This is a genomic window from Pontibacter sp. T17 (assembly GCF_057219875.1).
Map to the genome: position 1 here is coordinate 115,344 of NZ_JBXVVW010000002.1, position 56,103 is coordinate 171,446.

Below are 56,103 nucleotides of genomic sequence, written 5' to 3' on the forward strand. Positions count from 1 at the left end.
GCATTGACATTGCGGCAAGTTGGCGCTTTCCCCGCTTCACAGCGAATGATTTCCCTGTTTCCGTGGTTACTTCGCTATATGGCTTGGTATCTGGGTTTGGCCCTTCTTCTTTTCACGGTCGTTGCCATGGAAGGCATCGCCTGGCTCCTTCACAAATACATCCTGCATGGGCTGTTGTGGTTCGTGCACAAAAGCCACCATGGCGCCCGCAAAGGCTGGTGGGAAGACAATGATTGGGTGGGGGTGTTTTATGCGGTTCTCAGTGCCGGTCTCGTCGTCTGGGGCGACCTCAACGGCCATTTTGTCTTCTGGATTGGCCTGGGCATCGCCGTCTACGGCCTGCTGTATTTCATCCTGCACGATGTCCTGGTACACCAGCGGGTAAAGCTGCGCTGGCGCCCCACGCATCCCTATCTGCGTCGCCTCATTCGCGCCCACAAAATCCACCACAAGCACCTGCAACGGGAGCACAGCGAAGCTTTCGGCTTCCTCTTTGCGCCCAGTCGCTACTCCGACAACTGACCTCCTGTCAGTATAACACGCCCGGCACACCTTCTGCTTGGCTATCTTCGGTTCTCTCTTTTTCTGCCGTGAACACCGATCCCGCTATCCAGTCACTCACTCCCGCGCGTATCGTGCAGGAGCTAGATCGCTATATAATAGGCCAGCACGACGCCAAGAAGGCCGTTGCCATTGCCCTTCGCAACCGCTGGCGTCGCCTCAACGCTGCCCCAGAACTCCGCCGCGAAATCATGCCCAACAATATTCTCATGATAGGGGCTACCGGTGTTGGCAAAACGGAAATCGCGCGCCGGCTGGCCCAGCTCGCCGAAGCACCTTTCGTGAAGGTGGAAGCCAGCAAGTTTACCGAAGTCGGCTACGTAGGCCGCGACGTCGAGAGCATGGTGCGCGACCTGGCCGAGCAGTCGGTGGCGCTGGTCAAGGAAATCCACATGGCCCGCGTGCAGCCGCAGGCGCTCAAGCTGGCCAACGAAGCCATTCTCGATATCCTCATTCCGCCCGTACACACCCCAGGCTCCACTGGCTACAGCGCCCCAGGGTTCTCTTCCACACAAACGCAGGGCAGCTTCGACCCCGCCAAGGCCTCCGACGCGGAGCTCAATGAACGTACCCGTGAGAAATTCCGCGCCAAGCTGGACAGCAACGAACTCGACGACCGCCAGATCGAAATTGAAGTAAGCGCCCCTGCCCCTGTACAGGTAATGGGTCCCGCTGGCATGGAAGGCATGGATGGCATACAGGATATGCTCTCCAACATGATGCCCAAGCGCCGCAAGAAACGCACTGTTACCGTACGCGAGGCCCGCGAAATACTGGCCCAGGAAGAAGCCGCCAAGCTGGTGGACATGGATGCCATCAACCGTGAAGCCATCGAAAAGGCCGCCAACGCTGGCATCATCTTCATCGACGAAATAGACAAGGTGGCGGGCCGTGGCAACAAGGGCGGTGGCCCCGACGTCTCACGCGAGGGCGTGCAGCGCGACCTCCTGCCCGTAGTTGAAGGCACTACCGTCAACACCAAGTACGGCCCCCTAAAGACAGATCACGTGTTGTTCATTGCGGCAGGCGCATTCCACCTGTCCAAGCCCTCCGACCTCATACCCGAACTGCAGGGGCGCTTCCCCATCCGCGTCGAACTGCAATCGCTGTCAGAAGACGATTTCTACCGGATTCTCAGCCAGCCCCGCAATGCCCTCACCAAGCAATACCAGGCCCTGCTGGAAACCGAAGGCGTAGACCTTTCATTCGACGACGATGCCTTGCGGGTGCTGGCCGCAACAGCCTTCCGGGTAAACGAGGAAGTGGAAAACATCGGCGCACGCCGCCTGCACACGCTGCTGTCCAACCTGCTGGAAGACATTCTCTTCACAGTGCCCGACCTCTCACCCGAACGCACCTTCCGCGTCACAGCCGACTTCGTGCATGCCAAGCTTGATGGCCTGGTGCAGCAGCGCGACCTCAGCCACTACATCCTGTAAGGCTGTAAGCGGGGCTCAGACAGGCTCGGCCAGCAGCAGGAAGTCGTGGCGCAGCCGGCTGGCCACCACTCGGTCTATCGGCAGGGTAACGGCTTCTTCGGTCAGTGCTGCCAGCGGTATCCATCGAAAGGCATGCTTCCCTTCCAGACTGTTGATTTCGCGGGGTTCAGCCTCGCACCGCACCAGGTAGTACACACTCAATACCTGCTCATTCTCCCGCGCGGCTGAGGGCTGATAAAAGTCGGTTGTGTAATAATGGCGGATAATTTCAGCCTCCAGCCCCGTTTCTTCAAGCCACTCACGTTTCAGACAGTCCAACAGGCCCTCGCCAAACTCCAGTCCACCGCCCGGAAACTTGATGATCTGCCGCCCGCGCAGCACTTCTTCGCATACCAGCACCTCGTCCCGGCTATTCAGCCAGATTCCGTAGGCGCGTACATTGAAGCGGGGAGGCAGGGCTGATGTCATGGCGTGGCTTGTTGTTTGGCTGCATAAAAGTAGTAACACCCATTTGACCGCTTGTCGTTCAGCGATGAATGTGGAAAAACCAAATGGTGAGCATCTGCGGGATGGCGCTTAACAAAAAGGTCACTTTTCCCTCATTATTCGCAGATGTCGTTAATACACGGTGTTTCTTTGAGGAAACACTCGTAACTTCAGGACACCCTCCACGCCTATGGCCCGACATGTTATACTCTGTGTAGATGACGAAAAGACGGTTCTCACCAGTCTTCGACAGGAGTTGTCGCACACCCTCGGCGACAATTTCACCTTCGAATTGGCTGAGAGTGCCGAAGAAGGGCTTGAAATCATCGATGAACTGAAAGGGGCCGGGCAGTCGGTAACAGTTGTTATTTCCGATCAGATTATGCCCGGTATGAAAGGCGATGTCTTTCTGGGCGAAGTGGAACGACGTATTCCAGGTGTCGGAAAAATACTCCTAACAGGGCAATCAGCCTACGAAGTAGGGGTCAATGCCCGCGATGGCGCTGGCCATTTCCATTGCCTCAACAAACCCTGGCAAAGCCAGGAGCTCCGCGACGCTGTACAGCAAGCTGCTGGCATTCAGGGCTGATGCATTTTCTGCCCCTGACTCTTCCAGTTCCCGCGGGTTTCACTTGTATATTGTAGAAAACAGCCAAACTAGGCCGCATGGTCAAGCCAGTAATCCTTTGCGTCGACGACGAAAAGACCGTCCTCAACAGCCTCCGTCAGGAGCTTGAGTACAGCCTTGACGCCCGCTACACTCTGGAACTGGCCGAAAGCGGCGAAGAGGGGCTCGAGATTCTGCAGGAACTCCTCGACACTGGCTATGAAGTGCACGTCGTCATCTCTGACCAGCTGATGCCTGGCATGAAAGGCGATCAGTTCCTGACCGAGGTGCACCGCATGGCGCCAGACATTCGCAAGATTCTCCTCACTGGCCAGGCCAACGCTGAGTCGGTGGGCAACGCCGTCAACCGTGCCGGTCTCTATCGCTATATAGCCAAGCCCTGGGAGGAAACCGACCTGCGCATCACCGTTCAGCAGGCCGCTGAGAGCTTTTTGCTGAATCAGCAACTGGCCGTGCAGGTCAAGATCATGTCTGATCTTAACCGCAATGCCAAGTTCCTCAGCGAAGCCACCGACCCTCAGGAGGTAGCGCGCCGGTTTCTTCAGGCCGCCATGGCAGACACTTTGGCGCCACGGGGCCTCTTTCATTTCCACCCGGAAGGGGCCGAACCACTCTGGCTGCAGGGGACTGCCATCGGTGGCGAAGTGCGTGTGCTGGCACTCGAAGCCGATGCCGCAGTTCAACTCTTCCCTGAAGCGATTCTGCAGAGGGCAAACAGCGATGGGCATGCGCTCGTGGCGCACAACGTGACCCAGCAGCCTGAATGGAAACAGCTTCTCAAGGGCTACTCGGCCAACGTTACAGCCGCCTATGCCGCACCTATTCGGCATCAGGACAGCCTGCTGGGTACACTGTATCTGGAGCACCCTTCCGAAGTGCGTTTCTTCACGCCAGACCGACAGCAGTTTCTTTCTCTTTTGGCCGCACAGGCGGGCACCTGCCTCGACAACGCCCTGCTGTACCTCAACCTCGAGCGCAAAGTGCAGGAGCGTACCCGCATCATCGCCGACAAAAACCAGCAGATTACCGACAGCATCGAGTACGCCCGGCGCATTCAGCTGGCCATTCTGCCCCGTACCGACACCCTCGGGCATATTTCGCCTGAACACTTCATCCTCTACCATCCCAAAGACATCGTCTCAGGCGACTTCTACTGGTTTGCCGAGCAGGATGGGGCACAGCTGGTGGCCGCCGTTGACTGTACCGGCCACGGTGTGCCCGGCGCCTTCATGTCAGTGCTGGGCAACAACCTCCTGTCGCAGATTGTGAAGGAACAGGGCACCACCGAGCCCGAAGCCATTCTCAACCGCCTGCATCAGCAGGTGCGCGCCGCCCTGAAGCAGTACGACGAGAATGCCACCATTCAGGACGGAATGGACATCGCATTGGTGCGGTTCAATACTGTGTCCAACACCCTGACATTCAGTGCAGCCAAGCGCCCAGCACTGCTGCTGTCAGCCTCTGGCGCCTCTCTTGAACTCAAGCCCGACCGCCAGGCCATCGGCGGCTCGGTATTTGGCCTGGAAGAAGGGGCCCGCTTCGGTCAGCAAGAGTATCCCTGGCTCCCAGGCGATACACTTTACCTCTTCACCGACGGCTACGCCGACCAGTTCGGCGGCCCCGATGGGCGACGGTATTCTACGCGCCGCTTCACTGACCTGCTGCATTCACTGGCACCTTCGACCATGCCCCAGCAGAAGCAGAAACTCCTTGACGAACTACGCACCTGGCAGGGCAGCCGCTCCCAAACAGACGATATCCTGGTCATGGGCGTTCGTCGCACACGTTAAAGTCAACCGTTAAACTAAACTAACCAGTTAGTCAGCATATGGCTTCTGCCTCTGAGCGTTTCCAGGAAGCGGAATGCGATGCAATAGTCGCCGCAATCCAGCAGGCCGAGCTCCAAACTTCCGGCGAGGTCCGGGTTTATCTCGAAGATACCTGCACCAAAGACCCCGCCGAGCGGGCGGCCGATCTCTTCCATAAGTTGGGTGTACACAAAACCGCACTGCGCAACGGCGTGCTGATTTACCTAGCAGTCAAGGATGCACGCTTTGCCATCCTCGGCGACCAGGGTATCAACGAGGTAGTGCCCACCGACTTCTGGGACCACATACGCGCCACCACAGCCCAGCACCTCCTGCACGAGCGCTTTCTCGAGGCGCTCGTCTCTGCCATCGAGACCGTCGGCATTCAGCTGAAGCACTTCTTCCCCCGAGCCGACGACGACATCAACGAGCTTCCCGACGAGGTCATCATCGGTCAGCCCTGATCTCGGCTATGGCTGCCCATTTTCCCTGATGCTGCGCATGGCGGTAGTCTCGTGCTGCCTGCTACCTTTGCGCACCCAACCTGTATTGCCGTGCAGTTTTCCGAAGCCCTGGACTATCTCTACGCCCGCCTCCCCATGTTTCAGCGGGTAGGTGCCGCCGCCTACAAGAAAGACCTCACCAACACGCTGGCCCTCTGTGCCGCGTTGGGGGCACCGCACCGGCGCTTTCCTTCCATTCACATAGCAGGTACCAACGGCAAGGGCTCCGTGTCGTCCATGCTGGCGGCCGTGCTGCAATCGGCTGGCTACGAACGGGTAGGGCTCTATACCTCTCCCCACCTTACCGACTTCACCGAGCGCATCCGCATCAACGGCCAGCCCGCCCTTCAAACCTGGGTGGCCGACTTCGTCACCCGTCATCAGGCTCTCATCGAACGCATAGAGCCCAGTTTCTTTGAGGTCACCGTGGCAATGGCTTTCCAGTATTTTGCTGAAAGCCAGGTGGATGTTGCCATCGTTGAGGTTGGGCTCGGCGGCCGGCTCGACTCCACCAACGTCATCACGCCCGAGCTCTCCGTTGTCACCAACATCAGCTGGGACCACGCCGAAATGCTCGGCGGCTCGCTGGCCAAAATCGCTGCCGAAAAAGCTGGCATCTTCAAGGCCCGCGTGCCCGCTATCGTAGGCCAGTGGACCGACGAAACCCGGCCTGTCTTCGAGGCCAAAGCCGCCGAAGTGGCTGCGCCGCTAGCCTTTGCCCCTGCTGTTGTGGCGGTGACTTCAGTGTCGCATGCCTTTGACCGCCAGCAGGTGCGCGCCACCTACGCCGACGGGCGGGCACTTGACCTGTCGCTTGACCTCACCGGGGACTACCAACTGGAGAATGTACAGACCGTGCTGGCAGCCATCGAGCAGCTGCGCGCCAGTGGATGGAACATCTCTGACGACGCCATCCGTACCGGCCTCGCCGATGTGCGACGCCTGGCGGGGCTGCGGGGACGCATGGAACTACTCGGCACGTCGCCGCTTGTGCTGGCCGACGTCGCCCACAACGAAGCCGGCATCCGCACCGTCATGCAGCAATACATGGCGCAGCCTGCAACCGACCGGCACATTGTCTTCGGCGTGGTGCAGGAGAAGGACCTTAGTCGCATCATTCCGCACCTGCCGCACGACAACGTCACGTACTACTTTGTCAAGCCCAACATTCCGCGCGGGCTCGATGCCATCGTGCTGCAGGACCATGCCGAAGCCGCAGGTCTCATCGGCGCCTATTATCCCAGCGTCGAAGCGGGCCTGAAAGCCGCATTGGCCTTCGCCACCCCAGACGACACTGTGCTCATTACGGGCAGTCTCTTCGTCGTCGGCGAAGCACTGGAGACCTATTCCAAACTAAAAGGATAAACCAACTGGTTGATTAAACCTTTTGGATTGTATTCATGCCGGTGAACAACAGGCGTGGAATGCCCTCGTAGTACGTCCGGAGCGATACTTTGTATTCTGTCTCGCTCACTTCCAGCAGGTTGGTGAGCAATGCACCGGATTGAATGGGGTAGAAGCACAGCGAAAAAAGCTGTAGCAATACCAGTAGCGGTTCCTGGCGGGGCAGGGTGCCTGCTGCGCTTTTCTCGGCCAGCTGTTGCGAAAAGTGCAGGCGTTGCAGGTTGAATCGTCGAGCCACTACCACGGGCATGCCACGGCTGATCTCGGCCGACAGGAACATCAACAGGCTCGGATTCTCGCTGGTCAGCTTCCACACCTCGATCACAAATGCCTCTACCTTCTGCTCCAGGCTTAGGGTAGCGTCATCCAGCTTCTCCAACGCATTCGAGAACTTGCTGTAGGCGGCATCAAACACACGCTGGTACAGCTGTTCCTTGTTGCGGTAATAATAATGGAGCAGGGCCTTGTTTATGCCCGCCTCATCGGCAATCTGCTGCATGCGCGCCCCGGAGAATCCCACTTTCAGGAACGTCCGCTCGGCTGCCGCCAGAATCTTGGCCTCGGTAGAAAGGGGAGTGTCAGACATGGGTTGGTGGTTTGCAGTGGCAAATACTGCACAAAACCGCACCCGTACCCCCACTTTACAAAAGTTTAACCGAATGTTTATGCCAAACTGTCAGCCAGCCGGCACCTATAATATCGGCAACGCAGATAAACATCCCTATATCAGCATCACCTATATGATTTTGACTGGCCTAAATAACTCAGTATGCTTAGTAGATTTAGGTCATACTTGAAACTGGCGCCGTATCGTGTATTCAATTTATATACTTGTAATTCAACACTTTATGTAATATTTGCTTTAGTATTTTCTTGCTTTATTTCCACGCAAGCAGGCCTTGCGGGGCCTGTGAAAGGGGTGTAAATGAAAACGCCCCGGATTCGGGGCGTGTAGATAAGCAGTAATACAGATAGGGGATCAGGAATCCATTCGGCTCACCGAGAACACCCCGTTGATCTTCGAGAGCAGGTCTATGATCTGTTCAGCCTCTTCGGTGTTGTGGATATATACCCGCACCGTGCCTTCGAACATACCGTCTTCCGTGTCGATGGTGAACGACCGGATGTTGCGCTTCATCTGCAACGAGATTGACCGCACGATGGCATTCAGCATTCCCATCTTGTCCTGGCCTATGATCTTGAACCCGGCCAGAAACTCCACGTCGTTGTAGTCGGTCCACTTGGCTTTGACGATCCGCTGCCCGAAGCTGGACATCTGCTCCACCGCCACCTCGCAATTCGTCCGGTGTACAATGATTTCATCTTTGTTCGGGTTGGCCAGCCCTACGATCATGTCGCCAGGGATGGGGTTGCAGCAGCGGGCAATCTTGTACTTGCCAGTGGCGCCGTTGTTGCCCATCAGCAGCGAGTCGGTCTGCACCCCCAGCGTTTGCTGCACAAACTCCTCGAAGCTCTGCCCGGGCGAACTGGCCGCGTCCGGGTTGGGGCTGGCCATCTCCAGCAGGGCCTTGCGCTTGCTCTCGATGAACTCCAGCACTTTCTTAACATCAATCCGGTGCGCACCCAGTCGGAAATACAGCTCCTGGTGGTCCGGGATTCTGAACGAGTGCAGCATTTCATGTACCAGCGTATGCTCGGCGCTGATTCCCAATTGCCGAATCTTCCAGTCGAAAATCCTTTTGCCTTTGGCAATTGTGGCTTTCCGCTGCTCCTTCAACTCCTCTTTGATACGGTTGATGGCGCGGGAAGTCTTTACAAATGCAAGCCATTCAGGCTTGGGCAGCTGCTTCTTGGAGGTCAGTACCTCTACCTGGTCGCCGTTGTGCAGTTCATAGGAGAGTGGCACCACCTGGTGGTTCACTTTCGCACCAATGCAGCTGTGCCCCAGCGAGGTGTGTATTTCGTAAGCGAAGTCAAGTGCCGTAGCACCCGCCGGCAGCACCTTCATGTCGCCTTTGGGCGTGAACACATAGATCTCATCCGATACCAGATTAGACTTGAATTCACTAACGACATCTAAAGCGCTAAGTTGCTTGTTTTCAAGCAAATCACGTATTGTGTTCAACCACTTTTCCAGCGCCCGCTCGCGTTCTTTCTCACTGGTGCCTTCCTGGCCTTTATAGCGCCAGTGTGCCGCCACCCCTTTTTCGGCCATGTAGTCCATCCTGCTGGTGCGTATCTGCACTTCCACCCAACGCCCGCCGGGCCCCATCACCGTCACGTGCAGGCTCTCATAGCCGCTGGACCGTGGCATGGATATCCAGTCGCGGGTGCGCTCGGGGTGTGGACGGTAGGTGGAACAGATGGCGCTGTAGGCCCGCCAGCAGTCTACCTTCTCCTCCTCCGGCTTGCTGTCCAGAATGATGCGGATGGCGAAGATGTCATAAATCTCCTCAAAAGGAATGCCTTGCCGGCGCATCTTCTCCGATATGGAGCGTACGCCCTTCACTCGGCCTTTGATCTCGAATGGCACCCCCAGGCGCTTCAGTTTGTCGTGGATCGGCCGTATGAACGCCTGCATGTATTTCGAGCGCTGCATTCTGGTATCGCGCAGCTTGTCGCTCACCATGCGATACTCCTCGGCCTCGGTGTACTGCATGGCCAGGTCTTCCAGCTCGGTCTTGATGGTATACAGACCCAGGCGATGAGCCAATGGGGCGTACAGATATTGGGTCTCCGAGGCAATCTTCAGCTGGGTTTCACGCTTGGTGTGCTCCAGAGTGCGCATGTTGTGCAGGCGGTCGGCAATCTTCACCAGCGCCACCCGGATGTCGTCCGACATCGTCACCAGCATCTTCCGGAAGCTCTCGGCCTGCTTCGACACATTGGCGTCCATCACACCCGATATCTTCGTCAGCCCGTCGATGATCTTCATCGTCTGTTCGCCAAATTCCCGCTGTATGTCAGTCAGTTCGGCAAAGGTGTCTTCCACCACGTCGTGCAGCAGAGCACAGATGATGCTCGTTACGTCGCTCAGGCCCATGTCTTTCACCAGAATACGCGCTACCGCAATTGGGTGAAGGATATACGGCTCGCCACTCTTCCGGCGCGCATCGCCGTGGGCCTCCATCGAGTAGTTGAAAGCCTTTCGTATCAGCTTCCGCTCTTCTTTCGACGTAAAGTCCATCGAGTCCTTCACGAGCGCCTTGTACGAATTGATGATAGCACGCTTCTCGGCCTCGTTCAGGCTGTTGGGCGGAGTCGTTACCGTGGCCATGGCTGTAGGGGTTGCAGGTAGGTGGGTGGGGAGTAGACACGCGCCCGCCGGGGCGTCGCGCGTCGCGCATCAGTAAAGATAAGGCCCATTGCGCGCCTTGCCAGAAATTACATACTTTTGTGGCCCGAAAAGCGGATGTGGCGGAATTGGTAGACGCGCCAGACTTAGGATCTGGTACCGCAAGGTGTGGGGGTTCGAGTCCCTTCATCCGCACTTACGTAACAATGACAGCGTCTTTCTGTCATTGAACACAGCTCAATCGTTTCGACCCTTGACTTTCACGATCGAACCCAAGGAGACGCTCATCGAAGAGATCCGCGTCACAGTAAACCCCGACGACTACCGCGAGGCTTACCTTTCTACGCTCAAGAACTACACCCGTCAGGCGTCGCTGCCCGGCTTCCGCCCCGGAAAAGTGCCTGCTGCCGTAGTGAAGAAGCGCTTCGGTCCTTCTATTTTGGCCGAACAGTTAAATAAACTGGTTGGTCAGGAGCTCACGGGCTACATCAACGACAACAACATCAAGTTTGTTGGCCGTCCTTATCTCGCAAACGAGGCCTTCAACGACCTCGACCCCGAGGGCAACGCCACCTACACCTTCAGCTTCGAGATTGGCCGCGAGCCCGAGTTCGAACTCAACATCGACAAGCTGCCCGAAGTCTCCAAGTACGAAATCAGCCTCACCGACGCCGACGTTGAGCGCACCATCGAGCGCTACCGTTACCAGGTTGGCGCCACGGAGCCTGCTGAGTCGGTAGACATTGCCTCTGGTAAGAACTTCACAGCTATTGGTATCCTCAACCTCACCGACAACCCGGTGATAGATGAGCGCCCCAAGTTTGCCTTCCCCCGCTTCTTCTCAGTTCAGACAGGCCTGCAGCCCGAACTGAAGCCCCTGCTTGACGGCAAGAAGGTAGGTGATGTGGTAGAACTGACCCTGCCCAAGCTGTACAAGGACGACATGGAGGCCGCTTCACTGCTCCGCCTAGAAGTAGCCGAGTACAACGACGTGAAGGACCAGGTGATGAAGTTCGAGATCCGCCAGATCTTCGAAGTGAAGCTGGCCGAGCTCGATGCCGAGTTCTTCGCAAAGGTGCTGCCCCAGCAGGAAGTGCCTGCCGACGCTACTGCTTTCCGCGCCGCCCTCAAGGCCAAGATGGAAGCAGACGCCGCTGCGATGGCCGACAGCTACCTCACCAACCAGATCAAGAACGATGTGCTGATGGCGCATCCCTTTGAGCTGCCCGACCGTATCCTCGTTCGTTGGCTCTACGACGAGTTCGAAGAGTTCCGCAAGGAAGGCGAACTCCAGCGCCGCTACCCCCAGTACCGCGCCGAACTGCGTTTCCACCTCATCCGCAAGAAGCTGTCTGAGCGCTTCCCCGAGGTAGAACCCCAGGCGGAAGACCTCCGCAAGGAAGTGGCCGACAAGTTCATGCAGTACATGGGCCTGAGCCTCGCACCCGAAACCGAGGGTGGGGAAGAAGGCAACCCCCAGCAGGCGCTCATCGACCAGCTGGTGGACAACGTGATGCAGGACGAGAACTACGTACGTCGCGAATTCGACGCCCTGGCCAGCAAGAAATTCATGGAAGTGCTCCAGAACCAGGTGCTCACCGTGAAGCCTGCCAAGGTGTCGTATCAGGAGTTTGAGCGCAAAGTGGCTACCGGCAGCCGATAAGCTGCTTTTGCCGCCCCTTAGACATAGTTAGACTGTCAGTGCCCGCCTGTCATGCTTCAAGTATGGCGGCGGGCACTATCTTTGATGAATCAGCGTATCAGATTCATCTCCTCACTTGATTCACCGTCCTGTAATGAACGCGAACGAATTCCAGAAGTATGCCGTCAATCACCGCGGCATCAACAGCCTTACGCTGCACAATTACACCTCGGCCATCAGCAGCCAGATTATGGGCATGACGCCCTACATCATGGAAGAGCGTCAGCTTAACGTAGCCCAGATCGACGTGTTCTCGCGCCTGATGATGGACCGCGTCATCTTCCTTGGCTACCCCGTCGACGATCAGGTGGCAAACATTATCGTGGCCCAGTTGCTCTTCCTCGAAAGCGCCGACGCCAACCGCGATGTCTCCATCTACATCAACTCCCCCGGTGGTGGTGTATATGCTGGTCTGGGCATCTATGATGTCATGCAGTACATCAAGCCCGACGTTGCTACGGTCTGCACAGGCATGGCTGCTTCCATGGCTGCCGTCCTCATGTGTGCCGGCGCCAAAGGCAAGCGTACCGCGCTGCCCCACAGCCGAATCATGATTCACCAGCCCCTCAGCGGAACCCAGGGTCAGGCTGCCGACATGGAAATCGCAGTGCGTGAAGTGCTGAAAGTAAAAGGCGAGCTCTACAACATCCTCGCCAGCCACAGCGGCCAGCCCTATGACAAGATTGAGCGCGACTCTGACCGCGACTACTGGATGCGCGCCCAGGAAGCCAAAGAATATGGCCTCATCGACGAAGTGCTTGTCACAAACAAGAAGGCCTAAGGCAACTTCTGTCTCCTTTTAGCGTATTATTGTAACAGGAGGAGTCTGTCCTCCTGTTACGCTTTTATTATTTCCAAAATCGGATTGTGAGTAAGCGACGTACCACCAAGGAAAACGGCGGCGATGGCGCCAGCTGTTCATTCTGCGGTCGCGGCAGCTCTGAGGCGCTGTTGCTCATCGCAGGTATGGAAGGAACCCATATCTGCAATTTCTGCGTGGAATATGCCCATAACCTCATTTCAGAAGAGGTTCGAAAATCGGCCCAGCGCGTTGCGCCCATCTCATTTCAGAATTTCAAACCGGTAGACATCCGCAAAAAGCTTGATGAATATGTCATCGGGCAGGAGGCCGCCAAGAAAGTACTGTCGGTTGCCGTGTACAACCACTATAAGCGTCTGGCCCACATGCAGGCTGGCGGCAGCAAGCAGGGCGGGGTAGAGCTGGAAAAGAGCAACATCCTGCTCATCGGCCACACTGGTACAGGCAAAACCCTCCTGGCACGCACCATTGCCCGCATCCTGAATGTGCCTTTCTGTATCGCCGACGCCACCGTCTTCACCGAAGCCGGTTATGTGGGCGAAGACGTAGAGAACATTCTGGTACGCCTGCTTCAGGCCGCCGATTACGACGTGGAAGCTGCCCAGCGCGGCATCGTCTACATCGACGAAATCGATAAGATTGCCCGCAAGGCCGACAACCCCTCCATCACCCGCGACGTGTCGGGCGAGGGTGTGCAGCAGGCCCTGCTGAAAATACTTGAGGGTACCGAAGCCAACATCCCACCTAAGGGAGGCCGCAAGCATCCCGACCAGAACTACGTTCGCGTAGACACCTCCAATATTCTCTTCATCTGCGGCGGCGCTTTCGATGGCCTTGACAAGATCATCGGCCGACGCCACAGCCAAAAGACCGTAGGCTTTGGCGTGGCTGGCAGCCAGAAGGTGGAGATCGACGAAGCCAAGCTGCTGAGTGCCGTACAGCCCGGCGACCTCAAGAAATTCGGCCTCATCCCCGAACTCATTGGCCGCCTGCCCGTCATCACCTACCTCGAGCCGCTGGACCGCGACGCCCTGCTCAACATCCTTACCGAGCCCAAAAACGCCCTGGTACGCCAGTATCGTCAGCTCTTTGAGCTCGAAGGCATTGACCTCACGTTCTCTGACGACGTCCTCACCTTCATCGTGGACAAAGCGATGGAGCTGAAGTTGGGGGCCCGTGGCTTGCGTGCCATTATGGAAAGTATCCTCGTGGATGCCATGTACGAGTTGCCCGGCCAGGATGTGTCCAGCTTTGAAGTCACGCTCGACTACGCCCAGAACAAATTTGATGCTTCGGGTCTTCAGCACCAGAAGGCCGCCTGACGTAAGCAATAGACTTTCGCTATTTGCAAAGCGGCCTCCAGGTGGGGCCGCTTTGCATTTTCACGAACAGGAGGGTGGCGCACTGCGATTTCCTGCGCTCTGCTGACGTTTTTGGCAGGGTGCTTGTTTACTTTGCAGGTCTTATCATCCCGAACCAGAAACCTATGAGCCAAGCCCCAGCGGGTGCCCGCAAACCCATGCCTACATGGCTGAAGCGGTCTCTCATCGGCGCAGGCAGTGTAGTAGGCATCATCCTGCTGGCTGCCATTCTCGTGCCTATCCTGTTCAAGGACACCATCAAGGAAAAGGTGCAACAGGCAATAAACGAGAACGTTAACGCCGACGTCCGTTTCTCCGACCTCGATCTCTCCCTGCTTCGCAACTTCCCCAGCCTCACCATCAGCCTGGAGAACCTGGAGGTAGTGTGTCGCGGCGCCTTCTCCGGCGACACCCTTGTGGCCGCTAAGGAAGTATCAACCTCAGTGGGCCTCTGGAGCGCCATCACGGGCGGCCCTATCGAAATCAAAAGCGTCCTGCTCGACGTGCCCCGTATTCATGCACGGGTGCTCACCGATGGCCGCGCCAACTGGGACATCGCCAAGCCCGACACCAGCGCCCAGCCCAGTGCCGACACCGCCGCCAGCAACCTGCGCATTGCCCTCAAGCGCTATGAGGTGCGCAATGGGCGAGTGGTCTACGACGACAGGTCGCTCGAATTTTTCCTCCGCATCGACGAGCTGAACCACTCGGGCAGCGGCGACTTCACCGCCACCACCTTCGACCTCGACACCTACAGCGACATCCACGGCCTGTACGTTACCTACGACTCCGTCAGCTATCTGGTCAACAAGCATGTAGAAGGCGCAGCCGGCTTCGGTATCGACCTGGGTCAGAGCAAGTATACCTTCCGCGACAACCGCCTCAAGCTCAATGACCTTGACCTCGAGTTCGCCGGCTTCCTTCAGATGCCTGACGACGAGCGCATGGTGATGGACCTTACGTTCGGCGCACCCAATGCCACCTTCCGCCAGCTGCTTTCGCTGGTGCCAGGTGTCTACTCCGAGAGCTTCAAGGATCTGAAGGCCGAAGGCAACGTGGCACTGTCCGGTGCGGTAAAAGGCACTTACAGCAGCAAAGAACTTCCTGGCTTTGAGTTCAGCACTTCCGTAGAGAACGGCAGCTTCCAGTATACGTCTGTTCCCCAGCCGGTTACCGGTGTGCAGCTGGCTCTGCGCATTGCCAGCCCCGGTGGCGCAGATCTTAACCTCAACAACCTCGAGGTCAACCTCTCCAAGCTGGAGGCCATGTTCGGCCCCAACCCGCTGAAGGCCGCCCTCAAGTCTAAAGGTCTTACGCCCATCACACTCGATGGCTTTCTGCTCGCCAAGCTGGACCTCGCCAACCTTACCCAGCTATTCCCCATGGAGGGCTATGAACTCCGCGGCAAGCTCAACATCGACGCCAAGGCCAAAGGCACCTACGGCCCCAAATCCATGCCCGCCGTGCAGGCGCTGCTCCAGTTGGCCGATGGCTACGTGAAAACCAGCCAGTTCCCCGCCGCCATCGAGAACTTCCGTGTCGATGCCTCCGTGCAGGACGACAAAGGCACCCCCGAAGACCTCCGCATCAACGTCCGCAGCTTCCACCTGGAATTGGACAAAGAGCCCGTAGACGGCCGTCTGGCCATCGCCAACCTTACAGACCCCCTCTATGATGTCTTCATCAAGGGCAAGCTGGACCTTGATAAGCTGGCCAAGCTCTATCCCATTGAGGGCACTACCATGGCTGGCCGCATTGCCGCCGAAATCGATGCCAAGGGCCGCGTATCTGACGTCACCGGTAAGCGCTTCGACAAGCTGAAGACCTCCGGTATGGCACAGGTGCAGGGCCTGTCCTACACCAGCCGCGAGTTCCCCCAGGGCCTGCGCATCACCACCGCCCAGCTCAGCTTCTCGCCCCAGAACATCTCGCTCGACCAGTACGAGGGTTTCCTCGGCCAGAGCGACCTCTCCGTACAGGGCTCGCTTGCCAACTACATTCCCTTCCTTTTCAAGGAAGGCGAGGTACTGCGCGGCAACATGATACTGAAGTCCAGGAAGTTCAACTGCAACGAGTTCATGGCTTCCGGCGCTGCCCCAGCGGCCGACACCGCCAGCGCACCGATGAAGGCCGTGCAGATCCCCGCCAACATTGACTTCCTGTTCTCTTCCCAAATCGGCGAGGTCAATTACGACAACCTGACGCTAACCAACCTCTCGGGCGCCATTCAGGTGAAAGACCGCACGGTGCGCCTCATCGACGTGCTGTTCAACACACTGGGCGGCAAGTTCACGGCCAACGGCGGCTACAGCACCCGCAACCCTGATGCCCCGCACGTAGACTTCGACCTCAAGCTCGAGAACCTCGATATCCAGCAGACCTACAGCGCCTTCAACACCATCCAGGCGCTGGCACCGGTGGCCAAGTTCACGCAGGGCAAGTTCACCACCAGCCTGCGCATGAGCACCGACCTGCAACAGAACATGATGCCCAACCTGTCCACGCTCTCGGCGTCGGGCATTGCAGACATCTTCGACGCAGCCGTTCGCAACCTGCCCATCCTCACCAAGCTGGGCGAAGTCGCCAAGGTGTCGGCCCTCAGCAACCTCGATAACCTCAGCCTCAACCAGACCCGCTTCAACTTCGACGTCCAGAATGGCCGCCTCAACGTCAAGCCCTTCGACGTGAAGTTGGGCCAATACACCGCCCGGGTGGGTGGCAGCAACGGCCTCGCTGGCGATGTAGACTACAACATGGCCGTTGAGGTGCCCAGCGGGCAGGCCGGCCAAATGGCCAGCAGCTACCTCAGCAACCTCACTGGCCGCAACATCAGCGTGCCAGCCAACCTGAACCTCAATTTCAAAGTCGGCGGCACCGTCCTGAAGCCTACCATCACCCCTGCGGGTGTAGGGGCAGCAGGCAGCGGCAGCACCGACGGTGGGGTAGCAGGGGGTGTTACCACCGAGGTGAAGCAGCAGGTGCAGGGCCAGGTAGATCAGGCCAAGCAGGCCCTGAGCGATACTGTGGGTGCAGCCCGCAAGGCAATGGAGGCCAAAGCCGCCGCCGAGCAGGAACGCCTGCGCCAGGAAGCTGAAAAGGCCAAGGAAGAAGCCGCGCGCCGTGCCCGTGAAGAGGCAGACCGCATCAAGCGGGAAGCCGCCGAGAAGCTGCGCCGCAGTGCGGGCGGGCTCTTCCGCCGCGACAGCCTCTAACCCCAAAAGGCTACTCATTTCCAGCGTCCCGACAACCATCGGGACGCTTTTGTTTTATATTCAAAACGCTTGTTGATAACGTCTAATCACTTCACTAAGAAAGCAATTAGACGCGTTACAAACTCGACTGACAGAACGCCTGTATTGATGTCAGGTCGCCTGTCAGTTACCTACAGGAGGCCTGCATAGCTCGACCCCTCAAAGCAGAACACCCCCGCCGGATGGGCGAGGGTGCTGCGGGTTGGTCTGCTTGTTGCTCTTCGGGGCCGCATCAGCGCATCAGGTGCTTTGCGAAGAACGCCTGTGCGCGGCGCTGGGCGTCGGCAGTGGCGGCTTTGTCAAAGCCAGGATTGCTGGGGTTGGCAAAGGCGTGGTCGGCATCATAGCTCTTCACCTCCACAGGCTTGCCAATTTTCTTCATCACGGCTTCATACTTGGCCACAACCTCTGGGCTGATCCACTTTTCCTTGGCGGCGAACAGACCCAGTACAGGGGCTTCCAGCATGCCCAGCTTCACCTCGTTCATTTCGGGCATGCCGTAATAGATAACGCACGCCTTGGCCTGCTTGCCCAGAATCATGCTGGCCTGCAGGCTCCAGCCGCCACCAAAACACCAGCCAATGGTGCCTACCTCGGCGTTCATGCCCATGAACATCTGCGCACCTCGCACAATGGCTGCACCACGGTCGTAGCTGAAGCCACCCATGTATTTGGCAGCGTCCTCGCGGGTGGCAGCTACCTTGCCGTCGTACATATCAAGGGCCAAGACGTTTACGCCCAGTGCTTTGGCCCACATTTCAGCTTCGCGCTTGATGTGGTCGTTCAGGCCCCACCACTCCTGGAACACCAGCAGCCACTTCTTGGTGGGCTTGGGGGCGGCAATGTAGTAGGCGCCAGCGGTTTTGCCATCGGGGGTGGCGAAGTTCACCATCGCGCCGGTAGGATTTTCCAGCACGTAGGGCAGGGGTAGCAGGTGCGACGCCCGGAACGAGGCATCGCTGCCAAGTGCTGCAAACTGAGCCGTAGCTTCAGCAGGAGTGCTGCTAGCGGCCATTTCGCAGCAGCTCTGTGCCTGAGCAGTATAGCCCAGCAGCACCGTAGCCGTCAAGAGGAGAAAACGCTTCATGATGGGGAGAGAATTGTTAAGGATACCAGTTGCAACACAAGATAGCGCGGGGCAGGTTCCCGCCGCGCACCGCCGTCTGTTAACTTTGCTCCATGACCCCGGAATCTCCCATCGGCAAAGCCGTCTTTCTGAAGAGCAGCCGCCTGCTGCCCGAGCTGCCCCCCGCCGATATGCCTGAGTTCGCATTCCTGGGCCGCTCAAACGTCGGCAAGTCCTCGCTGGTCAACATGCTCACGGGCCGCAAGGCGCTGGCCAAGGTGTCGGGCACCCCCGGCAAAACCCGCCTCATCAACCACTTCATCATAGACGACACCTGGTATCTGGTAGACCTCCCCGGCTACGGCTATGCCAAGCGCAGCCAAACCGAGCGCGCCGACTTTGACCGCATGACCTGGGACTACCTGCGCCAGCGCCAGAACCTCGTCTGTCTCTTCCTGCTCGTCGACATACGCCACGAGCCCCTGAAGCAGGACATCGAGTTCATCAGCAAGCTGGGAGAGGAAGGGGTGCCCTTCGCCATCACCTTTACCAAGGCCGATAAGCTCAGTCGCAGCCAGATAGAGAAAGCCCTGGCCCTCTACCGCAAGACCCTGCTACAGACATGGGAGGAACTGCCGCCCATCTTCATCACTTCGGCCGAAACTGCCCTGGGCCGCGAAGAGCTAATGGCTTTCATAGGCCAGAACCTTCAGTCGGCCGACTAAGCAGTCCGCCACCCGCCTTACGAGCGCACTGCCCTTGCCACCTTCACCAGATGGTCCAGCAGGGCAGGCAGCAGCTCCAGCTTAAGCATGTTGGCGCCGTCGCTCTTGGCTTTGCTGGGGTCGGGGTGCGTCTCGATGAAGAACCCATCCACGCCCACGGCAGCACCTGCCGCTGCAATGGTCCGGATCAGCTCGGGCCGGCCGCCTGTCACGCCGCTGCTCTGGTTCGGCTGTTGCAGCGAGTGCGTGATATCCAGCACCACGGGCCAGCCGCTGGCCTGCATGGCGGGTATGTTGCGGTAATCGACAATCAGGTCGTGGTAGCCAAAGGTGGTGCCGCGCTCGGTCAGCAGCACTTTGTCACTGCCACCCTTCATCACTTTGTCGGCTGCAAAGGCCATCATATCCGGCGACACAAACTGCCCCTTCTTCACGTTCACCACCTTGCCGGTAGCGCCTGCGGCCAGCAGCAGCTCGGTCTGGCGGCACAGGAAGGCCGGAATCTGAAGAATATCAGCGGCAACTGCGGCTTCGGCAGCCTCGTGGCTCTCGTGTATGTCGGTGACGGTGGGAATGCCCATCCGCTTACGCACCTCTTGTAGTATGCCCAGGCCCTGCTGATCGCCAATGCCGGTGAACGAGTCGAGCCGGGTGCGGTTGGCCTTGCGATACGAGCTCTTGAACACGTAGGGAATGCCCCGCTCGCGGCACAGCTGCGCTACCACCTCGGCTACATGGAAAGGGGTTTCGGTATCTTCGATGGCACAGGGGCCGGCTAGCAGAAAGAAAGGCGCGTCAGCGGCGCCGCCAGCATTGGGCAGCCACTGTTGCAGACGTTGAATGGCGGTCATACGGCAAAAGTAACGGTTCCGGGGCAGCTTTTCGGCGAAAGCCGACGACAAAAAGCGCCACACCGGGCCTGCGGGCACCGTCCGTTCCGTACCTTTGCCTTATGGCAGCATTGGTAGCACCTTCCGTTCTTTCCGCCGACTTCGCCAACCTCCAGCGCGACATCGAGATGCTCAACGCCAGCGACGCTCACTGGCTCCACATCGACATCATGGACGGCCTTTTCGTTCCAAACCTGTCCTTTGGCTTCCCCGTGCTGGAGGCCATCAACCGCCACGCCACCAAGCCCCTCGACGTCCACCTGATGATCGAGCAGCCCGACCGCTACCTTGAGCGTTTCCAGGCCGCAGGCGCTGCCACCCTCACCGTGCACCTCGAAGCCTGCACCCACCTGCACCGCACCATTCAGGCCATTCGCGCCCTGGGCATGAAGCCCGGTGTCGCCATCAACCCGCACACGTCGGTTGACCTTCTCCGCGACATCCTGCCCGACATAGACCTCGTCTGCGTCATGAGCGTGAACCCCGGCTTTGGCGGCCAGGCATTCATCCGCGGCACCTATGACAAAGTTGCCCGCCTGCGCGACCTCCGCGACAGCGTGGGCAGCAAAGCCCTCATCGAGATTGACGGCGGGGTAGACCTCCTGAACGCCGGCACGCTGGTGGCTGCCGGTGCCGATGTGCTGGTAGCAGGCAACACGGTGTTCAAGTCGCAAAACCCCCACGCCACCATCCAGCAGCTTGCACGCGCTGGCGAACTGGTTTAATCAACCAGTTGATTAAGACCGAAGGTTGATTACCAGATCAGCTTTTCCTTGTTGAGAAAGGCTGCGATGCCTGTGCGGCATTCATCGGTGCCACGGGCATGCGCATTCATTTTGGCAGCAAAGCGCAGGGCTTCGTCCAGCGGCATCTGCTGCACATCGCCGATCATACGTTTGGTGAGCTCCATACTGCCGCCCGAGTTCTGGGTGCACAGTTTCTCGGCAAATGCCTGGATGTGTGCTTCCATCTCCTCGCGGGGAATCACGCGGTTGATAAGGCCGTAGCGTTCTGCGGTCTCGGCTGAGATGAGATCGCCACTCAACAGCAGCTCCTTGGCGCGTCCTTCACCAATCTTGCGCAGCAGAAACACCATCACAATGGCCGGAATGAAGCCGATTTTCACTTCGGTGTATCCGAACTTGGCTTCCGGCACTGAGTAGGCAAAGTCGCATACGGTGGCCAGTCCACAACCGCCAGCCAGGGCATGGCCCTCGATCTGGGCCACAATCACCTTCTTGAGCCGGTACATCAGCTGGAACAGCTCCATCAGGTGGGTGCTGTCGGCATAATTCTCCTGAAGGCCATACGTTTGCAGACGTTGCAGATATTCGAGGTCTGCACCTGCACAAAAGGCATCGCCTGCGCCCTTCAGCACCACAACTTTAACCTCCTGGTCTGCGTCAACGCGGTACAGAGCGTCCTTCATTTCCTCAATCAAAACATAATTGAGGGCGTTGCGCTTGTCGGGGCGGTTCAGCGTCAGCGTGGCTACGCGGTTCTGCACCGACACCAGCAGAAACTGATATTCAGGATAGGCAATAGAGGCGGACATAGATCAAAAATAGGATGAAACCGCTTTCAAAGTATGTCCATACTGCTGTTTTCAGCGGTCCGATTGGCGGCCAAAAGCCCCACCAACCACAGACATGCGCCCAACCCAAGTGCCACTGTTAGCGGCACCTTCTCTATGGCGATCAAGCTGCCGGGCCACTGCGCAAACCACTTTCCCAACATCAGGGTGATGTCGAGCAGCAGCGCCGACACCGCACTGATAACGATTGAGATACCGGGAATCCAGCCCAGCAGCAGCAATGCAAACAGCAGTGCAGTGGCTCCTGTGGTAAGCGGTATCAGCACCATATTGGTTGCGAGAAACCAAACAGGCAGTTGCCCGAAAGTATAAAGTGACACTGGCAGCGTATATAACTGCGCCACCAGTGTTACGGCTGTTGCCTGCCACAGCCAATGCCCATGGTTACCCAGTATCCGTCGCTGTGTCAGCCAGGGTGTAACTGTAACCAGGCCAAAGACAGCACTGTAGCTCAAGAGAAAACCCGCAGTTGCTACGTCGAGCGGATAAAGAGCCAGATGTGTCAGTATGGTAAGGCTCAGCAACTGCAGACAACTCGCTTTTCGATCCAGCAGCCGCGCCAAACAAATCCATGTGCCACCTATCAACGCGCGCGTCAATGGGGCACCTCCGCCAGCCAGCAAGGTATAAGCCCCCAACAACAGCACCAACATTGGCCACTGCCATAAATGTCTGCGCCAGCGCTGAAGGCCCAGCCAGCGCAGGGTGGCCAGCAAGGCTGTCAGCAAGAGCGAGATGTGCAGCCCAGAGATGGCCAGCAGGTGCGCAGTGCCGCTGTCACGAAAAGCCTGTCGGACGTCGGCATCAAGGCCGGAACGGTCGCCCAGCAGAAGCGCCCGCCCCAACGCACCTCTCTGGCCACCATGTAGTTGGCTGTCCAGCCAGTCGGCCAACTCAAACCTCCAGGCTGCCCATATACCGTGCCAACAGAGATCCGTCCTGTGCTGGAGCTGCCAGCCTTCGGGAGCTTTCAGAATACCCGCCAGGCCCTGGCCGTCCAACCAGCGACGGGTTGCCACATCCATACTGAGATTCATCTCACGACCCTCCAGTTCAATAACCTGCCCAAAGCGTGGCAAGGGCTTGTTTCTGGGCAGTTCCAGCAGCCAGTCGCCGGCTGTCTCTGTATGAAACCGGATGCGATTGGCAAAGCGGGTAGGGGGCAGGCGGTCGGTTAAAACGCCCGTCAGGCTGTTGGTTATTGCCGGCCGCGCAATCGGCCTCACGGAGGCCCCCAGTATCATTCCGGCAATAAAGCATCCGACAGCTGTCCAAAACAGGAAATGCCTATGCCAGAGCAGCGCAGGCAGCATAAATGAGACTGTTATGTACAGCAAATTTTCAGCATTCAACAGCTGTCCAATTGCCACTGCCACTGCAAATGCGGTAGCGGGCAGCAGTAGCGGAGCCTCGCCTATGACTGATTTTGACCAATTTTCAGTGAATGCGTACTGGATAACACGTACCCTTTGCCATATGTCTGTCGGCATTTTTCGCAATTAGACCTATTAAGGGTCCAAAATCAGGAAAAGGCCTTGTACAGCGTTCCAGCTTAACGTACATTTACATTGGCCTCAAACTCTCCCGCAGATGAAAACCAAGCTGCGTATGCTTCTTCGATCGGTAGTTCTCGCTGCCGTACTTTTGGTGTCGCTGCAGGCATCCGCACAGCGTATCCAATTCGGGCAGTCGTTCGATAAAACCGGCACACTCCTCAGCCCAGGCGATGAGTTTGCCATCGAAGGCGCCCAACGCTACGTCGCCGTCAAGATGGTGGCCCGTGGCCCCTTGCCTGTCGACACCCTCTTCCTGATTGTCAAGGACATCAATGGGGTAGTAGGCCGGTATTACATGAAACGCAGCAAGTCCAAAATGGACGCCAATGCGCTCATTCGTGTAAAAGCCGACGGCATTTATCGCATTTACATCTACAACCCGATGAAGCGCATCCGTCCGGTGGGCTTCGCTACGTTCTTCATCACCAGTTCCTATGCCCCCACACGGGCTGCGCTCATAGAGCGTCAACGACTGATTCTGGTGGAACGGGGGGTTATTCGCGACAAAAACAAAACCGGCACAACTACTGCTATTGCTAGTGCTTCGGGGCCAAGTGCTTCAGAAGCAACTGGTGAAGTGGAAGAGCCGCTGGACTCGGAAGAAGATCTTGCCTCTCTCGATGCCCTGGAAGACGAGGAGCTGACAGACGATCTGGCCACTGCCGACGGAGACGAGGCAGAGGAGCTGGACGACTTGGCCTCCGAAACGGATTTGCTGGGTGATGCCTCCGAAGCTGCTGATGAAGACCTGGAAGGCGAATTCGAATCCTTTGATGACCTCGAAGAAGACTTTGACTTCGACCTAGACGATTTTTAATCGAGCTCAACCCTAACACAAAAGCCCCGATCAAACATCGGGGCTTTTTCTTTATAGTCAGCGTTATACTTTGCCAGTCAACGGCTTATCGTGAGCCAAACACCCGGCGGAGCAGATCGGTGACGCGGGCGGCAGGGTTCTGGCGGATGTTGGTTTCCTCTTTGGCTACCATGGCAAACAGGCCGTCGAGCGCGCGCTCTGTCACGTAGTTGGAGATGTCTTCCTGCACGGGCTGCTGACCCGGCACCAGACGGCTCAGCTGGTTGTACTTGGAAGCCAGATTCTGCCAGGCCTGCTGCACACCGGCATTGCTCATTTCGGTGCGGATAACTGGCGAAAAGGTGTCGCGCAGGGGCATGAATGTGCGGCTTTTCAGCAGCCGGGTGGCGGCAGTGCTGTCGCCGCGCACAATGTTCAGGCCGTCTTCAATGGTGAGGCCGCGAATGGCGTCTACGAAAATCTCCTTGGTACGCGGATTGCGGGCAGCCTGTTCGGCGGCACGGTTCATTTTGGTGATGACATCGTCCACGAGCTGTCGGCCCAGGCTGCCGCCATTTTTCAGCAGAAACTCCTGTGCCTTCTGTGCTTCGGGCGGGAACGCGATTTTCACCAAGGCATTGCCGAGATAGCCGTCAGCTGCGCCAAGGCGGCCCGCGCCATTGCTGATGCCCACGGTCAGGGCTTCTTTGAGGCCAGCGATGGCTTCGGATTGCGTCAGGGGAAGTGAGCCTTGGGGCATGGACGACGCCAGTTGCTGCACGGTGTCGCAGGCAGTAGACGCGGCCAGTATGCCAGCGAAGGCCACGCAGCGGAAAAGAGTACGAGGAATGCGCATGAGGTTGAGGGGAACAGTTATATAGGAGGTTCGTAAAAACCAGCCCTAAAATACCAGCAAACGCCGCGCCACAAGTGAAACCTTATGTTTGTTATATAATTTATATTATGTAAAGTAAATGTCCGGAAGAAGACAAATGCCTCGGCGCGAACGGCTTTACTTGCTGCATGTTCCGTTTCCATGCCTTTCTACTGCGGCTCTCAGCTGCCGATCGTCCCCTCGCCCGCCTGTCGGTCGTACTGCTGCTGGTGTGGTATGGCCTGTTCAAGTTTACGCACGTCGAGGCGCTGGCCATCGTAGACCTTGTGCAGAACAGTCCGGCCATGTCGTGGCTTTACTCTGTTCTCGGTGTTGACGCCGTATCGGCAGTCATCGGCCTCACCGAACTGCTGGCAGCAGCATTGCTACTTGCACACTACCGTTGGCCGCACGCTGGTGTGTGGGGCGGCTTGCTGGCTTCTGTCATTTTTATCACCACCCTCTCCTTCCTGCTTACTACACCCAACAGTTTCGGTCTGGTTGATGGCCTATGGGTGCCTGTCAACGGCAGCGGGTTCATCCTCAAAGACCTGGCCCTGCTGGCGGCCTCTTTGGCATGCCTGCACGAAAGTCTGAACCGCGCCAATGTCCGGCGCTGACAGGCTCATCTTGCGTACCCAATACAGACGCATGGTACTGGGCACCAACTCCAGTACAGCCAACGCAGCCTGTACTTGGCTCTTTTCATGCTATCCTACGCTGCGTGGGCGGGGTATCCCCCGCCTGCGTAACTTGCGGTCCCATGTCTGTGATCGTCCTTTTTGGCCCCGGCCCCCAATTCAAGGGCGGCATTGCCAACTACAATACCTCGCTGGCCAAAGCAGTAGATGCCCTGCTGGCGCAGGAGCCTGATGCCCAGATACATATCGTGAGCTGGACGCAGCAGTACCCGGCCATCATTCCCCGCGACTTCATTGACCGCGCCAGCCGGCAGGACCAACTGGCCGGCACGCGCATCCGGGTGCAGTACATCACCAACTACAACAATCCCCTCACCTGGGCCGAGACCGTGCGCGCCATCAAGGCCCTGAACCCCAACAAGGTGGTGTTTCAGTGGGCCATCGCACTACAGGGCTTTCCGCTGGGCTGGATGGCACGCCGCCTGATGAAAGAAACCCGTGCCGAGATTGTCTTTGACCTGCACCTGGTGGTGCAAAAGGAAGCCAGCGCGCTGGACCGCCTCGCTACCCGCTACGGCCTGAAGCAGGCACATACTTATATCGTACACGCCAAGAAAACCGCCGACGAGCTGGCCGAGCTCTTCCCCGAACTGCAACTGGCCGAGAGCTTTGACGGCCAGCGCAGCCAAACCGACGGCGTGCGCACCGTGCTGCGTTTGTACCACCCTGTGTACGACATGTTCCGCCCCGACCCTGCCTTCGACGTAGAGGCGTTTCGTCAGAAAATGGGGCTGAAACAGCACGTATTTCTGTTTTTTGGCTTTATCCGCAAGTACAAGGGCCTGCACAACGTATTGCCGGCGTTCGCCAAGGTAGCGGCCCAGCGGCCGGATGTGTCGCTGCTGGTGGTGGGCGAGTCGTTCTGGCAGACACTCGACAGCACCAAGTTCAGCACCCGCCTCAAGAAGGCGCTCTTCGGCTTTGCCAAGAGGCTGCTGGTGCGCAACAGCGACAACGAGCAGGACTACAACCCCCTGGCGCTGGTAGATAGCCTGAATCTGCGCGACCGCGTGGTGGTAGTAAACCGCTTTGTGCCCAACGAGGAGGTACACACCTTCTTTCAGGTGTCTGACGCCGTGGTGCTGTACTATGAGACGGCTACCCCCAGCGGCGTGGAGAGCATCGGCTACAACTTCCGGATGCCGATTCTGGCCACCCGCGTGGGCCATTTCCCTGAAACCGTCCAGCATGGCTACAACGGCTACCTGGCCGAACCTGGTAATCTGGACGACATGGCAGCCCAGATGCTGCACTTCCTGGACCAGCCCATACCCCGTTCGCATGTGGGCAAGACGGCAGAGAAGCTCAGCTGGCGCAACTACGCCGCGGTGCTCATGGGCCGTAAGCCCGAGTAAGCCCTACTCTACTATCAAGGCAAGGCGGTGTGTTTGCCCGCCCGTAACAGGTGCAAGTCCCTTCTCTGTCTTGCCGGTCAGTACCGCCTGCCAGTTCAGCTCCAGCGTTCTGCCAGGCTGCCAGTCGGCAGGGATGGTGAACGAAAAGGGCAGAATCATGCGGTCGTTGACGCCGGAGGGCTGTGCGGGGAAGGTGTTGTCGGGCCCTTGGAGGGGCTGCTGGTCGGCGAAGAGTGCGAGGCGTTGCACCGAGTAGAACTGCGAGGCATTCACACCCGTCAGCAGCACAAAGTAGCGTTCGCCCCGCCGCACTGTTACCTTGCCCAGGGCATCGGCTGCCAGCGGCTGCGAAGTACCTGCGGGCAGCAGCGCCACCTGTACCTGTGCAGACAGTGCCAGAGGCACCCAAAACAGCAGAGCCATCAATCCCGAAGGACGGATGGCTCTATGTAAAATGTTCAGTGTCATGTAGTATGGTCAGTCTGTGGTTCCAGGTAAGCGCCACAAACATCAGGCCACAAGGCAGGGCTGTCAGCCGAGGTAGGCTTTCAGCATTTTGCTGCGGCTGGTGTGGCGGAGGCGGCGGATGGCCTTCTCCTTGATTTGACGCACGCGTTCGCGGGTCAGGTCAAACTTCTCGCCGATTTCCTCGAGGGTCAGCGAGTGCTCCACGCCAATACCGAAATACAGACGCACTACTTCGGCTTCGCGCTGGCTGAGCGTGCAGAGGGCGCGTTCCACTTCCTGTGCCAGGCTCTCGTTGATGAGGCCCTGGTCGGGCTTGGGCTCCTCGTCGTTCTCCAGCACATCGAGCAGGCGGTTTTCTTCGCCCTGCACGAACGGTGCATCCATAGAAATGTGACGGCCAGCGATCTTCAGGGTGTCCGACACCTCCGAAGCGCTCATGCCTTCGATGACTTCGGCGATTTCGTGCGGTGCGGGCTCACGCTCAAATTCCTGCTCCAGTTTGGAGTACGCCTTACCAATCTTGTTCAGGGCTCCGACGCGGTTCAGCGGCAGACGAACAATACGGCTCTGCTCGGCCAGGGCCTGCAGAATGCTTTGGCGAATCCACCATACGGCGTAGGAAATGAACTTGAAGCCCCGGGTTTCGTCGAAACGTTTGGCAGCCTTGATGAGGCCAAGGTTGCCTTCGTTAATCAGGTCACCAAGGCTGAGGCCCTGGTTCTGATATTGTTTCGCAACTGAAACCACAAAGCGCAGGTTCGCCTTCGTCAGTTTCTCCAGCGCAATCTGGTCATTTTCCCGAATGCGCCGCGCAAGTTCAACCTCCTCATCGGGCGTCAGCAGTTCGACCTTTCCGATCTCTTGCAGGTACTTATCCAGCGATTGCGACTCGCGGTTAGTAATCTGCTTGCTGATCTTTAATTGCCTCATTGCCAGAGTGCTTCAGAAGTTTAGGGTTAGTGAATAGATCAGTAAATGCAGGTTTCTTAACAAAACCTAAACTACAAGGGGATTAACTGCCGTGCAACGCCTGATATTGCATTTTCCATTAAAATAAATGGCCCTCTTTTTGCTATCAGAGACAGTGCAAGCGAAAGATGTCGGGATGTTACAATACCTGATTGGCGGCACCGTGGTTCCACAACCCGACCCGTGGCGTATCTTGCATCCTCTCCATTACTACGCCTCATGCTTAAGCTAACGATGATCGGCAACCTGGGCAACGACGCCGAGGTTCGCGATGTGAACGGCCAGAAGGTTATCAGCTTCAACCTGGCCCATACCGAACGCTACACAGACCGCACCGGCCAGCAGCAGGAACGCACCACGTGGGTCAGCTGCTCTATGTGGCGGCAGGATGGCCGCACGGGTGTGGCCGATTTTCTGAAGAAAGGCAAGCAGGTGTATGTAGAGGGCATGCCCTCGGCGCGGGCCTATACCACCCGCGACGGCCAGAACACTGCCACGCTGGACCTCCGCGTGATGACGCTGGAGCTGCTGGGCGGCCGTGGCGAAGGCGCGCCGGCTGGCGGCGGCAATCAGGGCGGTGGCTACAGTGCCCCACGCCAGCAGCAGCCTGCCGACACTGGCCAGCGCCAGGCGCAGCCGCAGAACGCCCCGATGGAGCCCCCGACCGATTCGTTCGACGACGACCTGCCTTTTTAACCTCCGGCTGCGCGCCACATCCTCCGGCTTTTAGACATGTCAAACGGCAAGCCGTTAAGAATTCTGCACCTGTTGGCACAGGTAGAAGTAACTGGTGCTGAACGGTTTGCCGCTACGCTGGCTAACCAGCAGATTGCCGACGGGCATGCTGTGCACATTGTGTCGGGCGTGTTCCAGACGCCTACTGCCGCCACGGTGCATCTGCTTCCGCTGCACAAACGCAGCTGGGGGTATCGCCTGCGCAACGTGCGTGCCATCCGCCGCCTAATCCGCGAACAGCAGATAGACGTAGTGCATGCCCATGCACGGGCCGCCAGCTGGGTGGGCTACTTCGCAGTGTGGGGCACCAAAGTGCCGCTCGTCAGCGGCATCCACGGCCGCCAGCACCTGCACGCCAGCTCCAAAGGCTTCGACATCTATGGCGACCGTCTGCTGCCCGTCTGCGAGGACATCGCCACCCACCTGAGCGCAGAACTGAACATTGCCCCGCGAAAGGTACACATGGTGCCTAACGCGCTGGATTTCAGTGCAGCACAGCTGCCTACCTCCTCGGCCGGCCAGACGCTGTCTCTCATCGGGCGGACGTCGGGGCCCAAGGGCGAGGCTACAGCCAACCTGCTCCTGAGCCAAGCCGACCAGCTGTTTGCCACCCTGCCGCAACTACAGATCGAGGTGCTGGGCGGGCCCGTGGAGAACCTTCCGCCGGCGTGCCACCAGCCCGTCCGCGACCTGATGGCCCGATACGAAGGCCGCCTGCACTGGCCCGGGTTTGTCAACGACCTGAGCGAGCGCATCCGGCGCAGCAGCCTCATTGTAGGTGCGGGCCGCGTAGCCATAGAGGCGCTGGCAATGGGCAAGCCCGTGCTGGCCCTTGGGGAGGCGCAGAGCCACGGCGTGGTAACCGAGGCCAATCTTGCTGCCGCTTTCGCCAGCAACTTCGGCGACACCTGCCCTACCCTGCCCTTTCCAGGCTTTGACTTTCAGGCCATTGGCGATGGCATACGGGCGTTCTTCCACCATCCTCAGGCCCCAACCGAGGCCCTGCAACAGGCAGTGCGCCACCGCTACGACCTGCGCCGCATCGCCACCCTCACCGAGGAGCACTACCGCGATGTGCGCATGCTGAAGCACCATCCGCGCCACATTCCGGTGCTGATGTACCATAAAGTGCTGGACCAGCCGAGCGACTCGCGCCACCGCATCTTCGTCACCGAAGACACGTTCAAGGCACATGTGGTGTATCTGAAAAAATCAGGCTTCAACAGTCTTACTTTCAAAGAGTATGATGAATATAAACAGGGTATCAAAGACTTAAAAAATTTCCCAAAACGACCTGTTTTCATCACCTTTGACGACGGCTACGTAGACAACCTGACCCGCGCCCTGCCGCTGCTGGAGGCCCACGGCCTGAAGGCAACCCTGTTTGCGCTGGGCGACCGCCGCCACCGCGACAACTTCTGGGACGTAGCCGAAGGCGAGCGTTCTGAACCCCTGATGAATCCTGAACAACTGCGCGAGTGGCACACCCGCGGCATGGAAATAGGCGCACATTCCATGAACCACCGCCGGCTGAGCCAGCTGCCTCCCGCCGAAGCGCAGTGGGAGATTGAGGAAAGCAAGCGCCAGCTGGAAGCCTTTCTGGGCGAAGAAGTGCGCGTATTTGCCTACCCCTACGGCGACCTCAATGCCACTGTGAAGCAGCTGACTGCTGCTGCTGGTTTCCGCTACGCCGTGGCCACCACTCAGGGCGGCCTGCTGCTGGAAGACGACCGCTTCGAGATTTACCGCGCCTACGTGTTCCCGCAGGACAGACCTGGCCTTTTCGGCTGGAAAAAAGCCCAAAGCTGGTATCGCCGCTATTATTTCTGGAAGCGGGGCACTTAATTGTGTTATGGTAAATCCCTGGCACGACGTTGACCCCGGCAAGTCGCCGTGGAAAGAGGTAAACGGCATCATTGAGATACCGCAGGGCGGGCGCAACAAGTACGAGCTGGACAAAGACACGGGCCTGCTGCGGCTGGTGCGGGTGCTTTACTCCTCCATGTACTACCCCATCAACTACGGCATCATCCCCCGCACGGTGAATGTGGACGGTGACCCGCTGGACATTCTCGTGCTGTCGTCGCTGCCGATAGAGCCGCGCACCATCGTCACGGCCAAGCCCATCGGCCTCATGCGCATGGTAGACCGTGACGAACAGGACGACAAGGTGCTAGCCGTCTGCTGCCGCGACATGGGCGTGGAGCACTACAACACCCCGCAGGACCTGCCGCCTCACCTGCTGACAGAGATCGACTACTTCTTCGAGAACTACACCCGGCTAGAAGGCAAAACCGTGGTTGTACCAACCTTCGAAGGCCCCATGGCCGCCATCAAGGCCATTGACGAGGCCCGCAAGCGATACAAAAAGCAATACGGCAAGAACAAATAGGTACGCTCGGTGGGCAGTTTGCCACGCCGATTTGTTCAGGCGTTTTCCGGGGTGAAGGTTGCGGTCATGAAACGCACCAACCACGTAAGCCGCATGTTGCAGAAGGCCTTGGAACTGGAAGCCCGCCTCCGCCGCTTGTGTGAAGAGCAGACCCGCCGGCTGGAAGAAGGCAACTTCTCGCCCAAAGAGATGGCCGAGCACGCCAAATCGCTGAAGCTGCTGAACCAACTGCTTGCCAGCCAGACGTCGCTTTGTGCGCGTCTGGCTGGGCAGGAAATCAAAGTGGAAGCAGCGCTGCGCAAACTCTACGGTACCACAGAAGAAACAGCGCCGGAAGCCACTGAACCTGCATACAGCCCCACTGCCGAGGAAGACGAGAGCGCCGAAGCATGGGCGCAGATCAAAGCCATGTTACCGCCCGACATGGACCCCATGAGCCCCAAGGCCTTTCAGATTCTGCTGGACCGATTCCTGATGTCGCTGCCCGACAGCGAGCACCAATCGCCTGTGCTGGAAGCCATTACGCAGGACTTCCGCCTCAGGCTGGGAGCCTACATAGGCTTTCCGGAGCAGTAAGGGGCCTAGTGTTATTTCTCGTTGAAATTCAGGGCTTTACCATAGGTTTCCTTCAACGAGCCCAGGGCAATGAAGGCGATCAGAAAGCAGACCAGACCCACGATTCCCGCGGCGAAGATCATGCCGCCTACCGGCCGCAGAAGCCGGAAACTGCCGTTGATGACATTGACCATGCCCCTCACGAAGTTGGGCACCGTTGTGGTAACCGTAGCGCGGATGTTGGTGCCAAACTGCTCGGAAGCAATGGTAACGAAGATGGCCCAGTAGCCCGAGGCGAAGCCCAGCGCAAAACACAGCACATAAAACTGCGTGAGGCTGAGTCCGTTGAGGAACAGGTAGCCACCCGACAGCAGCGCCGCCACCGTCATGAAAAGTGCCACCGCCCGCTTGCGCGACGCCATCCACTGCGAGATGAGGCCGCACGTGATGTCGCCGATGGAGAGGCCCAGATAGCACAGCATGATGGCTGTAGGCACGCTGACGTCGCCGCCGGTTACGCCCACCTCCACGCCAAATTCGGCTGAGAAAAACACCAGCAGCCCTACGATATACCAGATGGGCACGCCAATGGCAATGCAGGCCAGGTATTTCTTCAGGGAGTCCCAGCGCCGGAAGAGCGAGAGGAAGTTGCCCCGCTGGATGGAGCCGTCCTGTTTGGTGGCCTCGTACATCTCGGAGTCGGTCAGCGACACGCGCATCAACAGTAGCGCCAGCCCCATGAGGCCGCCCACCAGATATGCCACGCGCCAGCTTTCCAGCTGCCAGCCAAAGAGACTCATGTCCCACTGATAGCCCGCCACCAGGCTGGCTACTACCGCCCCCATCAGGCCCAGTGCCGCCACGAAGGTGGTACCATAGCCGCGGTGTTTGGGATGCAGTATCTCCGATACCAGCGTGATACCGGCCCCCAGTTCGCCCGCCAGCCCAATGCCTGCAACAAACCGCAGCAGTGCATAGGTGTTCACGTCCTGCACAAAAGCATTGAACAGGTTGGCGCTGCTATACAGCAGGATGGAGCCGAAGAGCACCGCCAGACGCCCCTTGCGGTCGCCGAGGATACCCCAGAGAATGCCGCCCAGCAGCATGCCCAGCATCTGCACGTCCAGCAGAAAAAGGCCTTCGTCGGTGAGTGCCTGCCCCGTGACTCCAAGACTGGTGAGGCTGGCCTGCCGCACAATGCCGAACAGAATAAGGTCGTAGATATCAACGAAATACCCCAGCGCGGCAACCAATATGGTCAGGTACACTCCCCGCGGATAGCCGGAGGGTGGAGTGGAAATAGCATCCATCAGTGGGAAACAGGAACGGAAAAGGGAAGCGGGAAGTCCCAATATAGCCCTTTTTCGGCATTTCTGCTGCCTACTTCCGTGCTTTGCCGTTTTTGGGAGCCGCACCTGCTGGCAGTTTGGGAGCCAGGTAGTGGGCTGTGTACGAGGCTTCTACCACCAGCAGGCCTTCGGTTACGCCGCTGTACAGCAGTTGGCCACCGCCGTTGCCGCCTTCGGGGCCAATGTCTACCAGCCAGTCGGCGCTCTTGATCACCTCCAGGTTGTGCTCGATGATCATGACGGTGTTGCCCTGGTCCACCAGGCGGTTGAGTACGCGCAGCAGCTTGGCCACGTCGTGGAAGTGCAGGCCGGTGGTGGGCTCGTCGAAGAGGTAGAGGGTGTGCTTGCCATCCTGCCGCTCCAGAAAACTGGCCAGCTTCAGGCGCTGGGCTTCCCCACCCGACAGCGTGCTGGTGCTCTGGCCCAGCCGCACGTAGCCCAGGCCTACGTCGGCCAGCTGTTGCAGACGCTGCACAATCTTGGGCTTGCCGCTGAAGAACGCCAGCGACTCGTCTACCGACAGTTCCAGCACCTCGAAGATGTTGCGGCCGTTGTACTTCACTTCCAGCACCATGTCTTTGAAGCGTCGCCCGCCGCAGGTCTCGCAGGTCAGTTTTACGTCGGGCAGAAACTGCATGGGCACCGTCACCATGCCTTCGCCGAGGCAGGTTTCGCACCGGCCCGAGGCCACGTTGAAGCTGAAGTGCGCTGGCTTCAGCTGGCGGTCTTTCGAAGCAGGCAGACTGGCAAACAGCTCGCGGATGTGGTCGTAGGCACCCACATAGGTCACGGGGTTGCTGCGCTGGTTTTTGCCGATGACGTGCTGGTCTACCATCTCGATGTGCTGAATCATCTGCACGTCGCCTTCCAGCGCGGTGTGTTCGCCCGGCTTCTCGGAACTGGGCATGCCAATGGCCCGCGCCAGCGCCGGGTGCAGTATCTGCTTCACCAGTGTAGACTTGCCGCTGCCCGATACGCCCGTCACCACCGACAGCACCCCCAGCGGGAAGCGGACGTCTATGTGCTTCAAGTTGTTTTCGCGGGCGCCCTTCAGTTCCAGATAGCCCAGGGGCTTGCGGCGAATGCTGGGTACGGGAATCTCTTCTACGCCTGTCAGGTACTTGCCTGTCAGGCTGTTGGGGTTGGCTACTACTTCTTTCCAGGTGCCTTCGGCTACAATGGTGCCGCCAAACTCACCGGCTTCGGGGCCTACGTCTACGAGCCAGTCGGCCCGCTGCATGATGGCCTCGTCGTGTTCCACCACCAGCACGGTGTTGCCCATGTTGCGCAGGTTCTCCAGCACGGAAATGAGCCGGTCGCCGTCACGGGGGTGCAGACCAATGGAGGGCTCGTCGAGGATGTAGAGCGAGCCCGTGAGGTTGCTGCCCAGCGACGTCGCCAGGTTGATGCGCTGCGTTTCGCCGCCTGAGAGCGTGTTCACTTTGCGGCTCAGGTTCAGGTAGCCCAGCCCTACGTCGCAGAGGTATTGCAGCCGCGAGCGGATTTCCACCAGCAGGCGCGCCGACACCTGGGCCTCGTAGGGCGTCAGGCTCAGCGTCTGGAAGGTTTCGCGCAGCTCGCTCACCGACTGCCGCAGGAAGTCGGCGATGGTCTTATGGTCTACCTGCACGTACAGGGCTTCCTTGCGCAGACGGCTGCCACCACATTCCGGGCACACGGCGTAGCCACGGTAGCGGGCCGCCATCACACGGTACTGGATCTTGTGCGCCTGCGACTCCACGTCGCGGAAAAAGTCGCGGATGCCCGCTACCTCGCGGTTGCCGTCCCACAGCAACTTCTTCTCGGCGTCCGACAGCTCGAAGTAGGCGCGGTGCACCGGGAAGTCGTACTGTAAGGCGGCCTTTACGAAGTCCTTCTTCCACTGGCTCAGCACGGGGCCCTTCCAGGGGGCTACGGCATCGTCAAACACCGACTTGTTCTTGTCCGGAATCACCAGATCAGGGTCTATGCCCATCACGCGGCCAAAGCCCTCGCAGGTGGGGCATGCGCCGTAGCTGTTGTTGAAGTTGAAGAGCGCCATGGTAGGCCGCTCAAACACAAGGCCGTCCAGCTCAAACCGCTCGGAGAACATGCGGCCCTCGCCCGTGGCACTGTGCAGACGGCAGCTGCCGCCGCCCTCGTTGAAGGCGGTCTGCACCGAGTCGGCGATACGGTGTGCAAAATCGTCATCCATCTCTGCCGATATGGCAAAGCGGTCAATCATCAGCGTCAATGTGGCAGTCTTTCCCTTGATGGAGACCTTTCCGGCCAGCAGCTCCTCAATGTCTATGGGCTGCTCGCCGTCCCACACGCGGGTGAAGCCTTTTTGAAGGCTGATTTCCAGTTCCTTAAGCAGGTCGCGGCCCGTCGGTGGCAGGTCAGCCAGGAGGTACAGGCGGCTGCCCGCAGGCTGGGAAAGTATGTAGTTGACGACGTCTGTGACGCTGTCGCTGGTCACCTCCTGCCCCGAAACGGGTGAGATGGTTTTACCAATGCGCGCAAACAGAAGCCGCAGATAGTCAAGTATTTCCGTGACAGACCCTACCGTAGAGCGGGGGTTGGACGAGATGGCCCGCTGCTCGATGGCGATGGCTGGCGACAGGCCGTGGATGAAGTCGACATCGGGCTTCTGCATGCGGGAGAGAAACTGCCGCGCATACGACGACAAACTTTCCACATACCTCCGATGCCCCTCGGCGTAGAGGGTGTCGAAAACGAGAGAGGATTTACCGCTCCCGCTCACGCCAGTGAACACAACCAGTTGATCACGAGGAATTTTTAGCTCTACGTTCTTAAGGTTGTGCACACGGGCACCACGGATATGGAGGAGATTGCTGGGCTTCACTGTCGCTAGTTACGTCAGGGCTTTGACAATTATTTGAAACTCTGTGCCACGGCTTTTGTTTAGTTTTGTAGTGGCACACGATTTGAAACTACGGATAACGTCAGTCATTGCTCAGATTCGTATGCCCGCAGTCACATTTTGGCATCGAACCAACAACCAGCCTATGGGAAAAGTTTGACTAGTGATTGGCCTTTAACCTACTCTGACCGTGAAAACGCAAATCGCCTCACTGGCCCATCTCGAAGACAAGGAACTGGTGAACGTGTTCGTCGCCGGTAACAAGCGTGCTTTTGAGCTGCTGGTGCGTCGCCATAAAGCGAAAATTTTCTCGACGATCCTTCAAATCGTGAAGGACCGTACGATAGCCGAGGACCTCTATCAGGAGACGCTGATCAAGATCATCAACGTCATCCAGGAAGGGCGTTACAATGAAGAGGGCAAGTTTCTGCCCTGGGCGCTCCGCGTGGCCCGCAACCTCTCCATCGACTACTTCCGCAAGGAAAAGCGCAACCCACAGATCAAGAACACGGATGCGCTGATGATGATGGAAAACGTGTTCCGGACCGACGACAGCATGGAGAAAGCCATGATAAGGGACGAAAACACCCGCTATGTGCGCAAGCTCATTAACCTACTGCCCGAAAAGCAGAAGGAAGTGCTCATCATGCGGCACTATAACGACATGAGCTTCAAGGAGATTGCACAGCTCACCAACGTGAGTATCAACACCGCGCTGGGTCGTATGCGCTATGCCCTTGTCAACCTGCGCAAACTGGTGGACCAAGGCAGCAAGGCCATTCGCAAAATGGAGCAATAAGCAATTCTCTGTACACCGCCATTCATCAAATGCCCGGTTTGTCAGCCGGGCATTTGCCGTATTTTGCAGCATGACCCGCAAGCAGCGCGCCGACGCCGCCCTGGAGTATTTTCAGGCACAGTATCCGGCCCCGGAAACCGAACTGCACTACGAAAACCCCTTCCAGCTGCTGGTGGCCGTGGTGCTCTCGGCCCAGTGCACCGACGTGCGCGTCAACCTCACCACGCCTGCGCTCTTCGCCCGTTTCCCTGACGCCCAGGCCCTGTCCAGCGCCACCTTCGACGACGTCTTCCCGCTCATCCGCAGCATCTCCTACCCCAACAACAAGGCCAAGCACCTCATCGGGCTGGGCAAAATGTTGGTAGAGAAGCACAACGGACAGGTGCCCGGCACCATGGAAGAACTGGTGGCACTGCCCGGCGTAGGCCGCAAAACTGCCAACGTCATCCTCTCTGTTGCGTTTGATGAAGCAGCGCTGGCGGTAGATACCCACGTGTTCCGCGTGGCCAATCGCATTGGCCTCACCCAAAGCAGCAACCCACTCCAGACCGAAAAGCAGCTGGTGGCCCTCTTCCCGCACGACCTGCTGGGCGTGGCGCACCATTGGCTCATCCTGCATGGCCGCTATGTGTGCAAGGCCCGCAACCCCGGCTGCGACAAATGCGGCCTGACAGCCGTGTGCAAGTTTCATGCGCAGGTAGTGGCCAAGGGAAAGCCCATTCCGGTTACTACCAAAACGCGCAAGCGTCCCAACCCTTCCTCCGACACACTCCCACTGCAATGAACTATCTGGTCTTTGAAGACGAGCACAGCGCCGACCTGCTGCCCCTCACCTATACCCGCCCGGCCTGGGACCTTCGCTGTGGCATATTGACTGTCAGGGCCAAATGGGCCCACGCCCTTGGCATGGCTTACGAACCTCTGGCCGCACACACTGGAACCGCCTGGTTGAAAAGCCGTTATCAGCAGATGCCACTGGCGGGCGAAGTCGTCTGCATCAATGGCCGCTATTTCCCCAACAGCGAGTGGCTCTCGCGCATTCTGCCCTCGCTGGAAGCCAATACCGGGCTGGTGTCCCCCACGGGCGAGCTGCTGGCCCTGCGCTCCACTGTCAGCACCCTGCTGCCGTTTGTGGGCTACTGGTCTGCCAACGTGCTGGACGAAGTGCTGAAGCTGAAACCCTATCACCCTACCACAGAGCTGCCTTGTCTGCGCTATACCTGGGATGTCTTCCGACATAACAAAGCCCAGATCGAGGCTGACTTCGACGTGGTGACCGCCGGACGAACCTCCGCGCCCATCACAGACCAGCACACGCGTGTGTACAACCCCTCGCGCATCTTTCTCGAGCCTGGCGTGAAGCTGCGCGCCGCCGTCCTGAATGCCGAGAGCGGCCCCATCTATCTGGGAGAAGGCGCCGAGGTACAGGAACTGGCAGTGGTATCTGGCGCACACGCCATCATGAGTCACAGTGTGGTGAATGTAGGCGCCAAGCTGCGCGGCGACACCACCGTAGGCCCCTACTGCAAGGTGGGCGGAGAAGTAAGCAACAGCCTGTTCTACGGCTACAGCAACAAGGGCCACGATGGCTTCGTGGGTAACTCGGTGCTGGGGGCCTGGTGCAACCTGGGTGCCGACACCAACACCTCTAACCTGAAGAACAACTACAGCCAGGTGCGGGTATACAGCCACCGCGAGGGCAAGGACGTCAACACGGGGCTCACCTTCTGTGGGCTGGTGATGGGCGACCACTCCAAGGCGGGCATCAACACCATGTTCAACACCGGGACGGTGGTGGGTGTGGCCGCCAATGTGTTCGGCGGGGGGTTTCCGCCCAAGTTCATCCCCTCGTTCAGCTGGGGTGGCGCCGACGGGCTGGACACTTTCCAGCTGGAAAAGGCCTACGAAGTGGCCGAGCGCATGATGACCCGGCGCAGCATCCGCTTCGACCTGGAGGAAAAGACCATTCTGGACGCTGTGTTTGCGGCTACAGCCGGGCAGCGGAAAGACAGCTGAGCAATCGGCTGGGGCTCAGGCCGTGGGGTATGTCAGTTGGTCCAGCCGACGGTAGAAGTAGAGCGTGCCCAGCACGGTGAGAATCACATAAGCCCCAGCGAACCAGGGCATTTCCATCATGAGGAGGATGGGCAGAAAGAGGCTGTAGGGCAGATAGCCTTCTACCTGCCACTGGCCGGGGTCTGTCTGGCGCAGAATGCCGTGGTGGCCCAGAATCCGCCACAGGCGGCCACGGAATGCCACTGTAAGCATGTCGAGACGGAGGAGGTCGAAAGCGGCATCCGGCAGGGGTTTCCAGTGGCTGTCGGCGTCGGCCAGCTGGTTCAGGCGGCGTTTGCGTCCCTCGCCGTCCAGCAAGGCGCGGTAGCACACGATGCCATAGCGCAAATAGCCGGGGGTGCCTTTGTGCAGCGCCCACACTTCCAGCAGGTGGCAGAGCAGCCACAGGACAGCCACGGGTATAGCCCAGTCGCTCATTTATGATACTCTAGATTAGGGTTGGCTGGTTGTTACCGTCCAGCGATAGGTGGGATACCCCTGCCCTGTGATACACACAGTGAAGGCAGGAGGCAAATCGACGGAAAGATAGTGCGTCTGGGTTCCGGAAAATTTGTAAGCGCCCATGCCCATTACTTTTTTGAAGTTGGCACGGGCGTCTATGGACAGCGTGTGCAGCACCTTGCCCTCAATAGAGAGCACCTGGCATTCCAACGGGGCAGCTGGCACATCCTTTTCCCGGACAAAGAAGAACACCAGTTGTATGGAAGAGAGCGGGCTCTGGGCTTTCAGCTTGGCAATGAGGCCCCTGACAGCAGCATGCATTTCAGTATCGGCTTCAAGGCCGGGCAGCAGAGCTTCCATTTCTCCTATGGAGGTTGCTTTGCTACGCCAGCGCATGTGCATGGTGCGTGCGCTAGGCGAAACTGGTGCTACCTTCAGCTCGTATACCGCGGGATCCTTGCCACTGGCCAGAAGATAGGAATACGGCACGCCTACAGGCACTGCCGAAGTGGAAAAGGGGTAATACTGTTCGTCTGAGAGCTGACCATGGGCTGGCTGTACCAGCAGCATCAACAGCGCCAACACACAGAAAAGGCGGAACATCATACACTTAAAAGTAGGAAGCTCCGCCGGAGTCTGCGCCACTGGAATGGAATTACTGGGCGGTTTCGCGGCCCAGTGCGGCGTCGAGAAACTCAAACGCACGGCGCATGTGTGGAATGACGATGGTGCCGCCCACCACCAGCGAGATTTCGAAGGTTTCTACGATCTGCTTTTCGGTGGCGCCCACGCTGAGGGCCTGGCCAATGTGATACTTAACGCAGTCGTCGCAGCGGAGCACCAGCGAGGCACAGAGGCCCAGCAGTTCCTTGGTGACGGCATCCAGGGCAGCAGGCTCATAGGCCTGCGCGTCAACGGAATACACGCGCTTGATGACGCGCGAGTCGCTGTTGAGAATACGCTCGTTCATACGCGAGCGATAGGCATTGAACTGATCGACGAGGCTCATCGGGACGGGAAAGTCGTAATTTCGGAGTGACTATGGGCCCCCAGTGTTGCGGAGCCCGAGGCAAAGAACTGCATTTTAGCTGCAAATGATTCAACGTATACTCCTGTTTCTGGTAATCGTGGCGCTGCCAGCCGTGACGATGGCCCAATCACCTCCGATGGCCGACCCCATGACCGCCGGGAAGAAGATTTATGCCATGCCGGTTAATATCAAGCAGTTGGTCACGAACATGAAAATACCGGCGGAGCTGGGTCTGGCTGATACAGCCAAATATGGTGTATGTGTTTTCATCGTGACGCTGCAACCCAATGGTGAGTACCTGGGCCATCGCATCACCTCTTGCGCGGGCAACCTGTTTCCTTATTTCATGGAGGAAATAAAGCAGGTGCGCTATGTGGTGCCGAAAGAATTAGGAGCTACTGCCAATCTGGAAGCCCAGGTGGCGCTCTTTTACCCTGCCCCCGATCCACAAGAACCCGACCCGAAAGCCGACGTATTTGTGCCCTACCAGGTGCAGAGCCAGCCGTTGAACAAGCAGGAGGTACTTGAGAAAATAGGGTTTCCGACGCTGGCCCGCCAGCGTGGGGAGATTGGCCGCGTAGTAGTTCGCGTATTGGTGGACGGCTACGGCTATTATCTTGAGCACGAGGTGATCAGCGCACCAGGCCCCATTCTGCAGGGCGCCGTGGAAGACAACCTGTATCAGCTGCGCTTCCTGCCTGCTTTCCTGAACAATCGCCCGGCCAAAGCCTGGGTAACCATGAACTTTGACTTCAAGTGACCACCCGGCACACGCTCACTGGTGACCTGCCGCTGGACACCTGTCAGGCACTGATGGAAGTGCTGACCACCCTGCCCTTTGACGTGGAGCTGGACATGGGCGACTGCGACATCAGCGACGGGCGCAGCATGGCCGCCCTCACGGCTGGACTGAAGCAGGTGCTGGCCGCACAGCGTCGCGTTACCCTCGCCGCACCGCCGCAGCTGGTGGTGCACAACCTTTACCGAATAGGCTTTTACCCCCACCCGCTGCTGACCGTAACCGACCTGCGGCAGGACGAAGCCTACGGCTGAGAACAACTGACTTGACAAGCAACTGACGCCGCATGCAAAGCGTGGGGCTGAATCCGTTATCTTTGCACTCCCCGGAATTCTGATTCTGCATGTTCGACAATCTCTCCAGTAACCTGGACCGCGCGATACGCACGCTGCGCGGCCAAGGGAAAATCAGTGAAATCAACGTAGCCGAGACGGTACGCGAAATTCGCCGTGCCCTGCTCGACGCCGACGTAAACTATAAGGTAGCCAAGGACTTCACCGACAAAGTGAAGGAAAAGGCCCTGGGCCAGGACGTGCTGATAGCCGTAAGCCCCGGCGAGCTGCTCACCAAGATCGTGTACGACGAACTGGTGCAGCTGATGGGTGTGCGGAACGAGGGCCTCGTGATGGCCAAGAACCCGCCGACGGTAATCCTGATGGCAGGTCTACAGGGTTCGGGTAAAACGACGTTCTCGGCCAAACTGGCTAAGTTTCTGAAGAGCAAGGGCAAGTCGGTGATGCTGGCAGCTGCCGACGTTTACCGCCCTGCGGCCATTGACCAGCTGGAAACACTGGGCCAGCAGATCGAAGTGCCGGTGCACGCCGAGCGTGGCAACAACAACCCCGTAGACATTGCCAAGAACGCCATAGCGGAAGCCAAAAAGCAGAACCGCGACACGGTAATCATCGATACCGCGGGCCGTCTGGCTGTGGACGAGGAGATGATGGCCCAGATCGAGGCCATCAAGAAGGCAGTGAACCCGAACGAAATCCTTTTCGTGGTGGACGCCATGACAGGCCAGGACGCCGTAAACACGGCGCAGGCCTTCAATGAGCGGCTTGACTTCACTGGCGTGGTGCTGACCAAGATGGACGGCGACACCCGCGGCGGTGCGGCGCTTTCCATCCGCACGGTGGTGAACAAGCCCATCAAGTTTGTGGGCACCGGCGAAAAGATGGACGCGGTGGACTTTTTCCACCCCGACCGTATGGCCAGCCGTATTCTGGGCATGGGCGACGTGGTGACGCTGGTAGAGCGCGCCCAGCAGCAGTTTGACCAGGAGCAGGCCGAAAAGCTGCAGAAGAAGCTGCGCAAGAATCAGTTCGATTTTGAGGACTTTCTGGAGCAGCTGGGCACCATCAAGAAGATGGGCAGCATTAAAGACCTGGTGGGCATGATTCCCGGCGTGGGCAAGCAGCTGAAAGACGTTGAGATCAACGAAGACGCCTTCAAGCAGACCGAAGCCATTATTTACTCGATGACGCTGGAGGAGCGCCGCCGCCCAGACATCATCGATGGGTCGCGCCGCCGCCGTATTGCTGCTGGTAGTGGCACCACCATTCAGGAGGTGAACCAACTGCTGAAGCAGTTCAACGACATGCGCAAGATGATGAAGACCATGAACAAGTTGGCCGGTGGCGGCCGGAGCATGGCTGCCATGAAGAACATACAGGGCATGATGGGCCGCCGATAAGCCGCGCTCGTTTGCTGAAATACGCGAAAGGCAGCCCGAAATGGCTGCCTTTTTGCTTGGGTAAGCGCCCGGCAGCCTAACTTCACTCCCGCACCGATATCCACCCCATGACCAACGACCAGATAGCCGACGCCATAGCCCTGACCGCCAAGCTGATGGAGCTGACTGGCGAGAGCAGCTTCAAGGTGAAAGCCTACGACAATGCCGCCGATGCGCTGTATAAAGTGGACGAGAGTATTGCCGATACGCTGCGGGCGGGCAAGCCCCTGGAGATTGAAGGGGTGGGCAGCAGCACTGCCACGGCCATACGCCAGCTGGTGGAGACCGGTACCACGCCCGTGCTGGACAAGCTGAAGGCCGAGGTGCCCGCAGGGGTAATAGAGCTGTCGAAGATACGGGGGCTGGGGCCCAAGAAGCTGGTGAGCCTGTGGAAGGAGCATGGCATCACCACGCCGGAGGGCCTGCACCAGAGCATCGTAGAAGGCAAGCTGGAGAAGATGAAAGGCTTTGGGGCCAAAAGCGCGCAGGGCATATACGACTCGCTGACGTACTACTTTGCCCACCGTGGCAGCATGCGCCTGGACATAGCCGAGCGACTGGCCCGGCAGGTGCGGCGCGCGCTGGAAACCCTGCCCGGCATAATGCTGGAAGTGACAGGCGACCTGCGCCGCTGGATGCCCGTAGTGAGCAAACTGGAGTGGGTGGCCGCCGGTGCCACCGCCGAGCAAATAGTCGACGCACTGAACGCCAGCGAAATACACTTTGAGGAAGTGCAGCTTTCTGGCGCGCAGGTAACAGGGCTGACGGCCAAACTGCAACAGGTGGTGGTGCACTGTTCTGACAAACAGCACTTTGCCGCCCTGCTGGCCGTAACGACGGGCCCAGAGGCACTGGGCAAGCAGTTGAACGCCAGCAGCGCCGCCAGCAGTGAAGAAGCCGTTTTTGCTGAAGCGGGGCTGCGATACGTAGCGCCCGAGCTGCGCGACCTGCCGCTGGCCGATCTGCCTGCCACACTGCCCCGCCTGGTGGAGTTGGCCGACATCCGGGGGATTCTGCACACCCACTCGACGTGGAGCGACGGCACCCGCACCCTGCGCGACATGGCAGAAGCCTGCAAAGCCGCTGGTTATCAATACCTCGGCATCAGCGACCACAGCCGCACCGCAGCCTATGCGGGTGGCCTGTCAATCGAGCGGGTGGCGGCCCAGCACGCCGAAATAGACACGCTGAATGCAGCACTGGGCAGCAGTTTCCGCATCTTCAAGGGTATCGAGAGCGACATACTGGTGAACGGCGACCTAGACTATCCGGCGGAGGTGCTGGAGACGTTCGACTTTGTGGTGGCGAGCATTCACTCGGGCTTCCAGATGGATGTAGAGGCGGCGACCACGCGGCTGATTCGGGCCATCGAAAACCCCTACACGCGCATACTGGGCCACATGACCGGGCGTCTGCTGCTGGCCCGCGAAGGCTACCCTATCGACCACAAGCGCGTGATAGACGCCTGCGCCGCCAATGGCGTAGCCATAGAACTGAACAGCGACCCCTATCGGCTGGACATCGACTGGACCTGGATACCCTACGCCTTAAAACAGGGGGTGTGGATATCGCTGAACCCGGATGCCCACAATGCAGAAGACATCGGCTACGTACGCTATGGCGTGCTGGTAGGGCGCAAGGGCTTGTTGCCCGTGACCCGTACCCTGAACGCGCTGGACTTGGACGCATTTGAACAGTGGCTGCGGAACAAAAAGGGCTAACTTTGCTGCCCCTGACAACAAACATGCGAACCCTGGCGACTGTAGTGCTCCTGCTGCTGATGGCAGGGTGCGGCCCAACGCTTGAGCGGCAGGGCGTACCATTGTGGGCCAGCAGCCAGCTGGCAGGCCAGACGGCCAGCGAATTGAGCCAGCATGCAAAGCAGTTGAGCCAGCTTGGCTTCAAGGGCCTGGCGCTGGAAGTGCCGCTGCGGGCCGATGCTGATGGATTGCCCAGTACGAGCCCCAGCACCGACAGTACGATTGCCCAGCTGAAAAACCTGAACACCAATGGCCTGCAGCTGGCAATTGTACTTACCCGCGAACACCACGATTCGTTGTTCCGTGCTGGGAAGCAAGTGCAGACCGAAGCATGGTTCGCCCGCCTGAAAGCCCAGACAGAGTATCTGCTGGCGGCCCTACCCCTTCAGCCCGTCCATGTGGTACTTGGGGTAGACTATTCTGAGATGGAGCCGTATGGCGCGCAGTGGAAACAGCTGACAGACAGCCTGAAAGCCCGCCACCCTGGCATCGTGTGGCTGTATGCCGCCAGCGACTACCGCACCCCCTACCTGGGCCTGTGGGCTGCCTTTGACGGCATGGCCATCTGCGCAACGCAGGCACCCGACGGCAACTGGAAAACCTATGCCCGCAAGGTGCATCAGCGTATCAGCGAAATGGCTGTACGTTACCAAAAGCCAGTGTATCTGGTGCAGAGCAACCTGCTGGGCGATGACCGAATGCTGCAACTGAAGAACCAATTACGGTTCTGGGACGATAAGATTGAGGTGCGCTGCCTGACCCTGAACACCTTGTACCCTACGCCGGCCCCTCTGGAAAGTGAGAGCTACTTTGGGCTGGCAGCGGACGAACCCGTAATGGACTACCTGCGGAGCTATGCGGAAGAATAAGCTGAAACTGCTGGTGATCCGCCTGAGCAGCATGGGTGACATCGTGCTGACCTCGCCAGTACTGCGGGCGCTGAAAGATGGCTTGCCCCAGCTTGAGTTGCACTTTCTGGTGAAGCCGCAGTTTGTGGATGTCATCCGTCACAACCCTCGTGTAGACAAACTGCACATCTACCAAAAGGAAAAAGAGGCGCTGAAGACACTTACAGAACAGCTCAACGCCGAACGTTACGATGCCGTGCTGGACTTGCAGGGTTCGATGAGAAGCTGGCGACTGTGCCGGGCGCTGAAGGGCGTGCCGCGCCATACCTTCCCGAAACGCAACTGGGAAAAGTGGCAGATGGTTAACCTGGGCCGCAAGACAGGCGTAGAACACATTGTGGAGCGCTATGCCGAAGTGCTGAAGCCCTTTGGCCTGAAGCTGGACGAAGCCGGATTGGAATTTCCATTGCCAATGCCGGCCATCACAACCGCTGAAACAGCCCTTCAGGACTTTGCACAAAACCCAGTAGCGGTGGTACTGGGCGCCACCCACGGCACCAAACGCTGGCCCACTGCCTACCATGCCGAGCTGGCCAATGCCATAGGAGAGCCCGTGCTGCTGTTGGGAGGAAAAAGCGAACTACCTGTCGTACAGGAGCTTGTTCGCCTGCTGAAGGTGCCTTATTACAACGCGGTGGGCAAGTATGACCTGGCGACATCTGCGGCGCTGATGAAGCACGCCCGCATGGTGGTGACACACGACACCGGCCTGATGCACATAGCAGCCGCCTTTGGGCAGCGCATTCTCAGCATCTGGGGCAGCACAGTGCCAGGCTTCGGCATGACGCCCTACCGGGTGGCTCATCTGATACTGCAAACCGACGGGCTGGGCTGCCGCCCCTGCACCAAGATTGGCTACGAGAAATGCCCGAAGGGGCACTTCAAGTGCATGAAACTGGCGACCCCGGCACTGGCGCTGCAACAGCTGCGCTGGGCCAAGTGGATCAGTTGATGCCCGTGGTGCGGGTATAGAAGAACTTGAGCAGGAAGAGGATAATGGCCTGCACCACTGCCAGGGTGAGCAGCATGCCGCCGGGCAGGAACTTCTTGCGGATGAGGAAGAGCCCGCCGCCTACCAAGCCCAGCGCCAGCGTGCCCCAAAGGGCGATGTTGAGGCCGGTGAAGTCGAACAGGTGCAGGGCCTCGTTGCGGCCGAGGTTGGACATTGGGAAGAGCACCACCCCGAACATGCACACAGCCGCAATCACCATGTAGACATAGCGCAGCACCTTGTCGGCCCCTTCCACCGTGGCGCGGCGGGTGAGGACGTAACCGTAAATCAGCAGGCCCACGCTGATGAGGATGGGCAGGAAGATGAGGTTATGGGCGTTGAACATGGAGGTGTCAGGGCAGAAGGTGTAGGACTGAAAGTTCGGTTTTTTCCTTGACATACACCACCCGTGGACCAATAGCTGAGAAGGTCTGTTGAGCCAGGCCATGGGCATTGGCAGCGATGATGTCGCGGAAAATGAGCTCGCGGTCACGGATGACGAGCAGCTCTATTCGATAGTACCCCGGCGCCAGCTGAAAGTGCGCGGCGATGACGGTATGAAGGGCGTCGGGCTGGAGGATATCGAGGCTGTGCACGGGCGGCTCGCCAGTGTGGTCGGTCACACGCTGGCTCACCCATGGCCAATGCGTATCGGAGGGCTGGAGGTTGAGTGGCGCTGTCAGAAGTGTAGCCGCAGGGGATTCCTGGTTCTGCTCAAGCTGTTTTCCACTGGCTGTATCTAGCCTTAACTGCGTCTGTGAAGCTTTGTCTAAAGCCACTATGGAAAGGCCATTAGACGCAACTTCCATTAACTGCCCATTTTCAAGTGTCCAGCGCTGTCGTCCTGACAGGTCCAGAGCTACCAGCGCCGCTACTTCGGGCAGCTCGGGCATACGGAGACGATGCAGCAACAGGGTTTCCGCGGCAACACCTGCCAGGAGGTACATACCATCGGCTGGTGCAGGAACAGGCGCCCCCTGTGTGTGGAGGGGTGCCAGATGCACCACCTGCCACAATGCCTGCTGTTGCTGCCGGGCACGAAGCTCAACCACCAGCCAGGTTGTGTCTGGGCTGGGCAACACGCGCCAGATCTGTTGGGGAAAAGCGAGGCGCTCAGGCGTCAGGGGTTGGGTCATGGGGGGAGGGGGGAGGCGGGAGGCTTGGGGAGGTGTAGGCGATAGTCCCAGACTTCAGGGGGCAGTTCGGTGCCGGAAGCTGGCGGTTCGGGTGGAGGGGGCGGTGGGTCCAGCCTGCGAAACAGAAAGGCACACCACACGCCCACACCAGCCCCGGCCAAATGGCTTTCCCACGACACGCCCGATTCCACTGGAAAGATACCCAGGAGAAAGCCCTGATTGAGCAGGAATAGAACAAAGGCCACGGACATGGCCGGGCGGTCGCGGCGCAGGATGCCGCTGGTCATGAGGAAAAGTAACAGGCCATAAAGCCAGCCGCTTGCCCCAAGATGATAAGATGGCCGGGCAATGAGGTAGACATATATGCCTGGCAGAAACCAGCAGACGGCCATCACGCGCAGGGCCGACTGCGGATAGCGGAAAACGAGGAACGCCAGCGCGGGAATCAGCCCGAACAGATTGGCAGCCAGATGGCCCCACGAGCCGTGAACGAGGGGTGCCGTAAAAACACCGACCCAGCCCCACACCGAACGTGGGTAGATAGCAAAAAAGCGGACCCACTGGGGCTGAAGTGTCCAGAGCAGCTGGAAGAGGACCAGCAGCAGTGTTACCAGCACCGACAGCCAGAAGGCGGGGCTCAGGCGTTGGGCTGGCGCGGATGCCATACCACTTCGGGAGTGCCGGCCCTGTGGCTGAGGGCGCGTGCGTAAACGAAGAACCAGTCGGACAGGCGGTTGAGGTAGGCCAGCACCAGGGGCTCAAGCTCTACCTCGCGGCTGAGGGCCACCACCAGACGCTCGGCGCGGCGGGTAACGGTGCGGCACACGTGCGATAGGCTGTTGGCAGGCAGACCGCCGGGCAACACGAAGTTCTTGAGTGGGGCCAGGTTCTGCTCGAAGGCGTCGATGGACAGTTCAAGGGCCTCGACGTCCTCGTTGTGGAGGTCGGGACGGAATACCTTGCTGCTGGCATCGTCTACGGCGAGGGTAGCACCGATGGTGAAGAGGCGGTCCTGAATGCCCTGTAGCACAGCGGCTTCGGGCTGGGTGTGAGGCTGGTCGCGGAGGAGGCCCACGAAGCAGTTGAGTTCATCGAGGGTACCGTAGGCCTCGATGCGGAGGTGGTCTTTGCTGACACGGGTGCCGCCAAGCAGGGAAGTTTCGCCGGCGTCGCCCTTGCGGGTATATACTTTCATGGCGGAAATCAGTTGCAGTAAGCCGCCGGACGCGCCGAAACGGGCAGCGGCAGCAGGGTAAAGGTACGACGTGCAAGGCCGCGACGGTAGCGCACCTGCACACCCCCACCCGATGCAGGAAACACCTGCACATCTGTGACGGCAAGTGGTAGTTCGGGGTTGTGGTACAGGGAAACGATGGACATACCTGCGGTGGTGTCCACGGGAATAACGAGTGAGTCAGCGGGGAGGGGTATGACCACCTGACCTACGACGAGACGGGTGACGGTGTTTTGGTCGTAGCGAGGTATGCGGACGGTACGGGTGGCAGGAACGCCCATACGCTGGGCAACATCTGGGGGGAGACTGATGGTGGCGGTTGTGGAATCGATGACTTTAGCACCCTCGGTACGGGTAATGCCAGGGACCTCCATTTCAAAGGTGCCGTTGCTGTCTGTAACACCACCCGCCAGACTGAAAAATCCAGAGCGGTCGAGAAACTCGCTGTAGAGGCGGGGCATGGGCCGCAGATGCCAAGGGTCATCGACCGCCTGAATGCGCAACCTGCTGGGCATGTTGGGCAGACGCTTGCCCACCTGTCGCAGACAGAAGGTGTCGCGAAGGGGCAAAGGAGTTAACGTCAGCTTACGAGTAGCCGGATCGCGGGTAACATTCCATAAGGTGGCTCGGCGGCCTTCGCGCAGGTAAAGCCGGGCCTGGGTAGAAGACAGTTCTTCCAGCCGCAGGAAAACCGAATCCTGGGCATAGCTGTAAATGCCACTACCCGCAGGGAAATAGGCCGACTGACAGGAAAAAGAAAGGACTGCCAGCAATGCCAGCAGTCCTTTGAGAATGTGTGCCGAGTAGAAACGCATCAGCTGAGGATCATTTCGGGGATGTCGCCTTCTACGATGAGGGTGCCAGCGGTTTTCTCGCGGATGGCATCGACCGAAACACCCGGCGCGCGTTCGCGGAGTTCGAAGCCGCGGGGCGTAATTTCGAGCACAGCGAGGTCGGACACCACCTTCTTCACGCAGCCCACTCCTGTGATAGGCAGGGTGCACTGCTTCAGCAGCTTGCTCTCGCCTTTGGGGTTGCAATGCTGCATGGCCACGATGATGTTCTTGGCTGCGGCTACGAGGTCCATTGCGCCGCCCATGCCCTTGATGAGCTTGCCGGGGATCTTCCAGTTGGCGATGTCGCCGGTTTCCGACACTTCCATCGCACCTAGTACGGTGAGGTGCACGTGCCCGCCGCGGATCATGGCGAAGCTCTCGGCGCTGTCGAAGAAGGCTGAGCCGGGGATGGTGGTGACGGTCTGCTTGCCGGCGTTGATGAGGTCAGGGTCTACCTCGCTCTCGAGGGGGAAGGGCCCGAGGCCGAGGATGCCGTTCTCGCTCTGAAGGACGACGTTGATGCCTTCGGGGATGTAGTTGGCCACCAGCGTGGGAATCCCGATGCCGAGGTTGACGTAATAGCCGTCCTTGAGCTCGCGGCTGATGCGGAATGCAATCTGTTCTTTGGTAAGCATGGGAATCAGGCCTTGCGGGTGGTTACTTTCTCAATGCGCTTTTCGTAGCCTTTGCCCTGGAAAATGCGCTGGACGTAGATGCCGGGCACGTGAATCTGGTCGGGGTCGAGGGAGCCGACGGGTACCAGTTCTTCGACCTCGGCTACGGTGATGCGGGCCGCACCGGCCATAGGAGCGTTGAAGTTGCGGGCCGACTTGCGGAAGATGAGGTTGCCGGCGGTGTCGCCTTTCCAGGCTTTGACGATGGCGTAGTCGGCGTCGAAGGAGCGCTCCATTACATACATTTTGCCGTTGAACTCGCGGGTTTCCTTGCCCTGGGCCACCTCGGTGCCATAGCCTGCGGGGACGAAGAAGGCGGGAATGCCTGCGCGGGTGGCGCGGCAACGCTCGGCGAGGGTGCCCTGCGGGATGAGCTCAACTTCGAGTTCGCCGGAGAGCAGCTGCCGCTCGAACTCTTCGTTCTCGCCGACGTAAGATGAAATCATCTTGCGTACCTGGCGGGTCTGGAGCATGAGGCCGATGCCGAAGTCGTCGACGCCGGCGTTGTTGGAGATGCAGGTGAGGCCTTTGGTGCCTTTGCGCAACAGGGCCGCGATGGCGTTTTCAGGGATGCCGCAGAGGCCAAAGCCACCGAGCATAAGGACGGCGCCGTCCTGGATGTCGTGGAGGGCGTCGTCGGCCGAGGCAACGGTTTTGTTGATCATGGCAGGAAGAGCGTAGAAACACACTGGCTGTGTGTGCGGGCAAATATATCGGAAAAGGTGGGGCCTGCTGCAAACCAAAAGGTGGGCCGCCGTGTTACTTTTGCACCTCGGCACATCTCCCCCTTTCGGGGCGGTGTGCCCTTTTGTCGTTACGCCCCCAACACGTGAAACTGGAGCAGTATTTCCGGCGCTACGCCGACCAGCCCAAGGTAACAGCCTTTGCCGAGCAACTGAAGGAACAGGGTGCCAAACTGAACATGAGTGGCATGCTGGGCAGCCAGACCACCCTGCTCATTGCCGCCACCCTGAAGCACGCCAACCGCGCCGGACTGGTGGTGGTGCAGGAGCGCGAAGCCGCCCTGTATTTGCAAAACGACCTGGAAAGCCTGCTGCCCGACCGCACCGTGATGGTGTTTCCGGCCAGCAGCAAGCGCCCCTACCAGTTTGAGACTGTCGCCAACGCCAACCTGGTGGAGCGGGCCGAGGTGCTGCACGAACTGAACCAGCGTCAGGCAGCCGAAACCATCATCGTTACGTACCCCGAGGCGCTGGCCGAGCAGGTGGTGGAGAAGAAGTCGCTGCAACGGCACACGCTGGAGCTGGTGGTGGGCGAAAAGCCGGGCATACCGTTTCTGGTGGAGATGCTGGAAGACTTCGGCTTTGACCAGGTGGACTTTGTGTACGAGCCGGGGCAGTTTGCCCAGCGCGGGGGCATCATAGACCTGTACGCCTTCAACGCCGAGCTGCCGATGCGGGTGGAGTTTCTGGGCGACGAAATCGAGAGCCTGCGGAGCTTTGACCCGGCCACACAGCTGTCGGTAGCGAAGCTGGAGCGCGCGGCCATCATCCCGAACGTGAAGACGCGCCTGCAACAGGAGGCGCGGGTGTCGCTGCTGACGTACATCAGCCCGGCTACGCTGGTGTTTGTGCAGGGGCTGGACTTTGCCCTGGGCGAACTGCAGAAAGCCTATGGCAAAGCCGAAGCCTTATATATAAAGCAGCAGGCCGACGCTGGCGGCGAAAGCCTGATGAGTAATCCGGATACGCTGTACGTTAGCGACCAGCGGTTTCTGAAAGAGCTGGCACCGTTCAGTGTGGCGGAGATTGGCAGCCGCCCGCTGCTGGCCCAAGGCACGGCGCTGGAATGGAAGGGCGTGCCCCAGCCGATGTTCCGCAAGGAATTCACGATGCTGGCGGCCCACCTGAAAGAGCTGGCGCAGAACAAAACGCAGATCGTGATCTGCGCCGAGAGCGACAAGCAGCAGAAGCGCCTGCGCGAAATCTTCGAGCAGCTGACACCCGGCCTGATGCCCGACTTCTGCAAGGACGAGCTGGCCGAGGGCTTCTTTGACCCGCAGCTGAACCTGGCCCTCTACACCGACCACCAGATTTTTGACCGCTACCACCGCTACCGGTCGCGGCAGAGCCATGTGCGCAGCCAGGCCCTGACGCTGAAAGAGCTGATGGAGCTGCGGCCCGGCGACTACGTGACCCACGTGAACCACGGCATCGGCCGCTTTGCCGGCATGGAGCGCATACCCGTGGGCGATGTGATGCAGGAGGCCGTGAAGCTGGTGTACGACGGCGGCGACACGGTGTATGTGAACGTATCGGCGCTGCACAAGATCAGCAAGTATGCAGGCAAAGAAGGGCAGGTGCCGCGCCTTAACAAGCTGGGCACCCAGGAATGGGCCCGCACCAAAGCCAAGGTGAAGAAGCGGGTGAAAGAACTGGCCTTTGACCTCGTTTCCCTGTATGCGCGGCGCAAGATGACCGCCGGGTTTGCCTACAGCAAAGACAGCTACCTACAGGACGAGCTGGAAGCCAGCTTCCTGTATGAAGACACCCCCGACCAGAGCAAGGCCACCGAAGACGTAAAAACCGACATGGAGGCCCGCTACCCCATGGACCGGCTGGTGTGTGGCGACGTAGGCTTTGGCAAGACCGAAGTGGCAGTGCGCGCGGCCTTTAAAGCAGTGTGCGACGGCAAGCAGGTGGCAGTGCTGGTGCCCACCACCATTCTGGCGCTGCAACACTACAACACCTTCAAGGACCGGATGGAGCAGTTTGCCCCGCGGATTGACTTCCTGAACCGCTTCAAGACGCCCTCGGAGCAGAAAGAGGTGCTGAAGAAACTGGAAGCCGGGCAGCTGGACGTGGTGATCGGCACCCACCGGATCCTGAGCAAGGACGTGAAGTTCAAAGACCTGGGCCTGCTGATCATAGACGAAGAGCACAAGTTTGGCGTGGCGGCCAAAGAGAAGCTGCGGGTGCTGCGGGCCAACATTGACACGCTGACGCTGTCGGCCACGCCGATACCGCGCACGCTGCAGTTCTCGCTGCTGGGCATCCGCGACCTGAGCCTTATTGCCACGCCCCCACCCAACCGCAAGCCGGTGGAAACCATCGTGCACGCCTTTGACTCGGAGCTGGTGCGCGACGCCATTTCCTACGAGATGCAGCGCCGCGGGCAGGTGTACTTCGTGCACAACCGCATCAAGGACCTGGAGGAGATCGCCGGCATGATCAAGAAGCTGGTGCCCGACGCCCGCGTGCTGATTACCCACGGCCAGCAGGAGCCCGACAAGATAGAGGAGACGATGGAGAAGTTCATCCAGTACGAAGCCGACGTGCTGGTGTGTACCACGCTGATTGAGAGCGGGCTGGACATTCCGAACGCAAACACCATCCTCATCAACCAGGCGCACCACTACGGCCTATCGGACCTGCACCAGATGCGGGGCCGTGTGGGCCGGAGCAACCGCAAGGCCTTCTGCTACCTGCTGTGCCCCCACCCCAGCACCCTGCCCACCGACTCGCGCAAGCGCCTACAGGCGATGGAGGAGTTCAGCGAGCTGGGCAGCGGCCTGCAGATAGCCATGCGCGACCTCGACATACGCGGGGCGGGCGACATTCTGGGCGCCGAACAGAGCGGGTTCATCAGCGAAATCGGCTACGACCTGTTCCACAAGCTGCTGGACGAAGCCGTGCAGGAGCTGAAAGCCGAGCAGTTTCCCGAACTGCTGGAAGCAGGACAGGATGGCAGTGTGGTGGCCACCAGCGAGTTGGACACCGCCATTGACACCGACCAGAACGTGCGCATACCGGAAACCTACGTGCCGAACGTGGCCGAACGGCTGTCGCTGTACAAGCGCATCAGCGAGGCGCGCGACGAAGAGGCGCTGCGGCAACTGGCGGCCGAGCTACAGGACCGCTTTGGCCTAATACCGCCGGAGACGCTGGCGCTGTTCGACACGATCCGGATACGGGAAACGGGGTCGCGCCTGGGCTTCGAGAAAGTGACACTGAAAGCGGGGACGCTGCGGTGCTACTTCCCGGGGCAGAAGAACGCGCCCTATTACCAGACGGCGCGGTTTGCTGGCATTCTGTCGTATGTGAACCTGCACCCGAAGGAGTTTTCGCTGAAGCAGAGCGCGGAGTCGCTACAGATGTATGCGAAGCCAGTGAGCGGCGTGAAGGAAGCGTGGCTGAAGCTGCGAACGCTGGAACAGCACGTGTTTCAGGGTGTAGGAGTGTAGCGCGCCCCTTGCAGAAACGGGGACCGAGCGTGTACGCAACTACCCTCCTGCACGTCATTTCGAGGCCCGTGCGCGGGCCGAAGAAATCTACTGGGAGAGGGCGGAGTGTATGGGCGCTTGCCGCCAAGTTGAGGGGAATAGATTTCTTCGCTGCGCTCGAAATGACGTGAATGGGAAAGGCGAATGGCGTTGGGGGATGCTGCCCTCATACGTCATTTCGAACGGCGCGGAGCGGCGTGAGAAATCTACCTTTGGGATGCCCATAGCATCCCAGCGCTACTGGCGGGGAAGGCGGCAAGCCGCCTACAGGTAGATTTCTCGCTTACGCTCGAAATGACGTGGCTTTTTGGTGCTGGTATTGGGCCGCACCTCCCCCTCATACGTCATTTCGAAGGCTGCCGCAGGCTTCCTGAGAAATCTACCTTTGGGATGCCGATGGCATCCCGGCTCTACCTACGGGGAAGGCGGCAAGCCGCCTACAAGTAGATTTCTCGCTTACGCTCGAAATGACGTGGAGGGGAAGGTTGTAAAAAATTTTTACACTTCAAGTGGTGGCAACTTATATGCAGGCGGCACGGCCAATTGCATATGCAAGGCATTTTCGAAATCTTTATCAAATTCACAAGCAACATTCGCAAGAAATCTAATTGAGTCATCGGAGAGCCCAACAACAAGATAGCTAGATGCGTAATCATATAGCCATATCTTATCTGTTTCGTCCTTCCGGCTATCAATTATTAAGTTATACAGTGGCTTAACTATAGAATGAAAAACCATTCCCCTGACATTTACTACATGTATAAAAGGCTCTTCTTTTAAATAACGCAATACTATTTCCGCATGATGAATATTATGATATTCCCACTTTCTTCCAATATAATCTCCTTTATTAAAATCCTTTATTTCCCTTTCTATCCTAAATATAGCATTATGTCTATCCTCCATTCCTTGAATCAAACATCTTTTAAAATTATCTGGAGAATTATCGTAAACAAGATGATCATACGCTTTTATCCTCCAACTATATACTGAAGAAAATTCATCAAATGACATATTATCTTTATCATAATTTGTAACATTTAGTAAATTTTGTCCAGAAGGATTCGCGTGATTATATATGTTTGCTTTGATCCTAATTTTTATCAACCTAGAGTTTAACAGTGAGCATAAGTCCCGAACGGAATCTATCCGCTCTTTTTTAACCTGCTTTTCAATCGCATCCATTTGAAGCTTTAAGAGTTTGTCTTGATTTTCATTTGCTCTTACCTGCTCACGAATAGCGCGATAGTTCAACCTGAAACCTGCATACACGGCAGCAGGAGTGAGAATGGCCGAGAATAATTCGACTGGATTGTATTCCAGTTTTGGATGCGGAA

At 58.6% G+C, this 56,103-nt stretch carries 53 protein-coding genes and 1 tRNA gene (2 of these 54 running past the window's edge); 30 read left to right on the forward strand and 24 right to left on the reverse strand.

The annotated features are described in order from the left end of the window. Positions 1-10: the 5' end (the start) of a peptide chain release factor N(5)-glutamine methyltransferase gene (gene prmC, locus AC2D8O_RS08425; protein WP_484678378.1), read on the reverse strand. 866 nt of this gene lie to the left of the window's left edge; 10 of the gene's 876 nt are visible here — the first part of the coding sequence; it begins with the start codon at positions 8-10; its stop codon lies off the left edge, out of view. A gap of 68 nt (positions 11-78) precedes the next feature. On the opposite strand from prmC, the gene AC2D8O_RS08430 reads away from it, so the two are divergent. After that, a complete protein-coding gene (locus AC2D8O_RS08430) occupies positions 79-522 on the forward strand; it encodes a sterol desaturase family protein (RefSeq protein ID WP_484678379.1) in 444 nt (147 codons plus the stop codon). Between the two features lie 68 nt (positions 523-590). Continuing rightward, the gene (gene hslU / locus AC2D8O_RS08435) at positions 591-2,000 is read left to right on the forward strand and encodes an ATP-dependent protease ATPase subunit HslU (protein ID WP_484678380.1); all 1,410 of its coding nucleotides are present in this window, start codon (positions 591-593) and stop codon (positions 1,998-2,000) included. A gap of 15 nt (positions 2,001-2,015) precedes the next feature. Here hslU and AC2D8O_RS08440 read toward each other — a convergent pair whose 3' ends face one another. Next, a complete protein-coding gene (locus AC2D8O_RS08440; protein WP_484678381.1) occupies positions 2,016-2,468 on the reverse strand; it encodes an NUDIX hydrolase in 453 nt (150 codons plus the stop codon). Between the two features lie 208 nt (positions 2,469-2,676). Between AC2D8O_RS08440 and AC2D8O_RS08445 the strand changes: the two genes are divergently transcribed. The 4 genes from AC2D8O_RS08445 (at position 2,677) to AC2D8O_RS08460 (ending at position 6,790) form a co-directional block, all read left to right on the forward strand. Beyond that, positions 2,677-3,075 (forward strand): response regulator, encoded by a 399-nt coding sequence (locus AC2D8O_RS08445; RefSeq protein ID WP_484678382.1) that lies wholly within the window; start codon positions 2,677-2,679, stop codon positions 3,073-3,075. Between the two features lie 77 nt (positions 3,076-3,152). Then, complete coding sequence (locus tag AC2D8O_RS08450; RefSeq protein ID WP_484678383.1) at positions 3,153-4,904, forward strand: SpoIIE family protein phosphatase; 1,752 nt, start codon at positions 3,153-3,155, stop codon at positions 4,902-4,904. A gap of 38 nt (positions 4,905-4,942) precedes the next feature. Beyond that, on the forward strand, positions 4,943-5,386 hold the full coding sequence (locus AC2D8O_RS08455) for a TPM domain-containing protein (protein ID WP_484678384.1): 444 nt from the start codon (positions 4,943-4,945) through the stop codon (positions 5,384-5,386). Positions 5,387-5,476: 90 nt separating this feature from the next. Next, positions 5,477-6,790: a bifunctional folylpolyglutamate synthase/dihydrofolate synthase gene (locus tag AC2D8O_RS08460; RefSeq protein WP_484678385.1), complete on the forward strand. Its 1,314-nt coding sequence runs from the start codon at positions 5,477-5,479 to the stop codon at positions 6,788-6,790. A 13-nt stretch (positions 6,791-6,803) separates the two neighbouring features. Here AC2D8O_RS08460 and AC2D8O_RS08465 read toward each other — a convergent pair whose 3' ends face one another. Together AC2D8O_RS08465 and AC2D8O_RS08470 are read right to left on the reverse strand one after the other, a co-directional pair. Next, entirely contained in the window at positions 6,804-7,415 is a 612-nt protein-coding gene (locus AC2D8O_RS08465) for a TetR/AcrR family transcriptional regulator (protein ID WP_484678386.1), read from the reverse strand. A 393-nt stretch (positions 7,416-7,808) separates the two neighbouring features. Next, positions 7,809-10,067, reverse strand: coding sequence for a RelA/SpoT family protein (locus AC2D8O_RS08470; RefSeq protein WP_484678387.1), 2,259 nt, complete (start codon positions 10,065-10,067; stop codon positions 7,809-7,811). A 131-nt stretch (positions 10,068-10,198) separates the two neighbouring features. On the opposite strand from AC2D8O_RS08470, the gene AC2D8O_RS08475 reads away from it, so the two are divergent. The 5 genes from AC2D8O_RS08475 (at position 10,199) to AC2D8O_RS08495 (ending at position 17,180) form a co-directional block, all read left to right on the forward strand. Beyond that, positions 10,199-10,280 (forward strand) — tRNA-Leu (locus AC2D8O_RS08475). Between the two features lie 58 nt (positions 10,281-10,338). Further along, positions 10,339-11,748 (forward strand): trigger factor, encoded by a 1,410-nt coding sequence (locus AC2D8O_RS08480; protein WP_484678388.1) that lies wholly within the window; start codon positions 10,339-10,341, stop codon positions 11,746-11,748. Between the two features lie 133 nt (positions 11,749-11,881). After that, a complete protein-coding gene (gene clpP / locus AC2D8O_RS08485) occupies positions 11,882-12,568 on the forward strand; it encodes an ATP-dependent Clp endopeptidase proteolytic subunit ClpP (protein ID WP_484678389.1) in 687 nt (228 codons plus the stop codon). Between the two features lie 86 nt (positions 12,569-12,654). Continuing rightward, the gene (gene clpX / locus AC2D8O_RS08490) at positions 12,655-13,929 is read left to right on the forward strand and encodes an ATP-dependent Clp protease ATP-binding subunit ClpX (protein ID WP_484678390.1); all 1,275 of its coding nucleotides are present in this window, start codon (positions 12,655-12,657) and stop codon (positions 13,927-13,929) included. 164 nt (positions 13,930-14,093) lie between these two features. Next, positions 14,094-17,180, forward strand: a complete 3,087-nt coding sequence (locus AC2D8O_RS08495; protein WP_484678391.1) for an AsmA family protein — start codon at positions 14,094-14,096, stop codon at positions 17,178-17,180. A gap of 271 nt (positions 17,181-17,451) precedes the next feature. Here the strand turns inward: AC2D8O_RS08495 and AC2D8O_RS08500 are convergent, their stop codons facing one another. Further along, positions 17,452-18,306, reverse strand: coding sequence for a dienelactone hydrolase family protein (locus AC2D8O_RS08500; protein ID WP_484678392.1), 855 nt, complete (start codon positions 18,304-18,306; stop codon positions 17,452-17,454). 92 nt (positions 18,307-18,398) lie between these two features. Between AC2D8O_RS08500 and yihA the strand changes: the two genes are divergently transcribed. Continuing rightward, positions 18,399-19,010 carry a ribosome biogenesis GTP-binding protein YihA/YsxC gene (gene yihA, locus AC2D8O_RS08505; protein WP_484678393.1) on the forward strand — a complete coding sequence of 204 codons (612 nt, stop codon included), beginning with the start codon at positions 18,399-18,401 and terminating at the stop codon, positions 19,008-19,010. Between the two features lie 17 nt (positions 19,011-19,027). On the opposite strand, the gene kdsA is transcribed toward yihA, so the two are convergent. Next, the gene (gene kdsA, locus AC2D8O_RS08510) at positions 19,028-19,861 is read right to left on the reverse strand and encodes a 3-deoxy-8-phosphooctulonate synthase (RefSeq protein ID WP_484678394.1); all 834 of its coding nucleotides are present in this window, start codon (positions 19,859-19,861) and stop codon (positions 19,028-19,030) included. Between the two features lie 101 nt (positions 19,862-19,962). Between kdsA and rpe the strand changes: the two genes are divergently transcribed. Continuing rightward, positions 19,963-20,625: a ribulose-phosphate 3-epimerase gene (gene rpe / locus AC2D8O_RS08515; RefSeq protein ID WP_484678395.1), complete on the forward strand. Its 663-nt coding sequence runs from the start codon at positions 19,963-19,965 to the stop codon at positions 20,623-20,625. A 29-nt stretch (positions 20,626-20,654) separates the two neighbouring features. Here the strand turns inward: rpe and AC2D8O_RS08520 are convergent, their stop codons facing one another. Then, positions 20,655-21,455, reverse strand: coding sequence for an enoyl-CoA hydratase/isomerase family protein (locus AC2D8O_RS08520; protein ID WP_484678396.1), 801 nt, complete (start codon positions 21,453-21,455; stop codon positions 20,655-20,657). 26 nt (positions 21,456-21,481) lie between these two features. After that, positions 21,482-22,720, reverse strand: coding sequence for a ComEC/Rec2 family competence protein (locus tag AC2D8O_RS08525; protein ID WP_484678397.1), 1,239 nt, complete (start codon positions 22,718-22,720; stop codon positions 21,482-21,484). Between the two features lie 364 nt (positions 22,721-23,084). On the opposite strand from AC2D8O_RS08525, the gene AC2D8O_RS08530 reads away from it, so the two are divergent. Beyond that, the gene (locus tag AC2D8O_RS08530; RefSeq protein ID WP_484678398.1) at positions 23,085-23,867 is read left to right on the forward strand and encodes a hypothetical protein; all 783 of its coding nucleotides are present in this window, start codon (positions 23,085-23,087) and stop codon (positions 23,865-23,867) included. An 85-nt stretch (positions 23,868-23,952) separates the two neighbouring features. Here the strand turns inward: AC2D8O_RS08530 and AC2D8O_RS08535 are convergent, their stop codons facing one another. Continuing rightward, positions 23,953-24,702, reverse strand: coding sequence for a DUF4197 domain-containing protein (locus tag AC2D8O_RS08535; protein ID WP_484678399.1), 750 nt, complete (start codon positions 24,700-24,702; stop codon positions 23,953-23,955). 167 nt (positions 24,703-24,869) lie between these two features. Here AC2D8O_RS08535 and AC2D8O_RS08540 point away from each other — a divergent pair, with 167 nt between their 5' ends. Further along, complete coding sequence (locus AC2D8O_RS08540) at positions 24,870-25,340, forward strand: DUF417 family protein (protein ID WP_484678400.1); 471 nt, start codon at positions 24,870-24,872, stop codon at positions 25,338-25,340. A 143-nt stretch (positions 25,341-25,483) separates the two neighbouring features. Next, on the forward strand, positions 25,484-26,776 hold the full coding sequence (locus AC2D8O_RS08545; protein ID WP_484678401.1) for a glycosyltransferase: 1,293 nt from the start codon (positions 25,484-25,486) through the stop codon (positions 26,774-26,776). Positions 26,777-26,779: 3 nt separating this feature from the next. Here the strand turns inward: AC2D8O_RS08545 and AC2D8O_RS08550 are convergent, their stop codons facing one another. Both AC2D8O_RS08550 and AC2D8O_RS08555 read right to left on the reverse strand, forming a co-directional pair. Then, a complete protein-coding gene (locus AC2D8O_RS08550) occupies positions 26,780-27,199 on the reverse strand; it encodes a hypothetical protein (protein ID WP_484678402.1) in 420 nt (139 codons plus the stop codon). 108 nt (positions 27,200-27,307) lie between these two features. Further along, positions 27,308-28,174: a sigma-70 family RNA polymerase sigma factor gene (locus tag AC2D8O_RS08555; RefSeq protein WP_484678403.1), complete on the reverse strand. Its 867-nt coding sequence runs from the start codon at positions 28,172-28,174 to the stop codon at positions 27,308-27,310. A 258-nt stretch (positions 28,175-28,432) separates the two neighbouring features. On the opposite strand from AC2D8O_RS08555, the gene AC2D8O_RS08560 reads away from it, so the two are divergent. The 4 genes from AC2D8O_RS08560 to AC2D8O_RS08575 all read left to right on the forward strand — a co-directional run bounded on the left by AC2D8O_RS08560 (position 28,433) and on the right by AC2D8O_RS08575 (position 31,916). Beyond that, positions 28,433-28,909, forward strand: coding sequence for a single-stranded DNA-binding protein (locus AC2D8O_RS08560; RefSeq protein ID WP_484678404.1), 477 nt, complete (start codon positions 28,433-28,435; stop codon positions 28,907-28,909). A 36-nt stretch (positions 28,910-28,945) separates the two neighbouring features. Then, positions 28,946-30,793 carry a polysaccharide deacetylase family protein gene (locus tag AC2D8O_RS08565; RefSeq protein WP_484678405.1) on the forward strand — a complete coding sequence of 616 codons (1,848 nt, stop codon included), beginning with the start codon at positions 28,946-28,948 and terminating at the stop codon, positions 30,791-30,793. Between the two features lie 7 nt (positions 30,794-30,800). Then, on the forward strand, positions 30,801-31,340 hold the full coding sequence (locus AC2D8O_RS08570; RefSeq protein WP_484678406.1) for an inorganic diphosphatase: 540 nt from the start codon (positions 30,801-30,803) through the stop codon (positions 31,338-31,340). A 66-nt stretch (positions 31,341-31,406) separates the two neighbouring features. Continuing rightward, on the forward strand, positions 31,407-31,916 hold the full coding sequence (locus tag AC2D8O_RS08575; protein WP_484678407.1) for a hypothetical protein: 510 nt from the start codon (positions 31,407-31,409) through the stop codon (positions 31,914-31,916). Between the two features lie 11 nt (positions 31,917-31,927). Here the strand turns inward: AC2D8O_RS08575 and AC2D8O_RS08580 are convergent, their stop codons facing one another. Next, positions 31,928-33,205, reverse strand: a complete 1,278-nt coding sequence (locus tag AC2D8O_RS08580; protein ID WP_484678408.1) for an MFS transporter — start codon at positions 33,203-33,205, stop codon at positions 31,928-31,930. Between the two features lie 70 nt (positions 33,206-33,275). Beyond that, entirely contained in the window at positions 33,276-36,089 is a 2,814-nt protein-coding gene (gene uvrA / locus AC2D8O_RS08585) for an excinuclease ABC subunit UvrA (RefSeq protein ID WP_484678409.1), read from the reverse strand. Positions 36,090-36,297: 208 nt separating this feature from the next. Between uvrA and AC2D8O_RS08590 the strand changes: the two genes are divergently transcribed. The 3 genes from AC2D8O_RS08590 to AC2D8O_RS08600 all read left to right on the forward strand — a co-directional run bounded on the left by AC2D8O_RS08590 (position 36,298) and on the right by AC2D8O_RS08600 (position 38,922). Beyond that, positions 36,298-36,906, forward strand: a complete 609-nt coding sequence (locus AC2D8O_RS08590) for an RNA polymerase sigma factor (protein WP_484678410.1) — start codon at positions 36,298-36,300, stop codon at positions 36,904-36,906. 70 nt (positions 36,907-36,976) lie between these two features. Then, positions 36,977-37,690, forward strand: a complete 714-nt coding sequence (nth, locus tag AC2D8O_RS08595) for an endonuclease III (RefSeq protein ID WP_484678411.1) — start codon at positions 36,977-36,979, stop codon at positions 37,688-37,690. Beyond that, the gene (locus AC2D8O_RS08600) at positions 37,687-38,922 is read left to right on the forward strand and encodes a GlmU family protein (protein WP_484678412.1); all 1,236 of its coding nucleotides are present in this window, start codon (positions 37,687-37,689) and stop codon (positions 38,920-38,922) included. Before nth ends, AC2D8O_RS08600 begins: the two co-directional genes overlap by 4 nt. Before the next feature lie 15 nt (positions 38,923-38,937). Here AC2D8O_RS08600 and AC2D8O_RS08605 read toward each other — a convergent pair whose 3' ends face one another. Genes AC2D8O_RS08605 through AC2D8O_RS08615 form a run of 3 tightly spaced genes read right to left on the reverse strand, consistent with a single transcriptional unit; the run spans position 38,938 to position 40,432 of the window. Next, positions 38,938-39,399 (reverse strand): hypothetical protein, encoded by a 462-nt coding sequence (locus AC2D8O_RS08605; RefSeq protein WP_484678413.1) that lies wholly within the window; start codon positions 39,397-39,399, stop codon positions 38,938-38,940. A 15-nt stretch (positions 39,400-39,414) separates the two neighbouring features. Continuing rightward, positions 39,415-40,029: a hypothetical protein gene (locus AC2D8O_RS08610; RefSeq protein ID WP_484678414.1), complete on the reverse strand. Its 615-nt coding sequence runs from the start codon at positions 40,027-40,029 to the stop codon at positions 39,415-39,417. A gap of 49 nt (positions 40,030-40,078) precedes the next feature. Then, the gene (locus tag AC2D8O_RS08615; protein ID WP_484678415.1) at positions 40,079-40,432 is read right to left on the reverse strand and encodes a carboxymuconolactone decarboxylase family protein; all 354 of its coding nucleotides are present in this window, start codon (positions 40,430-40,432) and stop codon (positions 40,079-40,081) included. Positions 40,433-40,517: 85 nt separating this feature from the next. Here AC2D8O_RS08615 and AC2D8O_RS08620 point away from each other — a divergent pair, with 85 nt between their 5' ends. The 6 genes from AC2D8O_RS08620 (at position 40,518) to AC2D8O_RS08645 (ending at position 46,604) form a co-directional block, all read left to right on the forward strand. Next, complete coding sequence (locus tag AC2D8O_RS08620) at positions 40,518-41,213, forward strand: energy transducer TonB (protein ID WP_484678416.1); 696 nt, start codon at positions 40,518-40,520, stop codon at positions 41,211-41,213. Next, a complete protein-coding gene (locus tag AC2D8O_RS08625) occupies positions 41,210-41,506 on the forward strand; it encodes an STAS domain-containing protein (protein ID WP_484678417.1) in 297 nt (98 codons plus the stop codon). The genes AC2D8O_RS08620 and AC2D8O_RS08625 overlap by 4 nt, the downstream gene beginning before the upstream one ends. A gap of 89 nt (positions 41,507-41,595) precedes the next feature. Continuing rightward, complete coding sequence (gene ffh / locus AC2D8O_RS08630; RefSeq protein ID WP_484678418.1) at positions 41,596-42,945, forward strand: signal recognition particle protein; 1,350 nt, start codon at positions 41,596-41,598, stop codon at positions 42,943-42,945. Between the two features lie 107 nt (positions 42,946-43,052). Beyond that, entirely contained in the window at positions 43,053-44,705 is a 1,653-nt protein-coding gene (locus tag AC2D8O_RS08635; protein ID WP_484678419.1) for a helix-hairpin-helix domain-containing protein, read from the forward strand. A gap of 23 nt (positions 44,706-44,728) precedes the next feature. Next, positions 44,729-45,613 carry a hypothetical protein gene (locus AC2D8O_RS08640; protein ID WP_484678420.1) on the forward strand — a complete coding sequence of 295 codons (885 nt, stop codon included), beginning with the start codon at positions 44,729-44,731 and terminating at the stop codon, positions 45,611-45,613. Then, positions 45,600-46,604: a glycosyltransferase family 9 protein gene (locus AC2D8O_RS08645; RefSeq protein ID WP_484678421.1), complete on the forward strand. Its 1,005-nt coding sequence runs from the start codon at positions 45,600-45,602 to the stop codon at positions 46,602-46,604. The genes AC2D8O_RS08640 and AC2D8O_RS08645 overlap by 14 nt, the downstream gene beginning before the upstream one ends. Here the strand turns inward: AC2D8O_RS08645 and AC2D8O_RS08650 are convergent. Genes AC2D8O_RS08650 through AC2D8O_RS08680 form a run of 7 tightly spaced genes read right to left on the reverse strand, consistent with a single transcriptional unit; the run spans position 46,597 to position 51,188 of the window. Beyond that, positions 46,597-46,989: a hypothetical protein gene (locus tag AC2D8O_RS08650; protein WP_484678422.1), complete on the reverse strand. Its 393-nt coding sequence runs from the start codon at positions 46,987-46,989 to the stop codon at positions 46,597-46,599. The genes AC2D8O_RS08645 and AC2D8O_RS08650 overlap by 8 nt on opposite strands. A 7-nt stretch (positions 46,990-46,996) precedes the next feature. Then, entirely contained in the window at positions 46,997-47,779 is a 783-nt protein-coding gene (locus AC2D8O_RS08655; protein ID WP_484678423.1) for a hypothetical protein, read from the reverse strand. Then, complete coding sequence (locus tag AC2D8O_RS08660; RefSeq protein WP_484678424.1) at positions 47,776-48,444, reverse strand: rhomboid family intramembrane serine protease; 669 nt, start codon at positions 48,442-48,444, stop codon at positions 47,776-47,778. The genes AC2D8O_RS08655 and AC2D8O_RS08660 overlap by 4 nt, the downstream gene beginning before the upstream one ends. Next, positions 48,417-48,974, reverse strand: a complete 558-nt coding sequence (locus AC2D8O_RS08665) for a cob(I)yrinic acid a,c-diamide adenosyltransferase (protein ID WP_484678425.1) — start codon at positions 48,972-48,974, stop codon at positions 48,417-48,419. The genes AC2D8O_RS08660 and AC2D8O_RS08665 overlap by 28 nt, the downstream gene beginning before the upstream one ends. Before the next feature lie 8 nt (positions 48,975-48,982). Beyond that, positions 48,983-49,828, reverse strand: coding sequence for a hypothetical protein (locus AC2D8O_RS08670; protein WP_484678426.1), 846 nt, complete (start codon positions 49,826-49,828; stop codon positions 48,983-48,985). After that, positions 49,828-50,484 carry a CoA transferase subunit B gene (locus AC2D8O_RS08675; protein ID WP_484678427.1) on the reverse strand — a complete coding sequence of 219 codons (657 nt, stop codon included), beginning with the start codon at positions 50,482-50,484 and terminating at the stop codon, positions 49,828-49,830. Before AC2D8O_RS08675 ends, AC2D8O_RS08670 begins: the two co-directional genes overlap by 1 nt. Before the next feature lie 5 nt (positions 50,485-50,489). After that, positions 50,490-51,188, reverse strand: a complete 699-nt coding sequence (locus tag AC2D8O_RS08680; protein ID WP_484678428.1) for a CoA transferase subunit A — start codon at positions 51,186-51,188, stop codon at positions 50,490-50,492. 164 nt (positions 51,189-51,352) lie between these two features. On the opposite strand from AC2D8O_RS08680, the gene mfd reads away from it, so the two are divergent. After that, a complete protein-coding gene (gene mfd, locus AC2D8O_RS08685; protein ID WP_484678429.1) occupies positions 51,353-54,727 on the forward strand; it encodes a transcription-repair coupling factor in 3,375 nt (1,124 codons plus the stop codon). Positions 54,728-55,264: 537 nt separating this feature from the next. Here mfd and AC2D8O_RS08690 read toward each other — a convergent pair. Then, positions 55,265-56,103, reverse strand: partial view of a hypothetical protein gene (locus AC2D8O_RS08690; RefSeq protein WP_484678430.1) — the 3' portion only. Its footprint extends 97 nt past the window's final position; only the last 839 of its 936 coding nucleotides appear in the window; its start codon lies beyond the right edge, outside the window; the stop codon is at positions 55,265-55,267.

What these genes read in the sequence shown, in the direction of transcription:
- AC2D8O_RS08545 (WP_484678401.1), top strand. Translation starts at nt 25,484, where the DNA reads ATGTCTGTGATCGTCCTTTTTGGCCCCGGCCCCCAATTCAAGGGCGGC.
- AC2D8O_RS08530 (WP_484678398.1), top strand. Translation starts at nt 23,085, where the DNA reads ATGAAAACCAAGCTGCGTATGCTTCTTCGATCGGTAGTTCTCGCTGCC.
- AC2D8O_RS08665 (WP_484678425.1), bottom strand. Translation starts at nt 48,974, where the DNA reads ATGAAAGTATATACCCGCAAGGGCGACGCCGGCGAAACTTCCCTGCTT.
- yihA (WP_484678393.1), top strand. Translation starts at nt 18,399, where the DNA reads ATGACCCCGGAATCTCCCATCGGCAAAGCCGTCTTTCTGAAGAGCAGC.
- rpe (WP_484678395.1), top strand. Translation starts at nt 19,963, where the DNA reads ATGGCAGCATTGGTAGCACCTTCCGTTCTTTCCGCCGACTTCGCCAAC.
- AC2D8O_RS08575 (WP_484678407.1), top strand. Translation starts at nt 31,407, where the DNA reads ATGAAACGCACCAACCACGTAAGCCGCATGTTGCAGAAGGCCTTGGAA.
- AC2D8O_RS08430 (WP_484678379.1), top strand. Translation starts at nt 79, where the DNA reads ATGGCTTGGTATCTGGGTTTGGCCCTTCTTCTTTTCACGGTCGTTGCC.
- AC2D8O_RS08495 (WP_484678391.1), top strand. Translation starts at nt 14,094, where the DNA reads ATGAGCCAAGCCCCAGCGGGTGCCCGCAAACCCATGCCTACATGGCTG.
- AC2D8O_RS08535 (WP_484678399.1), bottom strand. Translation starts at nt 24,702, where the DNA reads ATGCGCATTCCTCGTACTCTTTTCCGCTGCGTGGCCTTCGCTGGCATA.
- clpP (WP_484678389.1), top strand. Translation starts at nt 11,882, where the DNA reads ATGAACGCGAACGAATTCCAGAAGTATGCCGTCAATCACCGCGGCATC.
- AC2D8O_RS08655 (WP_484678423.1), bottom strand. Translation starts at nt 47,779, where the DNA reads ATGACCCAACCCCTGACGCCTGAGCGCCTCGCTTTTCCCCAACAGATC.
- AC2D8O_RS08570 (WP_484678406.1), top strand. Translation starts at nt 30,801, where the DNA reads ATGGTAAATCCCTGGCACGACGTTGACCCCGGCAAGTCGCCGTGGAAA.
- AC2D8O_RS08670 (WP_484678426.1), bottom strand. Translation starts at nt 49,828, where the DNA reads ATGCGTTTCTACTCGGCACACATTCTCAAAGGACTGCTGGCATTGCTG.
- AC2D8O_RS08445 (WP_484678382.1), top strand. Translation starts at nt 2,677, where the DNA reads ATGGCCCGACATGTTATACTCTGTGTAGATGACGAAAAGACGGTTCTC.
- AC2D8O_RS08470 (WP_484678387.1), bottom strand. Translation starts at nt 10,067, where the DNA reads ATGGCCACGGTAACGACTCCGCCCAACAGCCTGAACGAGGCCGAGAAG.
- AC2D8O_RS08660 (WP_484678424.1), bottom strand. Translation starts at nt 48,444, where the DNA reads ATGGCATCCGCGCCAGCCCAACGCCTGAGCCCCGCCTTCTGGCTGTCG.
- AC2D8O_RS08605 (WP_484678413.1), bottom strand. Translation starts at nt 39,399, where the DNA reads ATGAGCGACTGGGCTATACCCGTGGCTGTCCTGTGGCTGCTCTGCCAC.
- AC2D8O_RS08560 (WP_484678404.1), top strand. Translation starts at nt 28,433, where the DNA reads ATGCTTAAGCTAACGATGATCGGCAACCTGGGCAACGACGCCGAGGTT.
- AC2D8O_RS08565 (WP_484678405.1), top strand. Translation starts at nt 28,946, where the DNA reads ATGTCAAACGGCAAGCCGTTAAGAATTCTGCACCTGTTGGCACAGGTA.
- AC2D8O_RS08615 (WP_484678415.1), bottom strand. Translation starts at nt 40,432, where the DNA reads ATGAGCCTCGTCGATCAGTTCAATGCCTATCGCTCGCGTATGAACGAG.
- ffh (WP_484678418.1), top strand. Translation starts at nt 41,596, where the DNA reads ATGTTCGACAATCTCTCCAGTAACCTGGACCGCGCGATACGCACGCTG.
- AC2D8O_RS08450 (WP_484678383.1), top strand. Translation starts at nt 3,153, where the DNA reads ATGGTCAAGCCAGTAATCCTTTGCGTCGACGACGAAAAGACCGTCCTC.
- AC2D8O_RS08500 (WP_484678392.1), bottom strand. Translation starts at nt 18,306, where the DNA reads ATGAAGCGTTTTCTCCTCTTGACGGCTACGGTGCTGCTGGGCTATACT.
- AC2D8O_RS08675 (WP_484678427.1), bottom strand. Translation starts at nt 50,484, where the DNA reads ATGCTTACCAAAGAACAGATTGCATTCCGCATCAGCCGCGAGCTCAAG.
- AC2D8O_RS08650 (WP_484678422.1), bottom strand. Translation starts at nt 46,989, where the DNA reads ATGTTCAACGCCCATAACCTCATCTTCCTGCCCATCCTCATCAGCGTG.
- AC2D8O_RS08640 (WP_484678420.1), top strand. Translation starts at nt 44,729, where the DNA reads ATGCGAACCCTGGCGACTGTAGTGCTCCTGCTGCTGATGGCAGGGTGC.
- nth (WP_484678411.1), top strand. Translation starts at nt 36,977, where the DNA reads ATGACCCGCAAGCAGCGCGCCGACGCCGCCCTGGAGTATTTTCAGGCA.
- AC2D8O_RS08465 (WP_484678386.1), bottom strand. Translation starts at nt 7,415, where the DNA reads ATGTCTGACACTCCCCTTTCTACCGAGGCCAAGATTCTGGCGGCAGCC.
- AC2D8O_RS08580 (WP_484678408.1), bottom strand. Translation starts at nt 33,205, where the DNA reads ATGGATGCTATTTCCACTCCACCCTCCGGCTATCCGCGGGGAGTGTAC.
- AC2D8O_RS08455 (WP_484678384.1), top strand. Translation starts at nt 4,943, where the DNA reads ATGGCTTCTGCCTCTGAGCGTTTCCAGGAAGCGGAATGCGATGCAATA.
- AC2D8O_RS08540 (WP_484678400.1), top strand. Translation starts at nt 24,870, where the DNA reads ATGTTCCGTTTCCATGCCTTTCTACTGCGGCTCTCAGCTGCCGATCGT.
- AC2D8O_RS08555 (WP_484678403.1), bottom strand. Translation starts at nt 28,174, where the DNA reads ATGAGGCAATTAAAGATCAGCAAGCAGATTACTAACCGCGAGTCGCAA.
- AC2D8O_RS08635 (WP_484678419.1), top strand. Translation starts at nt 43,053, where the DNA reads ATGACCAACGACCAGATAGCCGACGCCATAGCCCTGACCGCCAAGCTG.
- AC2D8O_RS08520 (WP_484678396.1), bottom strand. Translation starts at nt 21,455, where the DNA reads ATGTCCGCCTCTATTGCCTATCCTGAATATCAGTTTCTGCTGGTGTCG.
- AC2D8O_RS08550 (WP_484678402.1), bottom strand. Translation starts at nt 27,199, where the DNA reads ATGGCTCTGCTGTTTTGGGTGCCTCTGGCACTGTCTGCACAGGTACAG.
- kdsA (WP_484678394.1), bottom strand. Translation starts at nt 19,861, where the DNA reads ATGACCGCCATTCAACGTCTGCAACAGTGGCTGCCCAATGCTGGCGGC.
- AC2D8O_RS08645 (WP_484678421.1), top strand. Translation starts at nt 45,600, where the DNA reads ATGCGGAAGAATAAGCTGAAACTGCTGGTGATCCGCCTGAGCAGCATG.
- AC2D8O_RS08610 (WP_484678414.1), bottom strand. Translation starts at nt 40,029, where the DNA reads ATGATGTTCCGCCTTTTCTGTGTGTTGGCGCTGTTGATGCTGCTGGTA.
- AC2D8O_RS08600 (WP_484678412.1), top strand. Translation starts at nt 37,687, where the DNA reads ATGAACTATCTGGTCTTTGAAGACGAGCACAGCGCCGACCTGCTGCCC.
- AC2D8O_RS08680 (WP_484678428.1), bottom strand. Translation starts at nt 51,188, where the DNA reads ATGATCAACAAAACCGTTGCCTCGGCCGACGACGCCCTCCACGACATC.
- AC2D8O_RS08440 (WP_484678381.1), bottom strand. Translation starts at nt 2,468, where the DNA reads ATGACATCAGCCCTGCCTCCCCGCTTCAATGTACGCGCCTACGGAATC.
- AC2D8O_RS08620 (WP_484678416.1), top strand. Translation starts at nt 40,518, where the DNA reads ATGATTCAACGTATACTCCTGTTTCTGGTAATCGTGGCGCTGCCAGCC.